Genomic DNA, 56,180 nt, shown 5'->3' on the forward strand with positions numbered 1-56,180 from the left:
CACCATCGGCTGGCTTTGGTGGCTCCAACTCGTGGTGGTCATCGCCGCTGAAGCCCTCGGCGCGGCAGGGTTGCTGTTTTCCGTCTGGCCGGTTATTCCGGTGTGGGTCCTGGCCCTGGTCTTCATGGTGGTCTTTACCGGGATCAACCTCGTAGGCGTCCGCAACTTTGGCGAGTTCGAATTCTGGTTTGCCATCCTCAAGGTGGCCGCAATCGTGATTTTCCTGCTGATCGGCGCTGCACTGCTCTTTGGCTGGCTGCCGAACGTTACCTCGCCAGGCCTCTCGGCCTTCGGGGATTTCGCTCCCCACGGAATTGGTGGCATCGCCGCCGCACTTTTTGTGGTGATCTTCGCCTTCGGTGGAACTGAGATCGTCAGCGTTGCCGCTGCGGAAACCGAGAACCCCGCCCACAGCGTAGGCAAGGCGATCCGCACCGTGGTGTGGCGCATCCTCGTTTTCTACATCGGTTCGGTCTTCGTCATCGCAGCCGTGCTTCCCGTGGGCTCCGAGGGACTGAAGTCCCCGTTCGCCGGAGTGCTGGATCTGGCGGGAATTCCCGGCGCCGGCGCAGCCATCACCCTGGTAGCCGTTGTCGCACTGCTGTCCGCACTGAACGCCAACCTGTACGGCGCCTCGCGGATGATCTTCTCCCTCTCCGAGCGCGGGGAAGCCCCCCGGCTCCTCTCCCGCCTGAGCGCTTCCAAGGTTCCGGTTGCCGCCGTCGGCGTTTCCGTTGCCTTCGGCTTCATCGCCACCATCCTGGAACTGCTGTTCCCCGACAAGATCCTGCCGGCGCTCCTGAACCTGGTCGGCTCTACTTGCCTGATGGTCTGGGGCACGGCGCTGGTGTCCCAGTTCATCCTGCGCCGCAGGGCGGACCGGGAAGGGACCGAACTGCCGCTGCGGATGAAGGGCTTCCCCTACCTCACCATTGTTGGCCTGGTCCTGCTGGGCGTCATCCTCGTGGTGGGCTTCGCCAACCCGGAAAGCGCCGGTCAGTTGGTAGGCACCTTCCTGCTGATCCTCGCGATCGCAGCCGGCTGCTTCGTCAACGCCAAGGCAAAAGCCACCAAGGCGGCAGCGCGGGGCTAACAGCCTCCTGCTAACCCGCAACCAGAAGCCCTGCACAGTTTGTACTGCGCAGGGCTTCTGCATGTGCCCAAATTGTACAAAGTGTTCCGTTTGAAGTGAGCTGATTGCGCACAGCCAAGCCTGGTGACTAGGGTCACAGCCATGACTATCAAAGCTGTGCAGGGAGCCGTCGATGATGACGCGGCCCCGCTCACCCATCATCAACTCCGTGAGCTGTACACCCTGATGGCAGCAGTCCGTCACCTGGACACTGCCGCCGTCGCCTGGCAGCGGCAGGGCATCATTCCCGGCTACGCCCCCGAACTTGGCCAGGAGGCCGCACAGGTGGGCAGCGGCTACGCCGTGGACCGCACCCGCGACTTCGTCTTTCCCACCTACCGGGAAATGGGCGTTGCACGCGCCATGGGCCTGGACATGGTCGGTTACATGTCCACGCATAAGGCAACCTGGCACGGCGGCATGTACAACCCGCTTGAATCCAGGTTCGCACCCATCCAGGCAGTGGTTGCGGGCTCTGTCCTTCACGCGGTCGGATGGGCCCATGGCCAGACCCTCGGCGGAGCCCAAGAGAAGGGCGTTGCCATGACGTACTTCGGTGACGGCGCTTCGTCCCAGGGTGACGTCCACGAAGCCATGAACTTCGCCGCCGTCATGAAAGCCCCGGTGGTGTTCTTCGTCCAAAACAACGGCTGGGCCATCTCCGTCCCGACGGAGCGGCAGGTTGCCGGCGGCTCCGTCGCGGCGCGCGCTGCCGGGTACGGCATCCCGTCCCTTCAAGTGGACGGCAACGACGTAGTTGCCGTCTTCGAGGCCACCCGTTCCGCTTTCGCACATTGCCGTGCCGGCAACGGCCCCGTGGTGATCGAAGCCATGACCTACCGCCGCGGCCCACACTCCACCGCCGACGATCCCGGCAGGTACCGCACGCTGGACGAGGAACGGCTCGGAGCGGGCGAAGATCCGCTTGAACGCTTCAAGCAGCGCCTGCTCGCGGACGGGGTAGCCGATGAGGCCTTCTTCGCCGAGGCTCAGCGTAAGGCTGCAGAAGAAGAGGAAACCATCCGGGCCGGAATCGCAGACCTCGGCCCACGGCCGGGAGCAGAAATGTTCAGCCTGGTCTTTCAGGAACCAACGCCCGCCCTCCAGTCCCAGGCCACCGAGTGGCGCAAGGAGTCCGAACATGCCTGAGACCACCACCGCAGAGCCCACGGCAACTACCGCCGTCGGCATCCAACAGCTTTCCATGCAGCAGGCCCTCAACCAAGCACTGGACGAAATCCTCGCCGACAATCCCAAGACCGTGATCTTTGGAGAGGACTGCGGTCAGCTGGGCGGAGTCTTCCGCATCACCGACGGCCTCCAGGCCAAGCACGGCGAGGCCCGCGTCTTCGACACCCCCCTTGCCGAGTCGGGCATCCTCGGCATGTCGGTTGGCCTGGCCATGGCCGGCTTCCATCCCATCCCCGAGGTCCAGTTTGACGGTTTCGCCTACCCGGCCATCAACCAGATCGTCTGCCAGATCGCCCGGATGAACTACCGGAGCCGCGGCACCCTGCCCATGCCGATCACGCTGCGCGTCCCCAGCTTCGGCGGCATCCGCGCCCCTGAACACCATGGCGAAAGCCTTGAAGCACTCTTCGCCCACGTGCCAGGCCTGAAAGTGGTCTCGCCGTCGAACCCCCACGACGCTTACCACCTCCTCAAGTACGCTGCCACCCGGCCGGATCCCGTCATCTTCATGGAACCGAAGTCCCGGTACTGGCAAAAGGGACCGGTGGACGTCGCGTCCGCGGACCCGGACACAGCAGCGCACGACGGCGGAACGGACGACGCCGGCAGCCTCACCGGTGCCCGGGTGGCCAGGGAAGGCCGTCACGTGACGCTGGTGGCTTGGGGCGCCATGGTCTCCCGTTGCCTCCAAGTGGCTGAACTGGCAGCCGAGGACGGTATCGACATCGAAGTCCTGGACCTGCGCTGGCTCAAACCCATCGATGCCGAAGCCCTGGCGACATCCGTGGGAAAGACCCGGCGCGCCGTCGTCGTCCACGAAGCGCCGCTCACCTCTGGCCTCGGCGCCGAAGTTGCGCAACTGATCACCCAGAGCTGTTTCGCAACACTCAAGGCACCGGTGGAGCGTGTGACCGGCTTCGACGTCCCTTACCCCTCCGGGGACCTGGAGGACGAATACATCCCCAACATCGATCGCATCCTCTTTGGGATCCAACGCGTACTGGAGTACCGCCGTGGCTGAAATTTCCTTCCCGCTCCCCGATCTGGGCGAAGGCCTCATCGAAGCAACCGTGCTGGAGTGGCTGGTGGAACCCGGCCAACAGGTGGAACGCAACCAGGCGATTGTCGAGCTCGAAACCAGCAAGTCAGCCCTCGAATTGCCCAGCCCGCAGGCAGGTAAAGTGGTGCGTATTCACGGGGCGCCCGGTGACACCATCAACGTTGGCGAGCCGCTGATAGTGTTCGAGGTTCCGGATGACACCGCTGGGATCGTGGGCACTGTTCCGAAGGACGAAGCACCCAAGCGCCGGGTCCGCCTGAGCGCCGTACTCGATGAGGACTGACACCATGACCGGCAGGCACACCGTGGAACACAGCAGGCACACCGTGGAGGGCACGGATCCCGGACTGTTCGTGGAAGTCCATGAGCCAGCTGCCGATGCCGGGCTACGGCCCGTGCTGCTGATCCACGGGTTCTCCTCGTCCAGCAAGCTGAACTGGGTAGACAGCGGCTGGGTTGCCACCCTCCAGGACGCCGGCCGCAGGGTGATCACCGTGGACCTTCCCGGCCACGGCCGAAGCCACTCCCCCGAGGATTTGGACTCGTACACGCCCAGCCGCATCCGCGCGGACCTCCTTCAGATAGTCACCGACGTCGGTGCCCGGCCGCTGCGCGACGGCGACCCGACCACCGGACTGGACATCATCGGTTATTCGCTGGGATCCCGGCTTGCGTGGGAGTTCGGCGCGACCCAGCCGGACCTGGTCCACCGGATCGTGCTGGGTGGTCCGAGCTCGGCCGATCCTTTGGCCACGTTCGACCTCGCGGCCGCGCAGCGGCACTTGGCCGACGGCACGCCCATCTCGGACGAATCGACGGCAGGACTGCTGAAGATGGCGCAAATGCTGCCGAGCAATAACCTGTTCGCACTGCTCTCACTCATCGAGGCCATCAAGGGGGAACCGTTCGATCCCGCCGAGGCGGCGCCGCATATGCCCCTCCTGCTGGTTGCCGGCGAGAAGGACGAACGTGCCGCGACGATGCCGGAACTGGCCTCCATTGCAGGCAAGCACGGGGGCATGGTCGAGAGCCTGGTGATTCCGGGGCGGACGCACACGAACGTGGTGACAAGCCGGGCCTTCAAGGAAGCCGCGCTCGAATTTCTGGGAGTGTAGGGCCCACGCTCGTTGCAGGCGGCTGGTGCTGCTGGCTGAGGTCAGCGGGCCAGCCGCTCTGCATTAAGGCTCATGCGCTCCAAGACGCTCAACGCCATGGCGTACTCGTCGATACCGATGCCCATGGACAAATCCTGGCGGGCGTTTTCCACGAGCCGTTGGGCTTCGTGGTACGTATCCCGGCCCCGCTCGCTGAGCGTCAGCCGTTCATCGATCATGGTAATCAATCCGCGGCCCACCAAGGCCGCCAGCTCCCGCTCGCGCAAACGGGTATCGCCGCCCCACAGGGGTTGCAGGGTTTCCTCCAGGTGATCAGGAAGCATGGCGCCCCCTGAGAGGGTTCCAAGGGTATGCCACTGACGCCTGCTGAGTTTGATCCGCGCCAACGTCCTGTCCAACTGGACGTCCAACGCAGCGTCGAGCCTCTTGATCCAGTATCCGATGGGCTTGTTCACAAGGCCATGCTTTCAGTGGAGGCGTCCCCCGGCAAGGCATGGACGGTAGGCTTGGCAATGCAACGAATTTCGTGGAAGTGGAGCAGATGGGCATGCGTTTCAAGGACCGCGCGGAAGCCGGTCGCCGCCTGGCTGAAGGGCTCCCCCAGCTCAGGGAACGCCCGGACACCATAGTGCTGGGCCTCGCCCGTGGCGGGATTCCCGTGGCCGCTGCCGCGGCCTCCGAACTTTACCTGCCCTTCGGAGCCGTGCTGGTCCGTAAGCTCGGCATTCCGGGCCGGGACGAGACCGCCTTCGGAGCCTTGGCATGGTCCAACGGGGACGTCCTGCGAATCGTCAACAAGCCGCTCAAGGAACTCATTCTCTCCCGCGGCATTTCCCAGTCCGCGCTTGACGCCGTGGAAGCCCACGAGCGCTCTGAACTCCTTCGACGGGCAAGGCAGTACCCGGGAACCAGCCATGACCTCCGGGACAAGACCGTGGTCCTGGCGGACGACGGACTCGCCACGGGAGCCACCATGCGCGCTGCCGTGGAAGCCGTCCGCGCCAGCGGGGCCAGCACCGTGATAGCGGCCGTTCCGGTGGCATCACTCGAGGCGTCAACGTCCCTGGGCCGGGTATGCGACTATGTGTTTGCCCTGCACACACCCGGTAAGTTCCACGCAGTCGGCGCCTTCTACGAACGGTTCGAGCAGTTGTCCGACGCCGACGTCGTGAGCCAACTGGAAGGTGCCGGTTCCAACGGTCGGCGGTAACCGCCGTCGTGATGCGCCAAACCCGGACGAAACAAAAGGGTGCGGCCCCTAAGGACCGCACCCCTTGAATGCGCATGCAGCGGAAAATGCCTAGTGGTGAACGCTGTAGCCCAGCGGCCGCCCCTTGGTCTCCTTGGCGAGGATGACGCCTACCGAGGAGATGATGCAGAGGCCCATGATGTACAGCCCAACTGAACCCGACCATTTAGTGGAATCCAGGAGTGCCTGCGCAATCAGCGGAGCGAAAGCACCGCCCAGGATGGCGCCCAGGGCGTAACCGATGGAGATGCCGGAGTAGCGGACCTGCGCCGGGAACATCTCGGCGTACATCGCAGACATCGGGCCATAGGAGAGTCCCAGCCCGATGGTCAGGACGAACAGGGCTGTTCCGTACAGCACGATGTCCTTGGAATCGATGAGCACGAACATGGGGATCATCCAGGCGAAGACAAGCCCGTAACCGATCAGGAAGGTCTTCACTCGTCCAATCCTGTCCGAAAGCCAACCGCCCACCATGGTGAAGATGAGCCAGCCGAAGGATGCGATGGTGGTGGCAAGCAAAACCTGGGGCGCAGGCATCTTGAGGGTCTTGGTGGCGTAGGAGATGAAGAAGGCAATCAGCAGGTAGCCGGCGGCATTGTTGGCGATGAAGATGAGGGCCGCAAGCACAACTTCCTTCTTGTTCCTGCGGAAGAGTTCACCCAATGGCGCCTTGCTCTCCGCTTTGCGCTGGGCGAGTTCCTTGAACACCGGGCTCTCGCCAACGGCGCGGCGGATGAGGTAGCCCACCACGATCAGGACCACGGACAGCAGGAACGGAACACGCCAACCCCAGGTAGCAAAATCCTCCTTGGACATTCCCGACTGCAGGAAGAACAGCAGCCCGGTAGCAAGAATCATGCCGATGGGCACGCCGATCTGCGGGTAGGCGCCAAAGAGGCCGCGTTTCTGGATAGGCGCATGTTCCACGGCCATCAGGGCCGCTCCGCCCCACTCGCCGCCTGCCGAGAAACCCTGGAGAACGCGCAGGAAGATCAGCAGTACCGGGGCCCAGAGTCCGATGGTGTCGTATGTGGGAAGGACACCGATCAGGGCGGTGGCTGCACCCATCATGACGAGCGTCATGACGAGCACGGCTTTGCGCCCCATCCTGTCGCCCAAGTGCCCGGCCACGAAAGCTCCCAGCGGACGGAACAGGAAACTGATGCCGATCGTGGCGAAGGACAGGAGCTGCGCTACACCCGGGTTGGACTTCTCCAGGGGAGAAAGGAACAACGGAGCCAACAAGGTAGCCGTGAGCTGGGCGAAGATGAAGAAGTCGTACCACTCGATGGTGGTGCCCACCAGTGTCCCGGCAAGTACGCGGCGCTCTTCGCGTTTACTGCTGGGGCCTGACGTTGAGTCGACAGTGGAAGTTGCGGTCATTGGAACTCCATGTGGGGTGAGAGTGCTGGTCAGCGCGTGACTTATATAAACCGACAGAACGGTCAGTTAGGAAAGAATACTACACGCTGTGACCCAAAGCACAGGTCCACGCCAAGGCCGGGCCAACATAGGATGGTTCGCATGAATCCCCGCAGCGACACCCAGGGCACCACCGACGCATCCACCCAGGCGCCGCCGTCGCAAACCCTCTCCCGGGGCATCCGCGCGCTGGAAATTCTCGCAGCAGCCGAGCGCCCCCTCAGCATCGCGGAGCTAACCGAGGCACTCGGAGTGCACCGCTCGGTGGCCTACCGCATCCTGAGGACCCTCGAGGACCATTCGCTCCTGGTCCGCGACGACTCCGGACGGGTCCAGCCCGGGCCGGGATTGGCCGTGTTGGCCCGGGGCGTGTCAAGGAACCTGCAAACAGCATCCCTCCCCGAATTGACCCAGCTGGCAAACGAACTGCACATGACCGCCTTCGTCGCGGTCTGGGACCACCAGGAATGCGTCACACTGGTCACGGTCGAGCCGCGCCACTCCGGCGCGACACTCGCCCAGCACCCCGGGAGCCGGCACCCCGTCGGCACGGGCGCCCCGGGGATCGCCATCCAGTCCAGCATGACCGAGGAACGCTGGCAGCAGTTGGGCGCAGGCATTCCCTACCGGGAAGAGGCCCGGGAGGCCCGTCGCCTCGGCTACGCCACCAGCCACGACGAAGTCATCGCCGGACTATCCTCCATTGCCGCTCCCATCCGGGTTCCAGGCGGACGGCCGGCCGCGATCGCCGTCGTCTACATCCGCCTGGACCAGGATCCGGACGCCGTAGGCCAGGCCTTGGCCGCCAGCGCCGCGCGCATCGAAAGCCAACTCGCCTGAAGCTTTCCTTACAGGTCAAGCAGCGTGCCCCACAGCACAAGACGACAGCCACGGCCGGACCGAATACTCGAAGAAGGACCGGACACGCTGTCCCGTCCTTCTCCCGAGACTGAGAAGGAACCATGAGCCTGAATCTTCTTGACACCTCCAACTGGCTGCCTTTGGATGGCCTGGCACCTGGCTTCGACGCCAACAAAGCCCCCACCGTGCAGGACCTTGCCGGGCAACGGTTCTCCGTCCACAGCGACGGCGGATCCATGACGTTCAGCTTCGACGACGAAGCCGTGCAATGGTCTGCGGCGGGACATGCCGGAACATCCACGTATGAGGCCTTTGCCGTGGCCGAAGATCTGTACTACGCCCAATGGCAGAGCGACCTGGAGCCGGAACTCGCCGTTTCCCTGGTCCTGGACCTTACCCACGGCCGGGCACTCTACATCGGCGCCCTCCTTGGCAGGGCAACTCCTTCCAGCGTTGCCGTCAGTCACGATTTCCGTCCGGGCACCCTTGACGGATACCAGGCCACTGGCCCTGACATCGCTGAAAGCACCGGACTCATCGGGCGCCGCGTTCAATGGGTCTACAGCGGATCGCATGCGTACGAGCACATCTACCTCAGCCCCACTTGGTACACCTGGCAATGCCTGGCAGGTCCGGAGCGCGGATTGGCGGACACCGATTCCAACACGGTCTTCGAGGTCCGCCCCGGGATTTTCGTGTTCACATGGCGGGAGAAAGTCATTCCATGCGGCTCCGTCACGGTCGCCGACCACCGGGACCCCCACTCCATCCGCTCCCACGGCAGCCTTTTCGGCTGGGATGAGGCAGGCACCGCCCCCGTGCACTTCACCTTCGGTGCCTACGGCCGCCTGATCAGCATGACCCGGCACAGCCCCGAACTGGACCCGGCTCAAGGGCTCTAACCCCCAGGAGGCAGACCCGGCACAAGGAAGCCCCGGCGCGATTCGGATTCGCGCCGGGGCTTCCTTGATGGAACGGGTCAGTCTTCCGCGCCGTGGCCAATCCGGGCGTAGAGCGCCGGCTGCGAGCGCCGGAGGCGAAGGCCCCAGATGATGCCCACAACCCCGGGCAGCAGGACCAGCACGGGCAGGACAAACGTGGCTGGTATCGACTCGGTTTGCCCCAGCAGGACGTTGAAGTTGGTGGTGATGAGCACGAACACGACAGCCAGGAGAACGAACCCCAGGCCCGGGGCGATAACCCTGACCCAAAGGCTTGCCCCGTGCTGCTGCCGGCGGAAGAAGCCGATCACGGCAACCGATACCACGGTCATGAGCAGCACCAGGCCCACGGCGCCGCTGTTGGTCAGCCAAGTGAACATGGTCAGCACCGGGTACAGTTCGCCCAGTTCGGAACCTGATCCCGCGATGGCAAAGGCAACGGTCACGACGACGGCAATCACCGTCTGCGCCAGGGAACCGGCGAATGGCGCCCCACTCTGTGTCCGTACCTTGGCCAGCGCGGCCGGCAGGACCCGTTCGCGGCCGAGGGAGAAGAAGTAGCGCGCCACTGCATTGTGGAAACTGACGAGCGCGGCAAAAAGGCTCGTGACAAACAGGACCTGGGCGATGTCGCTGAGCAGCACGCCCCCATTGGCGCCAAGGAAGGCAAAGATCATATCCGGACCGGAAGTGGCTGCGGTCCCGATGACGGCCGACGGACCCGTTCCCACGGTCATGGCCCAGGCCGACACCGCGTAAAAGACGGCGATGATGCCCACTGCGGCGAAGGTGGCACGGGCAACAGTCCGCTTGGGGTCCTTGGATTCTTCGCCGTAGATGGCAGCCGACTCAAACCCCATGAAGGCGGCGATGCCGAAGGACAGTACTGCGCCGATGCCGGGAACGAACAGGCTCTCCGGGCTGAAGGTCTCTGCGCTGATGCCCTCAGGAGCCACGGCGATGCTGATGACGTCGTAGATGATGACTACCAGGAATTCGAGGGCCACCAGGACACCGAGGACCTTGGCCGACAAATCCACCCTGTTCACGCCCAGCCAACCCACGATCGCGATGCACACCAGCACCGGCACCCACCAGGGAACGCTGACGCCAAGCCGTGCGGAAAGAAGCGATGAGACGGTGAAGCCGAACAGGCCGTAGATCCCTACCTGCATCAGGTTGTAAGCCATCAGGGCAACCAGGGAAGCGCCCACTCCGGCTGGCCTGGAAATGCCCTGCGCTATATACGCGTAGAAGGCTCCGGCGTTGGTGACGTAGCGGCTCATTGCGGCGTACCCCACCGCGAACAGCGCCAATATTCCGCCCAGGAGCAGGAAGGACAGCGGGACGCCCGTCACTCCCGTGACCGCGAACGTGGTGGTCACTCCGCCCGCCAGGACGGTCAGCGGCGCAGAGGCCGCGATGATCATGAAAGTCACTGCCGGTACGCCAAGCCGCCTCTTGGTGACGGCGGCCGCGGTGGTCCGGCCCTTAACGGGGTTGTCCACGCTCATAGTGTGCTCCTGCCTCGGTGCCGCGGGAGAGTGCGCGGCACGGTGTTCGTCATTCCGCAATCTTCCACCGCCGCAGGGTCGCGTGACTTGTCTCACACGGCAAGGTGTTTGTCGCTGCACGCACGCACGGCACCGCATGTTCCCCGGTGTAGAATCGTGGGCAAGCTCACGTCCGCAGTGCCGGCCCTTCCGGCCCACTGGCAGCGGCGCCGCGGGCCTTTGAAAGGGAGATTGATGACCGTCGCGGCCGAAACCGGCCCCGCAACCGTGGAAACCATCGTGGCGGAGTCGTTCCAGGAGTGGAGCAGGGCAATCTCCGCGTCCTTCGTGCCATTGGTGGCTCAAGGCCCCCGCAATTCGGCCTTCCACGGAACCATGCGCGCACGCGTCCTAGGCGAGATCTCCGTGGTGGAAATCACCGCCGGACCCCATACTGTCCTGCGCACGCCGGAGCTGATTGCCAAGTCCACCGGCCGCTTCTTCAAACTCAGCATCCAGCTCAGCGGCTCCGGCCGCCTGGTACAGGATGAACGCGAAGCCGTCTTACGCCCTGGCGACCTCTCCATTTACGACACCTCCCGCCCATACCAACTAACCTTCGACGACGACTTCCGCACCTTGGTGCTCATGTTCCCGCACGTTCTGCTGGACCTGCCTGCAGAGGCCATGGGCCATGTGACAGCTTTGCGGATCCCCGGTGACGAGGGGCTCGGCGAACTCATCAGCCCCTTCCTGGTGAAACTGGCCGACAACCTTGAGGTCTTGTCGGGCACCAATGGACTCCGGTTGGTCCACAATGCCCTGGACCTGGTGACAACGCTCTTCAACGGCGAACTCGACCAACTGATCGAGACGGGCCGCGATCCCCATCTCCTGTTGCTGGGCCGCATCCACGACTACATCGAAGCCAACCTCGGCGATCCTGGCCTCTCCCCCGGAACCATCGCCGCAGCCCACTACATCTCCACCCGCCACCTGCACGACCTCTTCCAGGAGATCGGCACCACGGTAGCTTCGTCGATCCGGCAACGGCGGCTGGAGCGATGCCGCCGCGACCTGATGGACCCAGTACTGGCAGAACGCCCCGTCACAGCCATCGCAGCGCGGTGGGGGTTCACCGACGCCGCCCATTTCAGCCGCATCTTCAGGGCTGCTTTCGGCAACTCCCCCACCGGCTACCGCAACAGCCGCTGACGGCTGCCTGGACCGGAATCCCGGCAGCCGGCGTCGGGCGTTCGGCTATGCAGCCGCCGTCGGGGCCGTCCCTTGGTCTGCGAGGTTGGCCATCTCATCCAGCATTGTCCGCAACAAACGGTCCTCCAATCCTGCAAAGGCCGGATCCCCGGCGCGGTTGAGCAACTCCCCGGGATCGGCGCGGTGATCGTACAGTTCAGCAATGTCCGTGCCGAAGTACCGCGTCAACCGGCCCTCGGAGGTGATGACTGTACGCATGCGCACCGGTCCGGGCAGTCCTTCCAAACCAAACGGCTGCTCCTCCTCCACCAGCAGGGCCTCACGATGTTGCTCCGTACCTCCCCGCAGCAGCGGCACCAGCGAGCGCCCTTGGATCCCCCGGTAGCATTCGGAGCCGGTGAGCTCAAGCAGGGTCGGGGCGACGTCAGCGCTGGAAACCAAGGCGCCCGTGCGGAGCGGTGGGGTGCCGGGCACATGCACCACCAAAGGGACGTTGGTCACCGCCCGGTAGTGGACAAAGTGCTTGAGCATGAGGCCGTGGTCCCCAAACAGGTCACCGTGGTCGCTGGTGAACACCACAATGGTGTCCTCGGCTAGCCCTTGGCGGTCCAGCTCCTCCAGGATCCGGCCGATGTGTTCGTCCATCATGGTGATCAGCCCATACTGCGCGGCGGCGGCGTGCCTGTACTGTTCTTCCGTGGCCGCCCACGTCATGGTCGGGTCGGCGTTGGGTTGGCCGCGGCGCTGGACCATGGTCCTCACGTGCGCCGGCGACGCCGAGTGGTCCTGGTCGAATCCCAGCGGGAGCGGCAAGTCCCCGGGATCGTAGAGGTCCGCATAACCCTCGGGCGGTGAGAAAGGGTGGTGTGGATCGGGGAAGGACACGAACATGAAGAAGGGCTGGTCCTGGCCGGCAGCATCCTTCAGGTGCTCAATGGCCTTCTCGCTCACGTAGCTCGTTGGGTGCACTTCAGCCGGGATGGCCGTCTGGTAGACCTGGTCCCACCCCACGTACTGGCTCGGCGAATGTGCCGGTCCGCCCAGCGTCTCCGGGTCCACCCCCCGCTCCCGGGCCCAGTGCACGTAATGTCCGCCGGGCCGGTCACCGTGGCCAATGACAAGGTCCACATGCTGGTAACCGTAGTAGTCGGCCGGGAGCCCTATGAAACGTTGATCATGGGCTTCGCGGTTCTCCCATTGGTCCCAGCCCTGAGGAAGTGCCTGACGACGGGCGTCGCCAAGGCCCTGGTCCAACATCATGGGGTCGGTGGTCCGGATCTCTTCGGCCTGGTGGGGTTCAAACTCCCATCCCATGTTCTGGTGGTGCAGCTTTCCCACGCCGACGGTCCGGTAGCCACCCGCTGCAAGGGAACCCGGGAGGGTCTGCGTGAGCGGATCAAGAGTGATGCCATTGCACCGCGTCCCGTGCACCGATGGCCACCTGCCGGTCATCAGGCTGGCACGGTTAGGCATGCAGGTGGGGTTGGCCACTGTGGCATTCTCAAAAACAATGCTCTTGGCCGCCAGCGCGTCCAAATGTGGAGTTTTGACCACGCCGTTTCCGCCGAAGCCCAGATGGTCAGCCCGCAGTTGGTCGGCGATGATGAACAGCACGTTGGGCCGGCGGCTTGCGGACTCCGTGCACTGCCGCGTCACGCGGGCCTCTTGATGAGGGAAAGGACCTCGGTGCGCTGGCGTGCGAACTCCGGCAGTGAGCGCGTGGCGATCTGTTCACGCGGCGACGGCAGTTCCACGTCCACGATTTTCAGCACACTTGCCGGACGCGAACCCAGGACCACCACACGGTCTGCAAGGTACACCGCCTCGTCAATGTCGTGTGTCACCACCAGGATGGTCATGTTGAAGTCGGACCGGATCTTCAGGCACAGGTCCTCCAGGTCAAAACGGGTTTGGGCGTCCACTGAGGCGAAAGGCTCGTCCATGATGAGGATCTCAGGCCGGTATGCCAACGCCCGGGCGATAGCGACCCGTTGCTGCATGCCGCCTGACAGCTGCCAGGGGTACTGGTTGTCGGCGTGGGCCAGTCCGACGGCGGCCAGGGCGCTGTCGCAGCGCTCCTTCAGTTCCGCCGGGGACAACTTGAGATGACGCAGCGGAAGCACCAGGTTCTTCCGGACAGTCAGCCAGGGCATGAGCGATCGGTTGTAATCCTGGAAGACCAAGGCCATTTCCGGCGGCGGCCCACTGATGGTCCGGCCATCGATGGCGGCCCGCCCGCTGCTGGCCGGATGGAGCCCGGCCAAGCACTTCAGGAGGGTCGTCTTTCCGACGCCGGAAGGGCCGACGATGCAGACAACTTCGCCGGCGTCCACAGTGAACGTCAGGTCCTGGATGACTGTGTGTACTCTAGCGCCGCTGCCGTACGTCTTAGCCAGGTGCGCCACGTCCAACCGTGGAGTGGCCGCACTGATGCTGGTTTCTGGTTGCTGTGCCATGGTGGGCTTTCTGTTTCGGGTACGAAGTGCCAGGGCCTGCCGGTTGCTCATGCGGCACGCGCCATGCGACGTGAACCGATGTACCAGGACAGAACCCTGCGCTTAAGAAGACTGAAAAGGATGTTGACCAGGAATCCAATAACGCCAAGGAGCAGGATCCCGGCCCACATGTCAGCGGTCATGAAGCTCTGCTGGGCCAGCAGGGTCATGGCCCCGATTCCTTGGGAACTGCCCAGCATCTCGCTGGCGATCATTACGATGAAGGCCACCTGGAGGCTGACCTGGAGCCCGGAAAAGATCTGCGGCGTCGCGGCGGGCAGGAGGACGTTCAGGACCCGCTCCCGGCGCGTGAGCCGATAGACCCTGGTGACGTCCAGCAGGTCGCTGCTGACACTGCGGATGCCGTCCACGGTCGCGATCATCGTGGGGAACAGGGCCGCCAAGGCGATGCTGGTTACCCGCATCTGCGTACCGAAGCCGATGAGGGAGATGAAGATCGGCACCAGCGCCACCGGAGGGATCCCCCGGAGGAAATGGATCAACGGATCGATCATCCACCGGACGGGAGGAACAAGTGCGGTCACGAATCCGAGCACGATCCCGGCCACTGCCGCGATGGCGAAGCCAACGAACAGGTTTCCCAGGCTGAGCAGGACATCGGATTGGAAGTGGTCAAAGAGCCAAAGCTCCTGGAAACGGACCACAATGGTTTCCAGCGGTGGGAAGAAGGGATCGATGGAGTTCGCGGATAAGAACCACCAGGCCACCAACAGCAGCACGGGAGTGCCGCCCCCGATCACCCAATGACGCATTCTGATGTTGCTCATGCGGGCACCCCTTCCCGATAGGACTCATGCCAGTGCAGAACCCTGCGTTCGGCCAGGCGGGTGGCACCTTGGAACAGGAGGCCCAGGACACCCAGGACAATCACCAATCCGTAGAGGCTGGCGTAGTCCCCGGCTGCCTGGGCCTGGTAGATCGCCTGGCCGAGCCCCGGACCGCCCCCGAGGAGCCCCGCAACCACAGTGACAACCAAAGCAGCGGGCGCGGCCACCCGCATCGCTGTTCCGATGTACGGCATAGCACTGGGCAGAACCACCCTGGCCAGGATTTCGCCCTCTCCCATGCCATAGGACCGGGCAGTATCCCGTGCCACGGGATCGGTTCCCTGCACACCGTCAACGGTCTGCATGACGATCGGGAGCAAGCACCCGAACACAACGAGGAACAGCGACATCTCAGCTGTGGGGCCCAGGACCAGGACCGCAAGGGGAAGGATGACGATCGGCGGGACCGGTTTGAGGAACTCCAGCACAGCCAGCGTGGCGAAACGGACGGCTTCGAAGCTGCCTACCAGCAGGCCGATGGCCACTCCGGCCACGGCAGCCAAGGCCAACGCGAACAATGCGATACCAATGGTGGCGCCCAAGGACGACCAAAACGTGCCCGTGCCCAGGATGCCGGCGAGCGCGGTGAAGACCGTGGTGGCTGCCGGCAGGGCGTTTCCGGCCACCTTGGCCTCGGCCAGGAGCTGCCAAAGAACAAGGACTCCCGCTACGCCCACGGCACTGAACGCGTAGGGTCGGATGGATCCTTTCATGCTGAATCTCCCATCGCTTTCCTGGCCTACTTTCCGACAATCAGGTCAGCGGGCAACTTCACAGGTGCGCTCAGGAAGCCCAGGTCTGCAAGGTTCTTGTTGGCACGCTCGATGTCTTCCCTGCGCACCTCTTCCGGCCAGAAGTTCACTGCGCCGGACTTGACGACGTCCAGCGGAGTTTTGGTGATCTCGGCGCTGAGCTGCTGCGCTTCATCGATGTGGCCGTTGGCATAGGCGTTGGCTTTGTAGATCGCCTTCTGGAAACCTGCCAGCGCCTTCTGTTTGGACGTGACCGTGGAGGCCCCGGCAACCCAAAGGCCGATGGCTCCCTGTTCGAAGAATTCGACGCCGGGAGATGCCAGCAGTTGGTTGCCTTCGGATACGCCCTTGGACGTGAAGGGTGCCACCAGCGATGCCGCATCGACGCGTCCCGAGTTAAGCGATTGGAGGGCCGAGGAAGGGTCCAGCACCATCCAGTTCACCTTGGCGGGATCTCCTCCGTCGTCTTTGACAAGTTTGCTGACTGTGACCTCCAGCTGGGCCTTCCGTGCAGGAACGCTCACACTCTTGCCCTCGAGGTCCTTCGGCCGGGCGATGTCTGAGGCCTTGCGGACCAGGAGCCCAGTGTCATCCACGCGGTTGAGGTCGCTGGATGCTCCTGCTCCATCCTTGTAGCCGTCCGCGGCGGCGACGATTTTCAGCGGCACGTTCTGGCTCAACGCATTCAGGAGCGGAATGGAGGGCGTGTAGGTGAGATCGATCTGTCCGCTCTGGGCCGCCGCTATTCCGGCAGGAGGGTTGGCTATGACGGAGATCTCAACGTTGAGACCCTGCTCCTTGAAATAGCCTTTGTCGACCGCAAGGCGGATACCTGCGTCGGAACCGATGCCGATGGTACCCACCTTCAATGTGGTGGTCCCGTCAGCGGCCGGGGTGGCCGCAGGGCCCGACCCGCTTCCGCAGGCTGCAAGCGCCAGGGACAGGACCGCGGCCAGGGCCAAAGGAATACTGCGTCTCATGTGGTGCTCCTTAATAACGAATTCATTAGCGAAGTGGTGGAACGGATGGGGAAGGTCCTAAAAGGATTGGTGGACTACGCGGCCGGCACTTAACGTGAGCCTTACCTCGGCGTCGAGGAGCCTTTCTATGTCCTGATCGGCTGGCCACGGGCTGGAGAGCATGCACAGGTCCGCGGCCATGCCAGGGACCAGCGCGCCTTTGAAATGTTCGGCATGGTCCTGCCACGCAGCGTGGATCGTCATGGCGGCAAGTGACTCAAGCCCAGTGATCCGCTCGGGATCATCAGGGTTTCCGGGCGTCGAGCGGGTGCCCCGACGGACCGCGGCAACAACTGTTCGCCGCCAGTCTGCGCTCGTTACGGGTGCATCGGAGGCCAGGTTGAAGCGCACGCCCGCTTCCACGGCCGAACGCAGTGGCTGGTGCCGTGAGAACCGTTCAGCACCCAAAACATGGCGCATCATGTCCCCGGCTTCCGCCCGGATCAACGGATTGGTGCTATATCCGATGCCGTGGCCGGCCATGACGGCCAGGGTGCCGGTGTCGCTGAAAGCCCCATGGATCACGTAGTGGCGGTTGGTGGCACTCCCCCTTGCAGCCGCCATGGCCTGGACGGCGACGGTTGTGGCGGCGTCCCCCGTAGCGTGCACGCCCGCCTGCAGCCCGGCGTCATCAATGAGCGCGAGGATCCTGCGCAGCTCCGCAACCCTCTCCTCATCGGTAGCGCCTTGGATCACCAGGCTGCCATGGTGGCAGTCCTTGCCATAGGGTTCGCTCATCCAGGCTGTGCCGCTGCGGGGAATCCCGTCGGCAAAGATCTTGACGCCGGCGATCCGCAGTTGTTCCGGATCAACGCCGCGGTTCAGGTAGGCCCCCGCCAGGCCGCTTCGCAGGCCCGCCTCGATCGCCTGGGCGTTGGCACCCCCGGTTCCCGCGAAGAGCATCAGGACGGTGATCCGCAGTGTCAGTTCATTCGATCCGGCGAGGTCACCCAATAACTCAAGTGCCGTCGTCGAGCCGGCACCGTCCATGAGTCCGGCGCTCGCCGGGCCCAGTCCGGGTTCGGTGAGCGAAGTGATGCCCAAGGCGTGCAGTTGCTGCTGCAATGCCAGGAGGGCTGGGCGCAGCACGGACGCTGGTACAGGTGGCATCTTCCGTGAAAGAAGTTCCATGGCGCCGTCCTGGAGCAGGCCTGTGGGGCTTCCGTCGGCTGCCCGGTCAACAACGCCGCCGTCCACGTCCATTGTCGCGGCGGTGATTCCTGCCCTTTTCAGCGCCTCCCGGTTTGCCATCAGCTGGTGTCCGGTGCTGTCAAAAGCCACCACGGGCGTGCCGGGCCGGCAATCGAGCAGGTTGCCGCTTGCTGTGCCGAGTACTGCCTCATCCCAACCATGGGCGCGGACCCAGCCGTCCTCCCCGGCAGGTGCAGCATCGATCAGGGCGGTTACGGCCGGCCAGTCCGGAGCCACTGCCGGGTCCAGGCGAAGATACCCAAAGGCAGCCATGGCCGCGGAAACGAAATGCAGGTGGGCATCGTTGATGCCCGGAATCACTGCCCCACCTGCCGCATCAATCACTTGCGTGCCCGGGCCAATGGACCGGCTCACTTCTTCACGGCCCAGCCCCGCAACACGGCCGTCCTTGACGGCGATGGCATCAGTCAGGCGGTGTGGTTCTGCCGGGTCCATGGTGTGGACCGAGGCATTCACGATCACCACGTCAGCGAAATCTTGCATCGGTTCTCCTCAAGTCACCGCATCCGAATGTGATGCAGACAACGTTCTGAAAAGAAGTATGTCGCTTGACTGGGTCACTTGACTAGGTTTTGACGTAAAATTTCTCTCAGAGGACTTTTCAGCCCCTCACGGCACGGCCAAAAGCCAGCCACGGCTGATAGCGCCTACGATCGATGAGACCGCTGGGTCGGCGACCCTGCAACAGGTGCAATGAACAACAGGAAGGTGGACGGATGGCCAGGGTTCCCGCCGAAGAGAGGCGGCTGCAGTTCGTCGAAGCAGCAGCCAGGGTAATCGCCCAGGACGGCCTGGCCTCAGCGACCACGCGCCGGATCGCCAGTGAGGCCGACGCCCCGCTAGCGGCTTTGCACTACTGTTTCCGGAGCAAGGACGAGCTTCTCGAAGAGGTATACAACTTCCTCAGCCGGGACTACGCCAAGGCGCTTGAGCCCGTAACCGACCCCGGCATGGGCCTGCGGCACATGGTGGGCGCCCACGCCCGACGCATCTGGAGCCGAATGCTGGAGAACCCCCACGAACAGGTCACCACCTTTGAACTGTTGCTGCGCCGATTTCGGGTGGAAGCGGACGACCAACCGCAGGCTTTGCTCATGAACCGCTCCATGTACGACGGATGGGTCAGGTCAACGCTGGACCTATTCCAGGGTGCTGCCCAGGCAGCAGGCGAACCTGTCCCCGCCAATCTTGAGGACATCACCCGGCTGTTCATTTCAGGCATAGACGGCATCAGCATGCAGCACCTGGCCGACCCCGACGAACAACGGTCAATGCGGCTGGTGGAACTCATGGCAGTCTCCCTCGCAGGAGCCCTTGACTACCCCTGAGGCCGGCGCTTCATCACAAGGAACGTGAGGACGCCCAGCACGAAGAGGCCGGCTGCCGCCCCCATGGAAACCACGAACGCCGCGCCGGAGCCCTGGGTCTCGGCCAATTGCCCGGCCAGGTAGGAGCCCAGTGCGGTGCCCGCCACGATTCCACTGGCGAGCGCCGTCATCACTGTCGCCATCCGGCCGGCAGGTGCCACCACGCCGCCGATGCTGAACACGGTGACCATCACCGGTCCCACAGGAATGCCAAGGACCAACAGCACCACGACCATTGGCCATATTCCTGCCGGGAGCAGCAAGAGCCACGACAGCACCGACATTGTCAGGGCGGCGGCTACCCAGCGCGCGGCCAGGCCGAACCGCTGCGGCCAGAAAGCGACAGACAACGCCGCAACCGCTGAGCTCAAGCCCATGACCGCGTACAGGAGACCGGCGATTTCGGCTGTTGCGTACTGCGCCGAGAACGCGCTCAAAGCGTTTTGGGTCGCGCCAAAGAAGGTGCCCATGCAGACCATGGCCAGCACCGGAACGGCAACCACGGCGCTGGCCCAGCGCTTACGCCGCTGTGGAACTTCTTCTCCGCTATGCCCAGCAGGAGGAACGACGCCGGCACTCGACTTTCGAGGGGCGGGCACCACAGCTTGTTGGCTGGGATGGACGGCAAAAGCAGGAACGAGGGTGATGGTCATGACAGCGGCCAGGGCAAGGGGTAACCAGGGGGCCACGATGCTCGCGAGGACGCCCACCAGGGCTGGCCCGAGGACGAACGTGATTTCGTCCGCGGTGCCCTCGTAGGACAGGGCAGTATCAAGATCGGCCCGGTTGGCGGCGACGCTCCTGCCCCCGCTGCCTGCCGCAGGCGAAAGATTGCGTGTGGTCAGCGCCATCCATCGGACCCTTGCCATGGGACCTACCTGGGGACAGCTCGCGCCGGCCAGGAACGCGGCGATGAGGACGCCGATGGCGTCACCCACCGATCCGTAGCCGGGAGTGAGGTAAGCCGCGGCAAGCAGTCCGGCGACAGCCAAGGTGTTGACGATAGCCGCCACGAGAAGCACGATGCGTTGGCCGGCGCGGTCGGCCAGGGAGCCCAGGACCGGAGCGCCCAAGGCCGAGCCAATACCAACCGCTCCAGCGGCCATGCCGCCGATCGCGTACGAATGACTGACGGCTGTCACCAGCGTCAAGGTGCCCACTGTCAGCATGGCCAGGGGAAGCCGGGCGAAGAGTCCCAAGGGCAGGAAGCCAGGGCCCGCCAGTTCGGGCAGCCGCGCGAAACGGCCTGGCAGACGTGAGGGACGCGCTGGCGCCAATGACAAAGGCTCGGAAGCCACAGAAGATTTTTCCATTAATCCGGGTTCGCTAAAGGGTGCGCATCGTCCCTCCTCCCGATGCGCGCGACCCGGTGTAACGGGTTAAGTCTATCGGATATGGGTCACGTGGGAACTACCTCGGCAATCCGCACACTGGACCCGTGGCGTCCCTTGACCACTTGGAGCTGACTGGTGATGCGCTGCTTCATTTCCGCAACGTGGCTGACCAGTCCGACGACCCGGCCTCCGTCGCGCAGTCCCTCCAAGGCGTCCATGACCTGCTCGAGCGCTTGCTCGTCGAGACTGCCGAAGCCTTCGTCGACGAACAGAGTTTCAATGTCCACTCCGCCGGCCTCATGCTGGACAACGTCCGCGAGCCCCAGGGCAAGGGACAGCGAGGCCATGAAGGATTCTCCGCCTGAGAGCGTGGAAGTGTCACGACGTTGGCCTGTCCACTCGTCAACTACTTCCAGTCCAAGGCCGGACTTTGCGCCCCGCGCAGCCTTGGCGTCGGTGTGCTGCAAGGTGTACCGGCCGTCGCTCATTGCAACGAGCCGCTCGGAAGCGGCGGAGGCCACCTGCTCCAAACGGGCGGCGAGGACGTACGTGTTCAGGCTCATCCGGTAACTGTTTTCCCCGGCTCCACGTGCGGTCTCAGCCAGCCCGGCCAGCATGCGGGCCTTCCTGCGCGGTTCCTCAGCAGCCTGGGCAAGGGCCTGGTACTCCACCCTGTAGCGGCGTACGGCTTCGGCGGACTTGCCCGCGAGCCCTGCGGCCAGGGCCGCGGACCGGGCATCCTCTGCGGCCTTGGAAGCATGGAGCCGTGCCTCTACGCGTTCGGATTCAGGCAGGGGAAGTTCGCCAATGCTGGCTTCCTTGGCTGCCAGGACCAGGTCTTCGCTGGCAAACAGCTCATCCAACTTTGCTGTTTCGGCATCGAAATCGGCGAGGTCCTGTTCGAGTCCAACCACGTCAGCGGGAGAGAGCAACTCGCGACGGGCTTCCTCAGCAGAACCAAATCCGGATTCAGGCAAGGCCCGCTCCAAGGCGGCCGCGGCCTCAACCATGACCTGCTGCGCACCTTCAAGCTCCTGGTCCCCATCAGCGGCCTCCTGAAGGAGGGCGCGCTCCCTGGACAGAGCTTCCAGACGTTCACGCAGGCTCGGGAAGTCCCCCGTTAGATCTGCCAGCTCAGCTTCCAAGGCATCACATTGCTCCTGAAGAAGCAGGACAGCCGAGGCCGCCTGCGCGGCGGCGCCGACAGACGCGGAGTGTTCTTCCTGCACCTGGGCCATCCGTTGACTGAGGGCCTCCCGCTCGGCCCGTAGCTCCGCCAGCAGGGTGGTCGCTTTACGGGCCTCCAGCGCAGCGGATTCAGCGGACTTAAGCTTGGCTTCAGCTTCGGCCATGTCAAGCGAACCACCCTGGGCCGCCAACCCGGCAACGACCTGGGCCACAGCGGAAACGTGCCCGGCCAAGTCCGCCAAGGCTTGCTCGCTGCTTTCAAAACGCTGCCTGGCTTCTTCCTCGTCCTGGGCCAAAGAGAGTGCCGAGCGCGCTGCTGCCGCAGGCTTCGGGTGGTCCTCACTGCCGCAGACAGCGCACGGCTTGCCGCTTTCCAACGCCAGGGCAAGCTCCCCCGCGGCGTTGGCGAGACGGAGTTCCCGGACATCAAGCCAGTGCTGACGAAGGTCCTGGGAGGCGGACCGTGCTTGGAGATGCTTCCCGGTGAGGGTGTCCAGCTCGGTGGCAGCCGCGGAGTAGCGGGCCACGATGCCTACCAGTTCGGCTGCTGATGCGGCGTCCCGCTCGCGGTCTGCCACATGGACAGCGAGGGGTTCCAGGGGCTCCATCCGTGAGTCAAGGGTGGCCGCTTCTTCGCGCAACGGATCCAACAGGGACGTTGCCTTGGCCGCAGCAGCCTGGTGGGTAGTCTCTTCAGTCCGCTTGGCAGCAAGGCGGCCCGCGATCTCTTCCATGCGTTGCTCGTCCGGCAACCGGGCCTGGAGGACCGCATGCGACGCCTTCGCAGCGTCCAGGGCCGCGGTGGGATCGTCGGCATCCACGCCTGCAGCCGCTAGTTTGCTGCGCGCCTTTGCCACCCGCCCAATGGCGGAATCGACCCTTCGTGCCGCGGAATCAACAGCCTCGAGCTGGCCACTGAGAACGGCAGCCCGACGGTGCTTTGCCAGCGCTTCCCTGTTCTCAAGCGCCCGGGGTGCAGCCAGTTCAGCCAGGATCCTTCGCTGCAAGGCGGCGGCGAGGCGAGCATGCCGCTGTGACTTCTCCTCGGCTTCCTGGAATTCTACGGCGTACCGGGCGGACTGCGATTCCGCTTCGCTGGCGGCGGCCTGCCGGCGTTTCCATTCAGCCTCAACTTCTTCTTCCACAGTGGCGAGCCAAGCCTCAGGGTCCTCGTTGTCAGCCCGGGGCGCGTCACCTGCTGTGAATGCGGGCCCTTCTTCGTCTCCCGGGGCTTCCTCCCCCGTGGCGCCGGAAACACCCAACTGTGCCTGCTCGGACGCAACCCTGTCCAGCAGCACCTGGAGCCCCGAAGAGTTCTCCCCAACCTGTTTGGCTGCTGCGGCCGCTTGCTGGGCGAGTTGCCGTTCAACGGCCTCGAACCGTTGAGTGCCGAACAATTTCTGGAGAAGGTCCAGGCGGTCGCTGGCCTTGGACCGCAAGAAGGCCGCGAAGTCCCCTTGGGGGAGCATCACTACCCGGGTGAACTGGTCCCGGTCCATCCCAAGGACATCGGAAAGCTCGGCACCTACCTCGTCATTCCTGGATGACTTTTCCTCCCAACTGCCTCCAACGCGTTCCCGGAGGAGCGTCTTGGCCTGCTGGGTTGTGTATCCATTGCGGCCACGCGCGCTGGGGCGTTCCCACGCGGGCGACCGGCTCACCTCAAAGCGCCGCCCACGTGCTGTGAATTCGCAGACCACGCGCGGTTCGACGCCGGGCGCTGCATGGTCGCTGCGAAGCCGCTTACCCTCCTGGCGGGCGCCGGGCACTGACCCGTACAAGGCGAAACAGATGGCATCGAGGATGCTGGTCTTGCCGGCACCGGTTGCGCCATTGAGCAAGAAAAGTCCCTGGGAGCTCAACTGGTCGAAGTCGATGTGCTGGGGCGTGGCAAACGGACCGAACGCTTCGATATCCAGGCGGTGGATTCTCACAGTTCCGCTTCCTCCAACCGAACGGCCTCAAGGGCTTCCCGCAGTGCAGCTTCTTCGGCCTCGCCTGCGGAACGGCCGCGGACATGGTCCAGGAAGCCGCAACAGACTCCGAGGTCGTCCTCAGCCTCCGCAAGCCGGGAGCTGTAGCTGGTCTTCGACCGGGCTTCAGCACCCTCGGGGTCGAAAGCCAGGACCAGGGTGTCCGGAAAACGGGTGCGCAGCCTCTCCATGGCCTGGGCGGGCCGCTGGGCATCCGTCAACGTTATTTGACAGTACGCAGCTTCAGCCCACGCATGCTCCGCTGACCCCAACAGGTCCTCAAGCTTTCCCCTCAACACTGCGAGTGTCCGGGGAGCCTCCCACAGGACTTCCTGAACGCCGGTCACGCCATCGGCGCCGATCTCCAGCAGCCAGGCGCCCTTGTGGTGCTTGGCTTCCGAGAACGAGTAGGCCAATGGCGAACCGGAGTACCTGACGTGGGGTACCAGTTCCTGCCGGCCATGAAGATGACCCAGGGCGGTGTACGAAAAATCTTCGAAGAGGTCCAGCGGGACAGCGCCCAGGCCTCCGATGCTTAGGTCCCTCTCGCTCTCCGAGGTGATACCACCACTGGCGAAAGTGTGGGCCAACACCACTGGATGAACCGGCCCGGCAAGGCGGCGACGCTCAACGTCGCGCTTGATGCGCTCCACCGCCGCTAGTGTGACCTCAAAGTGGTTGGCGTTGGGGGCCTCCAAACGCTCAGCCACCAGCCGCGGTTCAAGGAACGGGATGCCGTAAATGGCCACGTTGGCGGTGTTCCCGTCGCTGTCCACCCCTGCGGGCAAAATGACCGGTACGTCCAGGTCCTCTATCCGGGTTCGCAAATGCACTCCCCCGCGTTCCAACAACCGTGAAGCGAAACCCAGCCTGATCGCGGAGTCGTGGTTGCCGCTGGTGAGCACAACACTGGCCCCGGCCTGGGTAATGCGCACCAAGGCCTCATCCAGCAACTTGACGACGTCCAATCCAGGCAGCGCGCGATCATAGACGTCACCGGCAATCAGGACAACGTCAACGGACTTGGCTTCGACGAAAGACACCAGCTGGTCCACGAAGTTGCGCTGGGCATCAAGCATGCCAACGCCGTGGAAGGACCGGCCAAGATGCCAATCGGAAGTATGGAGTAACCGCATATTCTCAAGTTATCCGTGAGCACCGACAATAAAGCGGAGGCAAGCCGACCGCCGTCGATCCTGTCCGGCTGCTAGCCCTTCTTGCCGTCGAAAAAGTCGCGTGCATCATCTTCGGCTGCTGGAGTAGCCGGAGCCGGACGTGCGGATGCAATGCCGGCCTCCGGGTTTGCCTTCGCGTCACGGGTTTCTGCAACGTCCTCGGTCGGATCCCCTTCAGCATCGAAGGAATCGTTGACGCCGTCATCCGTGCTGGCCACGGAGCGTGTGTCGGTGGCCAGGTTGGCAGCAGAAAGTCCCTGGAATCCCCTGAAGGCGAGACCGGCGAGCGCGGCACCCATCAGCGGCGCCACCCAGAAGAGCCACAATCCATCCAACGCCCATGAAGGGCTGAAGAAGGCTTGCGCAGTGGCTCGTGCAGGGTTAAACGGGAGGTTGCCCAAGACCTGTCCGAACTGGAGCAGGACAGCCATGGCGAGGCCTACTGCGAACGGCGCCAGGGCCGGGAGTGCGCGGCGCCCCGCCGTCGCGCCAAGGAACACAGCCACCAGCAGTGCCGAACCGACAACTTCTACGAGAAGGACCCCTGCCATCTGGGTTTGGGCCGCGGCATGTTCGCCGAAACCCGCGGCGGCAGAGCCGAAGGCTGCGCGGGCGTCCGTCAGCACGGGAACAGTCAGCACCACGAAGTAGGCAAGGGCCGCACCCACAACACTGCCAACAACCTGGGCCACGATGTACGCAATCGCGGCCACGGCCCGGATGCGTCCCGCAATCAGGTTGCCCAAAGTGATCACTGGGTTGAAATGGCCACCGGAGACGTAGCCGAAAGCCAGCATGGCCACGGTCACAGTGAGGCCGGTCGCCAGCGCTGCGGGCAGCGGCGCCCCGGAAGGGTTGGAGAAGATCGACACACCCACGGCAACAAGCACGACGAACATGGAGCCCAGGGCCTCAGCCGACAGCCGGGCGATGAGTCCGGGCTGGGGGTCGGAAGTTGCTTGCACAGGAGAGGTCATGACGAGGTTGTCCTTACGGTTGGTGTGCAGGCCGGTATGGCCTGCCGCTGATCGCGCTGCACGGTGGCGTGCCCGTGGTTCGTCCGGAACGTCCGGAGTCCTTGAGCATCTTGCCAGCCGAATCTGGGCAGTTGCTGAATCCCGCCTCCGAGCTTATCCGCCCAAGGCTATCGCTGCGATTGCAGTGCCCCCGAGGCCCATCACTGCCAGCGTGCTGACCAGGACCAACCGGGCCGATGCCGCGTGGCTTCCAGCCTGGAGCTGGCGTGAGCGAACCCATACCACTGCGGCGAGGACTACCGTGGCCGCCGCGGCCATGAGCGCGCAAAGCCCTTGGTAGTCCAGCCCTGGCAGGCCGGCGACCACGTTGCCGGCGGCGGGCTCTGACGTCAGCCAGCTTCGCCAGATGAAAAGGTCCACCACCACCAGCGAAATCAGTGTGCGTCGCCATGCCAGCGTGGTGCGTTCGGGTTGCAGGCCAGGATCCCGGACTTCCACGCTCACGGTTCGGCCCTGCCCGATCCGCCCATACTCAACGTGCCACGAGGATCAGCACCGCAAAGGCGAATGCGGCTACGGCCACCACGATGGTCATGAACAGCATCACCCGGGAAAAAGGGAGGGCTTGGTCGTTGCGCATCGCGGCTTCCATCTGACCCCAGCGGCGATACGACAAGGCGGCCAGCCCGGCCCCGACAAGAGCCAGCAGGACGCACAAGACCAAGCGCACCGGTGTGGGGGCGATGTTGGGGGCGAGTTGGTCAACCGCAACCGCACCTGCGAGCAACGCCAGGGATGTTCGGATCCATGCAAGGAAGGTGCGCTCGTTGGCCAGCGAAAACCTGTAGTCAGGTGTCTTGCCTGTCCGTCGCCAAGCAGGTTCGCGCACGTTGTCTCTCCAGGGTTTCATCGGTGCCGGCAGCTTCCCCACCATACCAGCGGAGGTTCGCCGGCAAGGTAAGTTACTGGCATGAGTGTTGATGCTTCCTCCCCAGCCGTTCCATCCTTCGAATCCCGGGTTTACGGCTCGCTTTTGGGTGGCGCCTTGGGTGATTCCCTGGGCTATGAGGTGGAGTTCGATTCCCTTGCCGCCATTCGCGCACGGTTTGGGCCGCACGGCCTGACCTCGTTCACGCAGCTCGACGGCGGCAGCCACTTTTCGGACGACACCCAGATGACGCTGTACACGGTTGACGGGCTCGTTGAAGCCCTCGAATGGGCGAACGACGGTGTTGCCGCGGACGAGATCGCCTGCCTTTGGCTTGCCTACCTGCGTTGGCTCGGGACCCAGGATGTCGCTGTTTCGTCCTCCGCCCCCGCGCCCCAGCCGCGGTGGATCGACTCCCAGGACGTCCTGAAGCATCGCCGCGCCCCGGGAAACGCCTGCCTTAGCGGCCTGGCTACCGGCGATATGGGAACCGTGGCAAGGCCGGTCAACCCGGACTCCAAGGGATGCGGCACGGTGATGCGCTCAGCCCCGTTCGGGCTCATCCCCCACATCTCCCGTGAAGCCGTCTACAAGCTCAGCTCCGACGCCGCCTCGTTGACCCACGGACACCCCTCGGCACGACTCAGCGCGGCCGCCTTCAGCCTGCTGATCCACAACATCGTGTCAGGGAGCGGCATCCGCAGTGCCGCCGTCGACGCCCTTGAGTATGTCAACGCTGTTCCCACCAAAGCAGCCGAGCTAAGTGAACGGTTGGATGCGGCCTTGCAATTGTCCGCGGAGTCCCCCACTTTGAGTCCCGAAGAACTGACGGCGGTACTCGGTGCGGGGTGGGTGGCTGAAGAAGCACTCGCCGTTGGGCTTTATGCCGTTCTGTCCACGGCTGGCAGTGAACCGGCAGAACATTTCCGCAGCGCGATCGCTGCGGCCATCAACCACAGCGGCGATAGTGACTCCACCGGATCCATCGCCGGCAACATCCTCGGCGCTTATTACGGCGAAGCCTGCCTGCCTGCGGATTGGCTGGAGGCTTTGGAAGCTCCGGAGGTCATCCGCGGCATGGCCGACCGGCTTCTCGCCGTCACCACCGGCTGACAGCGGGCTGGGTGCGGCGAAGCGTGATGTTGTTGCAGGCCTCGCACACATCCGCCGGGATAAGGCCCAGGCGCTGCAGGAAACCAAAAATCGCGCACCCCAGGCAGAAGCCGGCAAGAGCCTCCAGTGAGGCCGCAACGATCAGCAAAGCGAGCAAAATCCAGGCAGCTGGCTGGAAGCCAGCGAAGAACAGGACGACGGCGGCGCTCGTCAACGCGGCCCCGATACCTTGCGCGAAGCGCTTGGGGGGACCGGCGACCAGCTTGGCGTGCCCTATCCGCGGAGCCAGGACCTTGACGGACAGCAGGGCCAGCGGGGAAATCCGCGGACCAAAAAGCACGCGGAGCCAGAAACCTGCGGCGAGGGCAACCAACCCCCAGCCCCAGCCGGTCACCAACGTCACGACAGCGAGCACCACAACAAGCCCAGCGGTGATCCGGGCGGCGTACTCGTTGACGGGATTGGGAAAGGCAAATACTGCGCGCCAATCAATCCCACCGCTATCGGGAGTGTCCGCGGCTTGGCGGGCCGGCGCTTGGGGAAAGCTTGGCTTGGTCATGAACCAAGGCTAGGAGCGCTGCTCCACCGACGGGAAGCAATATTGCGCCGTGTGACCCCCAGCCGGTCAGGCGCCGCCCACCATCTGCAGGAACTCGCCCTCGGAGACCACCTCGATCTGCTGTCCCTTGGCGTGGAGCTCAAGGACCCGTTTTGCCTTGCCTGTAAGTCGTCCTGCCCGCAGGTCTCCAGCCACGAAACCGTCTCCGACAATCAACACGGTGGTTCGGGCAGTCACGCGGCTTTCAGGGCGGGCACCCATGTCCGCGGCCCGGGATTTCGCTTCGGGCCGTGTGATGGCGAGATCGCCAGTGAAGACCACTGTCTGGCCGTAAAGCGGGTGTCCCGGCTCGGCCGCGGGGTTGGGCAGCGGGTTGGGGCCCTCCTCCGGCCATGCCGACCAACCGCTTGGACCACCCAGGGTCCCTTCCAGCACCCTCTCCAGGGAACTGCCGCTCTTTGCGGCCAACGCGGACACGGTGGCTTTGGACAGGCCCAACGCGGGATCGAACGCCGGTTGATGGGGCAGGTTCAGCCCCAGGGAAAGATAGAGTTCGGCGATGCTGTTGGCATTGTTGCGCCGGGCTATGTCCACCAGGATGCCTGCGCACGCGCGGGCATCCTCAGCTGCGTCGTGGTGGTTCACCAACGGCACTCCGGCTTCCTCGGCCGCATAAGGCAGCGAGTTGGACACCAGCGAATAGCATCGGCGGGACAGCATGACGGTGCACACGTAGTGGTAAGCGGGCCCCGGAAGACCGGAGACTTCCAAGCCCGAGCGAATGACACCGAGGTCGAAAGCCGCGTTGTGGGCGGCAAGTACGTCGCCACCGATGAAAGCCCCGATTTCGGGGAAGAGCTCCCCAAACCGCGGGCGCCCCAAGACATCTTCAGCGCGGATACCGTGGATCCGTGTGTTGTGGAACTCGAAATGATCGTGGTTCTCGGGCGGGCGCATCAGCCATGAGGCTTCCTCCACCACAACCCCGTTACGGACCTTGCTGAGTCCTACTGAACACGGGGACCCCCTGAAGCCGTTGGCTGTTTCAAAGTCGATCGCCGTAAAGTCCAATGCCACTGGTCAAGATTACAGCCGGAAAAGGCCGCCCCTGTCGATTTGGGCGGCGGGGCGGCCTTTCCATGGGGGATTGTGGTGAAGACAACGTCACGGCGCAGCGTTGGACAGGTTCCCGCCAACCCCAATGTGTCGCAAGGGCTCCAAGGCGGACGAAGGAGCTGTCCCCTGGCCTTTCGGAAATTTCCGCTGGCGGGCTTCAAGTAGGCTTGATGGGTGATCTTTACTGCGATTAGCGATATGGCCGTATCCACTTTCGGGGGCGCGGGCCCAGTGCAGCCGGCCATGGCGTCGTTCCTGCCGGACTGGTTGAACCCCGACGTCTTCCTGCGCGACTCACCGCTGGGACCCTGGGTGGTTCTGCTGGTCTGCGCCATCGTATTCGCTGAGACCGGGTTGCTGGTGGGCTTCTTCCTGCCCGGCGACTCCATGCTCTTCACAGCCGGGCTGTTGGTGTCAACAGGAGCCATTGAGTTCAACCTTTGGGGCATGTGTGGCCTGATCATCGTCGCGGCCATCCTGGGTAACCAGACCGGTTACCTCATCGGAGCGAAAGCCGGGCCGGCGATCTTCAACAAGCCCGATTCCCGGCTGTTCAAGAAGGAAAACGTCGAAAGCGCCCACGCCTTCTTCGAGAAGCACGGTGGCAAAGCGCTGATCCTGGCCAGGTTTGTGCCGATCATCCGCACCTTCGTGCCGGTCATCGTCGGCGTGGCCCAGATGGACAAGCGCAAGTTCTTCCTCTTCAACGTCATTGGGGCCGTGCTGTGGGGCGGCGGGGTTACCCTCCTCGGTGCATGGCTTGGCCAGTTTGATTGGGTTGGCAAGAACATCGACATCATCTTCATCGTCATCGTGCTGATCTCCGTTATTCCGATCCTCATCGAGGTGGGCCGCGGATTCGTCGCCAAGCGCAAGGCAGCCGCCCAGGGAACCGATCCCGTGGAGGAATTCATCGAAGAGCACGACGGCGGCAAAACCGGCGAGCACTAAAGCCGCCGGGCGTTCCGCCCAAGCAAGCGAAAAACGAATGGCACCCCGCCGCGCGGGGTGCCATTCGTTGTCTCAGGTCCGGGCCTACTTCAGCCGCGGGAGCCTGACAGTGCGTCCACGATGGCCGGCAGCAACGCCCGGAACGCCTGGCCGCGATGGCTGATGGCGTTCTTTTCCTCAGAGCTGAGTTCGGCACAACTGCGGTCCATTCCGGCGGGTTGCAGCACGGGGTCGTAGCCGAATCCACCCTGGCCCCGGGGTTCCCGCAGCAGCGTCCCCTCAAGCTGGCCGTACTCCACTGTTTCATGGCTAATGCCATCCGCGCCGGGCACTGCCAACGCCGCAGCGCAGACAAAGGCCGCTCCACGGAAGGAATCGGGAACGTCCGAGAGCTGCGCCAACAAGAGGTTCAGGTTGGCAATGTCATCGCCGTGCCGCCCGGACCAGCGTGCAGAGAAGATACCCGGGGCTCCGCCCAGGACATCCACGGCCAGGCCGGAGTCATCGGCAATGGCCACCAGGCCGGTAGCCTCCGCCACCGCGCGGGCCTTCAACAAGGAGTTCTCCGCAAAGGTGACACCTGTTTCGGCGACGTCCGGGGCACCCGCCGCAGCGGCGTCCACCACCTGCGTGTCGACGTCGAGCCCTGGCACCTGGCCCCGAAGAAGTTCACGCAGTTCCTTCAGTTTGCCCTTGTTGTGGGTGGCCAGCACCAGCCGGGGCGCGCCTGCCTCCGCGGCGCTCACGGAGCTTCCGCCAGCGTTTCGCGCTGGATGGCCGAAAGCTGCGTGGTGCCCAGCAGGGCAAGGTCCAGGAGGGCGTTGAGTTCGTCGCGATCGAACGGTGCGCCCTCAGCGGTGCCCTGCACTTCGACGAACTTGCCGGAACCGGTCACCACCACGTTCATGTCGGTCTCCGCGCGAACGTCTTCAACGTACGGCAGGTCCAGCATGGGCACGCCGTCGATGATGCCCACGGAAACGGCCGCAATGGTATCCACCAGGGGCTCGGCGTTGCGGGCAATGAGCTTGTTCTCCCGGGCGAAGCGGATGGCTTCCGCCAGGGCAACGTAAGCGCCGGTGATCGCGGCCGTCCGGGTACCGCCGTCGGCCTGGAGGACATCGCAGTCCAGGACGATCGTGTTCTCGCCCAGTGCCTTGGTATCGATGATGGAGCGAAGGGAACGGCCGATCAGGCGCGAGATTTCGTGGGTGCGTCCACCAATCTTGCCCTTGACCGACTCGCGGTCGGATCGGGTGTTGGTGGCGCGGGGAAGCATGGCGTACTCGGCCGTGACCCAACCGCGGCCTTCTCCCTTGAGCCAGCGCGGCACGCCCTCAGTGAGCGAAGCGGTGCACAGTACCCGGGTGTTGCCGAACTCGATCAGCGCCGATCCCTCGGCCTGCTTCGACCAGCCGCGGGTAATGCTGATGGGGCGCAGTTGGTCGGGGGTCCGGCCATCGGCGCGGATGACGGGTGTGGCTGTTGCTTCAGAAGTCATGCTCCAAGCTTAGCCAAGCCAACCGGGCGCCCGATGCCGGCCACCCTAGATCGTGTAATGCACCCCGGCAACAGCCACAGCAACGTCCCCGGCAAAGACCGGCTTGGCCTCCGAGAGCACTTTGGTCTGCGAAGTCCACACGGGAATGTGCGTGAGCAGCAGCCGTTTGGCCCCTGCGTGGGTAGCGGCCTCGCCGGCCCGCTTGCCGGTGAGGTGGACGTCCTTGATGTCATCGTCCCGGCCCTCCTCGAAGGCCGCTTCGCAGAGGAACAGGTCCGAACCCTTGGCCGCGTCCTCGAGCCCCTGGCAGGAATCAGTGTCGCCGGAGTAGGTCAGGACCTTGGTAACCGGGACGCCGTCCTTGCCCGGTTCCGTAGCGGTAACACGCAAAGCATATGCCTCTTCAACCGGGTGGTTGACCGCATAGGGCGTGACGGTGAAAGGACCCACAGTCACGGGCTTCTGTTCGGCCCAGTTGGTGAAGTCGAACTCTTCGTGCATCCCAGGGTCCAGGTCCAGCCCATAGGCTGTCGCCATCCGGTCTGCGGTAGCTGCAGGCCCCCACACGGGAAGCCTGTCACGGCCCCAACCGCCTGGCTTCCAGCGGACGGCGACATGCAGGCCGCAAAGGTCCATGCAGTGGTCCGGGTGCAGGTGGGTCAGGAAAATCGCGTCAATATCCTCAAGGTCCGTGTAGCGCTGGATTGCGCCCAAGGCTCCGCTGCCCAGGTCCATGACAATTTTCCACTCGCGTTCGCCATCGTGAGCCGTCACCAGATAACAGGACGCGGGCGAACCGGGGCCCGGGAAAGATCCGGTGCACCCCACGATCGTCAGTTTCACAGGCCACGTCCCATGGCCGCACCCGAGCCGGTAGTGGCGTTGCCCTCAGGCTGCACGAAGTAGGAACGTCGGGACAATCCGGCTCCCGATCGGGCAGCCTCCAGCATCTCGGGGGTAATCCGGGCCAGGCTCCCCGTGGGGTACTGCGCTGCAACGTGGTCCACGTGCTTTACGGAAAGCACTTCAGGTCCCAGGAACCGGCGGGCCAGGGTTTCGAAATGTGCGGCATCTCCCGTGGCGATGAACTCGTGGCTGGGCGCGGTAGGCTCCGTCCGTTGGATGCCGTGGTTGGCCAACGCACGGTAGACATCCTTGGCCGTCTCTTCAGCGCTGGAAACGAGCGTCACGTCTTCACCCATGACGAAGGAGATGACCCCGGTCAGCAAAGGGTAGTGCGTGCACCCCAAGACAACGGTGTCCACGCCGGCGGCTTTGAGCGGCTGCAGATACTCGTTGGCAGCCGACAGAAGATCCGGGCCGGTGGTAATTCCGGCTTCCACGAATTCAACGAATGCCGGGCAGGCCGCGGACGTGATGGTCAGGTCCGGTGCAGCAGCGAACGTGTCCTCGTAGGCACGGGAACCCACCGTAGCCGAGGTGCCAATAACGCCGATCCTGCCGGAGCGGGTGGCTGAGACGGCCCGGCGAACAGCCGGCTGGATGACCTCGATAACAGGGATACCGTAACGGGCCGTGTAGCGTTCACGGGCGTCCCGGAGCACGGCAGCGGACGCCGAATTGCACGCAATGGTGAGCAGCTTGACGCCGGAGTCAACCAGTTCGTCCATGACGCCCAGGGCGTTCGCCCGCACTTCGGCTATCGGAAGCGGACCGTAGGGGCCGTTGGCGGTGTCCCCTACATAAAGGATCGACTCGTTGGGGAGCTGGTCAATGATCGACCGCGCCACGGTCAACCCGCCAACTCCGGAGTCGAAGATGCCGATCGGGCGCGCCCCTACGATTTCCCCGTCGCTGAGGTGGTCGCCACTGGCTGAAGCGCCGCTTGGTGAACTGCCCGATGCTGAAGTCATAATTATTCGAGAATAAGGCTTCCCATGGCGTCCGGCCATTACCTGTGGTCTCCGCCTCGTGTCTGATGTGTCACAAGGCGGCAGCACCAACCCACGGGGCGGATCAGGATTTCGCCTGCCTGGCGGAGATCATGGCCTGCACCAGGGACTCCTGGAGCCACGTGGTGAAGTTATAGACCAAGGCCAAATAGCTCTCCACGTCCTCCGCCTGGCTCCAGTCCTGCATGCTGTGGATGTGCTCCGCGTCAGCCTCATCGCGGATGTCCAGGCGTTCGGACAGAACAAGCCGCACATCATTCAGTGCCATGGACCAGCGGGTGGCATCTTCGAGGGTCAGGACCAGTTCGTCCTTGTCCAGTCCCATGGCGGTGGCCCGCAGGGCACCGACCTTGCTTTCCCGGACAGAGCGTTCGGTGAGCTGCCGGAACTCCAGCGAGCCGTCGTCGTCGTCCTTCAGGACATTGGGCAGAAGCCGTAAAAGGGCGCGGTCGCTGGGCTGCTTGACGTCCATGTCCAGGCCGATCAGGGCCGCCAACGGATCCTCGTTGTCCCGGGCATCCGAGTCCAGCATGGAGATGACGTCGTCCAACAATCCGCGCAGAAGGTCCCGCTCGGCTGGCTCCAGGTATCCAGTGATGCCCTTGAGTCCAAACTTGAATGCCTTAGCCACTCTGGCGGCCGCCCTTTCCGGGTGTCTCATTGCCGCTAGCAGCCTTCTCCACGGTGGCCCAGAGGCCAAACCCATGCATCGCCACCGCGTGCTGCTCTACTTGTTCCTTGCTGCCGTGGGCAACAATGGACCGGCCCTTCTTATGGACCTCCATCATCAGTTTGTGCGCCTTGGACTCCGAATAGCCGAAGTAACTCTGGAACACATAGCTCACGTAGCTCATCAGGTTGACGGGATCATTCCAGATCACAAGGTTCCAAGGGATATCAGGGGCTGTCAGGACACCGGTGGATGACTGCTCCGCAGTTTCCGTCCGCTCATCGATGTCCGTGCCAAACGCAACGCTAGGGCTCATCTGTCCATTCTATGGCGGCTCGCACTAGAGTGAATTCGTGAGTAGAGCCACGTCGTGGGACCACCCCGCAACCTCCTTGTACACAGACCACTACGAACTGACCATGCTTCAGGCAGCCTTGCACTCCGGGGCCGCACATCGCCGATCAGTGTTCGAAGCCTTCGCCCGGCGGCTGCCTGACGGTCGCCGCTACGGTGTGGTGGGCGGCACGGGACGCCTGCTGGAGGGCATCGCCGACTTCCGCTTCGGGAAGGCCGAGCTGGAGTTCCTGGAGCAAAACAACGTGGTCAACCAGGAAACCCTGGACTACCTCGCCAATTACAAGTTCAGTGGCGATATCTGGGGCTACGCCGAGGGCGATGCCTACTTCCCCAACTCCCCCATCCTCATTGTCGAATCAACGTTCGCCGAAGCATGCATCCTGGAAACATTCATCCTTTCCGTCCTCAACCATGACAGTGCCATCGCCTCCGCCGCCTCGAGGATGACATCGGCGGCGGGCACCCGCCCGTGCATCGAGATGGGATCCCGGCGGACCCAGGAGGAATCAGCGACGGCGGCCGCCCGCGCCGCTGCTATCGCCGGCTTTGCCAGCACCTCCAACCTGGAGGCCGGGCGCCGCTACGGCATCAAGACAGTAGGCACCGCTGCCCACTCCTTCACGCTCCTGCACGACACGGAGCGGGAAGCCTTCGAAGCCCAGATCGCGACTTTTGGCCCTGGAACCTCGCTGCTCGTCGATACTTACGACGTCGAAGCCGCCGTGCGGACCGCCGTCGACCTCGCCGGTGACAAGCTGGGCGCGGTGCGCCTGGACTCCGGCGACCTCATCGCCCAGGCGCAGTGGGTCCGGCAATTGCTCGATGACCTGGGCAACGTCAATACCCGCATTGTGGTGACCTCCGACCTCGACGAATTCGCCATCGCCGCCCTGCAGTCCGCCCCCGTGGACTCCTATGGGGTAGGCACATCCCTCGTCACCGGCTCGGGTGCCCCGACAGCCAGCATGGTCTACAAACTGGTGAGCCGCACCAACGACGACGGCGAGTTCATTCCGGTGGCCAAGGCCGCCAAGAACAAAGCCAGCGTTGGGGGCCGCAAATACGCGCTTCGCAAGCTCAACGAACGGGGCCGGGCAACCCAGGAAATCGTGGGGATCGGCCACCGCCCCGAGGACGACGGAAACGACCGCCAGTTGCTCCAGCATTTCGTCAAGAACGGCGAGGTACTGCCCGGTTGGACCGGACCGGAAGGCGTCATCCGCGCCAAGGAACGGCACGCGGCAACCATGGCCGAACTTCCCGCCGTCGTGAACCGGCTGCAGCGTGGCGAACCTGCCATTCCCACCATCTACGAGGAGAACTGATGTCCAGGGCCCTGATCATCGTCGATGTCCAGAACGACTTCTGCGAGGGCGGCACCCTTGCTGTCGACGGAGGCGCAGCCGTAGCCGGCGCCATCACCGAATACGTCGACGCCAACCAGCAGCACTTCGATCACATTGTGGCAACCCAGGACTGGCACATCGAGCCCGGGGCCCACTTTTCGGACGAGCCCGACATGGTCGATTCATGGCCTCCGCACTGCCGGGCAAGGACCAAAGGGGCTGAGCTCCACGAGGACCTGGACCCGGAATACATCCAGGCCTACTTCCGCAAAGGGCAGTTCACGGCTGCCTACTCCGGCTTCGAAGGCATTCTGGCACCCGAAGACGACGTCCCCTCCGGCGACCTCAAAGCAGGGGCCGCGGTGACCGAAGTGCTGGATGAAGAAGCAATCGGCCTGGATGACTGGCTGCAGAGCCACGATGTCGAGGAGGTGGTGGTGGTAGGCCTCGCGACCGACTACTGCGTCAAGTCCACAGCCTTGGACGCTGTCCAGGCCGGGTACACCACTACAGTCATCGCAGACCTCACGGCAGGTATCGCCGAGGACCTCACCGAGGCGTTCGAGGAGATGGAAGCGGCCGGCGTCGAGGTTGAACGCAGCTGACCCTGTACGCCCGGTACGCCAAAGGGCGCCGCAACCGCGGCGCCCTTTGGCGTATTCACTGAAAGTTTGGGCCGGCTACTTCCGGCCTATGAACCAGTCCTGGAGTTTACGCAGTCGGGCCTGCAGCTGTTCCTCATTGGCCTGTGCCACCGCCGGGCCGCCACACACTTCCCGCAGCTTGGTGTGGACCACTCCGTGCGGCGTTCCCGTTCGGGCGGACCACGCGGCCACGTTCTTGGCCAGTTCGTTCCTCAGGTCCATGAGCATGCGGTGGTCCGGGATCGCCGGCGAAGCGGCTGCCGCCAAGGGCGACTGGCGTTTCTTGCGGGACTGCTGTTCGTGCTGGCGCTGACGCAACAGTGTGCCCACCTGCTCGGCGTCGAGAAGCCCGGGGATGCCCAGGAAGTCCAATTCCTCGTCGGAACCGATATCGGCCCCCGTACCGAACTCGCCGCCGTCGAACAGGACGCGGTCAAAGGAGGCCTGCGAGTCCAGTGCTTCGAATTTGCCCTTGGTGAGCTCATCCGAGGCCTTATCCTCGCGGTTGGCCTCGGCCATAAGGTTCTCCTCAGGGCTGAAGAGTCCGTCATCGTCCTTCTCTGGACGGTCAAGGGCGTGGTCGCGTTCCGCTTCCATGGTGTTGGCAAGGATCATCAACGGCGGCACTGAAGGCAGGAATACCGACGCCGTTTCGCCCCTTTTGCGGGCACGCACGAAGCGGCCCACGGCCTGGGCGAAGAACAGCGGGGTGGACGTCGAGGTGGCGTAGACACCCACCGACAGGCGCGGAACGTCCACGCCTTCGGACACCATCCGAACCGCGACCATCCAGCGCTTGTCGCCCGCGGAGAATTCTTCGATCTTGCTGGATGCCTTGGAATCGTCGGAAAGAATCACGGTGGGCGACTGGCCAGTGATCTTCTTCAGCTGGCCCGCGTAGGCTCGCGCGTCGTCGTGGTCCGTGGCGATCACCAGGCCACCAGCGTCAGGAACTGTCCGCCGGACCTCTCCCAGGCGCTTGTCCGCGGCAGCCAGGACGGCGGGGATCCACTCCCCCGTAGGGTTCAGGGCCGTCCGCCAGGCCTGGGACGTGATGTCCTTGGTCACGGCGGCTTCACCCAGCGAAGCCGCCATCTCGTCGCCCGCGCTGGTCCGCCAACGCATCTGGCCCGAGTAGGCCATGAACAGGACGGGTCGAACCACGTGGTCCCGCAAGGCGTTGCCGTAACCGTAGGTGTAGTCGGCTTTGGAACGGCGAATGCCGTCGCGGTCCTCGGCATACTCAACGAAGGGGATGGGGGATGTATCCGAGCGGAACGGGGTACCCGTCAGGGACAACCGCTTCGTCGCAGGATCAAACGCCTCACGAAGTCCGTCACCCCATGACAGGGCTTCACCGCCATGGTGGATCTCGTCCAGGATCACCAAGGTGCGTGCTGCTTCAGTCTTTGCGCGGTGCAGCATGGGCTTGCTGGCCACCTGTGCGTAGGTGACAGCCACCCCAACGAAACCGCGGCCGTGCTGGCCGTCGGAATTCTTGAAGTTGGGATCGATGGCGATACCGACCTTGGCTGCGGCGTCCGCCCACTGCCGTTTCAAGTGGTCCGTGGGCGCCACGATGGTCACGCGGTTAACCACTCCGCTGTCCAGCAGCGTGGTGGCGATGCGCAGCGCGAAAGTGGTCTTTCCTGCGCCGGGTGTTGCCACGGCAAGGAAGTCCTTGGGGTTGCGCGACATGTAGAGATCCAACGCCTCCTGCTGCCAGGCACGAAGCTTGGGCGCAGTGCCCCAGGCGGCGCGCTCCGGATACGCGGGAGGCAGCGAGGGGCCACCAAAGAGTGTTTCGGTCATGCTGATTCCCCCCGCATGCTGGCAGCGTCAGAGACGCCCTGCTTTCCGGACACGCCGCAGCGGTCCGGAAAGCGGAAACGATCAGATTGGGCCTGTGTTTGCTTCCCGCCCACTACTTGGAGTTGTCCGGGCCGCCGTTTTTTCCACCATCGTTGCCGGGGCGGAGGCCTTCGTAAATCTCTTTGCACTCCGGGCACACCGGGAACTTCTGGGGATCACGTCCCGGCGTCCACACCTTGCCGCACAAAGCGATCACAGGTTCACCGGTCAACGCCGATTCCATGATCTTTTCCTTGCGGACGTAGTGCGAAAACCGCTCGCGGTCGCCGGGCTCCACTTCCTGGCGCGTTTCCTCGCGCTCGATGGTGGCAGTGGACGTTCCGGCTCCGGAAAGCTCGCGCATGGGGTCGTTTTCGAATGGATCCGGAGGAAGCGTAGTCATGCCAAACATCTTACCGTCTACAGGCCCTGCCACTCCGGCTTGTTGTCGTACGTGTGCCGATAGTAGTCCGCCAATTTGAGTGAGGACGCGGCAGCCTCATCCACCAGGATGGTGGCATGCGGATGCATCTGGAGGATGGAAGCGGCGCAGATGGCAGCGACCGGGCCTTCCACGAAGTCACGGACAGCCTGCGCCTTTTGGGCGCCGGTAGCCACCAGCACCACGTGGCGGGCATCCATGATGGTTCCAAGGCCTTGGGTAACCACGTGGTGGGGTACGTCGTCGATGCTGTCGAAGAAGCGTGCGTTGTCCTTGCGGGTCTGCTCGATCAACGTTTTGATGCGGGTGCGGGAAGCCAACGAAGAGCCCGGCTCATTGAAGCCGATGTGGCCGTCCGTTCCCACGCCAAGGATCTGCAGGTCCACACCGCCCACGGCCTTGATCGCATCCTCATACGCTTGGCACGCCGCTTCAAGGTCTGCAGCGGCGCCGTCCGGACCATGGACGTTCTCCGGCTTGATGTTCACACGGTTGGTGAACTCGCGGCGGATAACCTCCCGGTACGACTCAGGATGGCCGGCTTCGAGGCCAACATACTCATCCAATGCGAAACCGTGGGCCTGGCTGAAGTCCAGTCCGCCGGCGTCGTAACGGCTCGCCAGTTCGTCATAGATGGGCAGTGGCGACGATCCTGTTGCCAAGCCCAGCACGGCGTTCGGCTTACGGCGCACCAGCGCCTCGATGGCGTCGGCAGCGAGCGCACCGATCTGCTTGGTGCCAGGGAGAATGACAACTTCCATCGTCACGGCCTTTCTTGTTAAGGGTCTTCGAGCTATCTTTCACAGAGGTTATCCCATGTCCCATCTATGGGCATGGTTGTTACGGAATCAGCGGTTCACGCTGAGCTGGGCAAACATTTCGGGCCCGCGGGCGTCCAACCATTTTCCGCCAAGGCGCACGCCAACCACGAAGAGGACCATCCCCAACAACGGACCCACCGCCAGGTTGATCCAGCCAGCCTCGGTACCACCGCTGAAAGCCTGGACAGCCACCAGCGCCAACTCAGGCAACAGCAGAAGGCCCAGGAGGCCCATCCCCACTGCCTGCACGGCCAGGGTCTGGGCAACGTTTCCCGGTGGCTTCTTGAAGGGGCTGTCTCCCGGCAACGGAACGGCTATGTTGTAGCGGGCCGAAATCACCGAAGATAGTCCCAGTCCGGTGAAAAGCGTGCCCAGCGAAAGGCCCAGGAGGTTCGGCAACCATTGCCAGTCCCCAGTGACGAACAACGGTGCGACGGTGAAGAGCAAGACAACGGGAAGCGAGATGGTCAGGCAAGCCAAGGCACGCCCCAGACGGTCATCAAGGCCGCGGACTCCAGCGGCAAGATGGAGGGCAAATGCCGTGTTGTCATACGAGACATCAGCGCAAATCGACCATGCCATGGTGAAGGCCGTCAACGGTCCGAGGATCATCAGCAGGCCGTAGCCACCGCTTTGCGAGCCGGCAAAAAAGAAGAGGACCGGGAACAGCGGAACAATCACCAAGGATGCCGCGTACCTGGGGTCCTTGAACCAGTAGATCAAAGCACGTGCCGCAACTGCACCCGACGGCGTCCCCGGAAGAAGGCCGAACAGTCCAAGCTTTCCGCCCTTTTTCGCCGAACCTCCGGAATACGGCGGAGTGACCAACGCACGCTGCAGCAACAGGTGCCAGCATAGAAGCAGGGCAGCGATGGTGGCCACCGAGATCAGGAGCTTAATGCCGGCAGCAACAGCATCGCCCGCCTCAAGATCTCCACCCAAGGACCACGGAGCGCCAAAAGGCGTCCAGGACACCGTCCGGGCCAGCGCCGGAAGATACTCCGCGCTCCCCCGAACGCCATCAACTATCCCCACCATGATGGGACCCAGCAGCACCAGGGGGATAAAGACGATGATGCTGCTGACATCCTTGAAACGCCGTGAGGACGCCAGGCCAGCTGTGGCCGTGGTGACCACCTTGGACAGCACCACGCAGGTGACAGCGCCAAGGACCGCGCCCAACAGCGCCCCTGATACGGCCGGGACGCTCCTCCACCAGGTCCCGACAGTCCCAAGGGCGGCAATCAGCGTGGCCAGTCCCGGAATACCAATGAATCCTGCAAGCGCCAGGCCAGTCAGCAGCTGCCTTGGCGGAATCGCGAAAGTGGTGAAGCGTGCGGGATCCAACGTCATGTCAGCTGCCGAAGCGACCAGCGGAATGATGGCCCATCCCAGCACAGTGACCGCGCCGCCCAGCACAACGACGGTGTGCGCGATCCCGGCATCAGCCCAGCGCAGCGCCACCAGGCCACCCACAAGAAGGGACAGAACGCCCAGCGCGTAGAGCAAACCGAGGGCCATGCCCACCAACTGCCAGGGACTGCGCTTGAAGCCGTTGAGCAGCAAACGCCACTTCAGGCTTAGAAGGTGCGCAACCATTCCAGCCCCTCCGTCCTGTGTCCGCCGCCCACCAGCTGAACGAAACGCTCCTCCAAGGTGGAACCAGCACGGACTTCGTCCACGGAACCGGCCGCCAGCACCCGACCGCCGGCAACCACAGCGACGTGGCTGCACATGCGCTGCACCAGGTCCATCACGTGGCTGGACACGATGACCGTGCCACCGGAAGCCACGTAGCTTTCCAGGATGCCGCGGATGTTGGCGGCTGAGACTGGATCCACCGATTCGAACGGCTCGTCAAGGACAAGAAGGCGCGGGGCATGGATGAGCGCCGAGGCGAGGGCGATCTTTTTCGTCATGCCGGCCGAGTAGTCCACCACCAACGTGCCGGCATCGGCCTGCAGGTCAAGGGCGGCCAGCAACTCAGGGACACGGGTGCCAACAACGTCCCTGTCCATGCCGCGCAGCAGGCCCGAGTAGGTCACCAACTGCTCGCCCGTGAGGCGGTCGAACAAGCGCACACCATCAGGAAGGACACCCATGAGCTTCTTGGCCTCGAGGGGTTTGGTCCAGACATCCACGCCGTGCACCAACGCCGTCCCAAAGTCAGGCCGAAGCAAACCGGTGGCCATGGACAGGGTGGTGGTCTTGCCCGCACCGTTCGGACCGACCACTCCATAGAACGAACCGGCAGGCACTTCGAGGCTCACGCCATCGACCGCGATCTTTTCGCCGAAACGCTTGGCCAGGCCCCGAATAGAGAGGGCGGCAAGGGCGCCCCCCGCTGGAGAACCACCCGATCCAAGCGGCGCGGCGCTGGACTGTGGTGGCTGGCTTGCTTGCGGCCCGGGAGCGTGCGGTGAAGTGGATGTGGGCGTGGGTTCATGGCGTGGTTCCGTCATGTGACCAGCCTAACCTCGCTCACGTGTACCTGCCGGGGTCCTAGAAGCCGTGGCGGGGCACTGCTCGCTGGTATTGCGGCACCCAGGGAATGTCATGTCCCAGTTCATAGGCAGCCCTGAGCCACCAGTGCGGATCACGCAGTGCGGCACGAGCCATGAAGACGGCATCCGCACGCCCATTGGCCACGATATCTTCGACCTGGGCGGGACTGGTAAGTAGCCCAACTGCCCCGGTGGGGACACCGGCGTCGCGCTTTATCTGCTCCGCGAACCCTGCTTGGTATCCCGGCGCAACCGGGATTTTCTGGTGGGCCACGGCACCGCCGCTGGAGACATCCACCAGGTCCACACCACGCTCAGCCGCAGCGCGGGCAAGACGGACGGAAGCTTCCACGTCCACTCCCCCTTCGGCCCAGTCAGAAGCCGATATCCGCAGCAGGAGTGGCATCGAATCCGGAATGACCTCCCGGACTGCGTCCACCACGGTGAGCATCAACCTGTTCCTGCCATCCTCGTCACCACCCCAGCGGTCGGTCCGGGTGTTAATCAGGGGGCTCTGGAACTGGTGGAGCAAGTAACCGTGGGCGCCGTGGATCTCGACGGTGTCGAACCCTGCGGCAACGGCGCGGGAGGCTGCGGCCGCAAAATCAGCCACCACCCCTAAAATTTCTGCTTCGCTCATGGCGGCCGGCGCAGCATAGCCGTCAAACGCGTCCGTGGTGGGCCCAACCGTGCCCCAGCCGCCCTCGGATGTGGGAACGGATCCAGAGTGGCCGGAGAAAGGCCAATAAGTTGATGCCTTGCGGCCAGCGTGCGCCAGCTGCGCCCCAATCCTGCAGTCCACGGCACCGTGTGCGTGCACAAAACGGACAATCCGCTCCCAGCCCGCAGCTTGTTCATCGGAGTACAGGCCAGCGTCCAAGGGACTGATCCTGCCTTCGGGGTTCACGGCAGCGGCCTCGCTCATGATCAGCGCTGCACCGCCCGCGGCGAAAGAACCGAGGTGCATCAGATGCCAGTCGTTGGGGACGCCTTCCCCGGTTTCCGGATGGCAACTGTATTGGCACATAGGCGAAACCCAGCCCCGGTGCGGGACCGTGAGTGAACGCAACTGCAGCGGGGAGAACAGTGCGGACGGCACTAGAAGAGCACCCTGGCGAGACCTTGGCGGGCCTTGGCGACCCTCTCGTCCTGCGTCCCGACAACTTCGAAGAGTTCCAAGAGGCGCACCCTGGCCGTCTCGCGCTCCGGACCGAAATTCCGGCCGATGAAGGTGATGATGCGGTTGAATGCGTCCTCGATGTGCCCACCGGAAACATCAAGGTCGGCCACGGCCAGCTGGGCTTCGATATTGTCCGGTTCCTGGGCAGCCAGGTCGCGGAGGCTTTCGGCGTCGGAAGCAGACAGGCTCTCCAACCTCGCCATGAGGTCCACCTGGGCCAATCCGGCTTTGGCATCGGCGTCTGCGGGTTGTTCCAGGAGGGCCTGCTTGCAGGCCGCTGCCGCTCCAGCGTAGTCGCCCGCCTCAATGGCATCGATCGCTGCCTGGTGAAGTGGCGGAAGCGGTTCGGGCTCGTCCGTCCCTTCCGGCTGGGTACCGTCGCCGATGCTCCCGGTGACGCCGTTGGCCGCAGCTACTTTGAGGAGTTCCTCCACGAGCTCCCGGATCTGCGCATCATCTGCGGGTCCTTGGAAGAGGGGAACCGGCTGGCCTTTGATCACGGCGACAGCGGTGGGCACAGCCTGGACCTGAAACGCCTGCGCAAGCTGGGGGAAAGCGCCAACGTCGGCCGCTGCGAGCACCAGGCGACCGCCGTAGCTTTCAACAACCCGCTCCGAAGCCTCCAGGACGGCAGGCGATTCGGCCGCATATCGCGACCAGAGAAGGAACAGCACAGGAATCTGGGCGGACAACTGCACCAGATCCTGGAAATTGGTTTCGGTGGCCTCCACCCGCAGGGGTGCCCTGCTCGACTCACCGCTACCAGGGGCGCCGCCGTTGGCGGTGCCACCATCCGGTGACGTGGAAGCCGGCGGCGCGGGCGGCGCTGCCGGGCGGCGCAGCGACGAAAGGTCGACTGCACCGCGGAGGTTGAGCTGGCTGGCAGCGGCTGGAGTGGGTCGGTATCCGGGCGAACTCATACCGTCCACTCTAGCCGCTGCCCTGCCACGGGAATGTCCTACTTAAAGCTGGCTCCCACCAGGCCACGCGTAGCTGCAACCAGCTTCATGGGATCAGCGGAGCCTGCCGGCGGAATGTAGACCGCAACGGACTCGGCAAAGTTCAGGACCATGCCGGTCGTGGTTTCCTTGCCTCCGGCAAAGACCGCGGAATCGTCCTCCAGCAACAGCTTGTCACCGGCAGCTTTCGGCGTGCCTTCGAAAGCGAAGTCCAGCCGCCCAACCACCAGCGCGCCACCGTCGGCCGTGCGCAACACGACCGTCTGGTTGGTGACGGGGGTGTGGGTGAACTTGAAGTTGGCGCTGGTGCCGTTCTTCACCGTATCTGCCTGGTACGCCAGGGCCCCGGCAATGTAAGGCGAGGACTGCCCGTCTGCCAGCTTGCTCCGGTTAGGGGACTCGGGGTTAGTCAACATTTCGCCAAGGATTCCCAATGCCTCGTTACCGCTGTAGGCGAGTCCGGTGCTGTCGCTGGCAGGAACGGGCTCGGTTCCTTCACGGGGTACCGGGAAGGAAGGGAAGTTGGTGCCCGGCTGCAACGGAGCGCTGCCCCACAGCTTGTAGTTCTCACGCGGGGACAACTGAACCAGCGTCAGGACCTGCGGCACCACGTTTCCTTCGCCCTGGGTGAGGGCGAAGACCGTGCGGGGCCAGTCACGCTTGGTGCTGATGACACTGCTCTGCAGCTTGGTGGCACGAACCGGCATGCGGGGCTCGTAGGCGGAGACCGTGGACCGGATTTTGTAGTTCGCGGTACGGACCTGGAGTTCCATCTTGTCGACGCGCGGTGCAAGCTTTGCTGCGTCCTTGGCGGCATCGGCTGCATCAACGGTACTGGCAACCTGCTCCAGGATCCGCTGCAACTGGGATTCCAGCATCACAGGAGTGCCGCCGTCCGCGGCTGCCGGGGCTGAACTGGCAGAAGGCTGCGGCGAACTGGTGGCCTGCGCGGCGACGGCCGTGCCACCCACCATGACGGCTGCCAACGCGGCCGCGACAACGGTGACGCGCAAGGCCGGGCCCTCTTTTTCGGTTCCACGGCCAGGCGTCGTGTCGGCAGCAGGAGGCTGCACAGGCAGCGTCGTCGTTTCTTCGCCCTTGCCTGGGCCGTGGTCATCGCCGTCCCTGCGGCGGTTGCTAAGGGCCTTGGCGACGAACGGAAGGGCAGCACCCACCAGGATGATGATGATGCCGAGGACAATCAGCGGCACGGCCCAAGGCGTAGTGGCGTTGTTCGGGAAAGTCATGGAAATGGACGACGGCGCGGGCTTGGTTCCGTCGCTGGCTACCAGCAGGGACCACTCGCCATCAGCCGGCGGGTTCCAGGTGTAGTCCAGTTCGCCACTGGCGTCTTCGGTGCTGACCCAAAGGTCGGATCCTGCCGGAGAAGGCGCAGTGGCCTCGCCGTCGGCCGAGGACACCTCGAGGGACTTCTGGTCCGCCGCCACGCCCGTCAGGGTGGTGTGGGCAGTCTTACCAACCCAGGCGTCGACGTCGTCCGGACGCCCCGTGGCAACCATGAAGTTACCTTCGCCCTGGATCTTGATCTTCACCGGCCCGTCGTGGAGTGCAATCAACTTTTGGTCGATCACGGTCAGCGGGGCAGCTTTGGTATCACTGGGAACCGAAGCCGTCACGGTTTCGGAGGGAGCCCAAAAAGTCAGCTGGCCAATGCCGGCCAGCATCGTCAGCAGGCCCAGCAGCACCAGCAAGGCTGCAGTCTTCAAACGCACAGGATCACCTATCATCAGCGGTCGTTGAACTTCAAGGGTAACCGTTTTGTTATCAGAGAGTCAGATCGGGCCGATGCCGGCAAGGTCCATAAAAGCCCGCAGTGGCGCCGCTGCAGCGTGATTCCGCGGTCCTGATAGTGTGGCGATGATCATGAATGCAGGATCCTCCTGCGCCCGGATCAGCCCCGTTCCACCAATGAAAAGGCAGCAAAACCGCGTGAAAGAACCGTTGGAGCCCCGTCCCGCCAATGAGCCCGGGTCAAGCGCGGTGGAGGCCCCGTCAGAAGGACCCGCCGCGACGGTTCCTGTCCGCACAGGGCGGCTCGCCGCCATCAGCCGGAGGCTGAGGCAGCCGATTCCCGGAGCGCGTACCCGCGTCCGCTTCGAAATGCCTCCCGAGGAAGAAGGCAGCGACGGCCGTGAGGACTTCCGCCCCGAAGACGATCACGGCTTCGGCTCCCCCGGGCCGCGGATGTCGTCCCAACACCCGTTGTACGTAGGGTTCATGGGGACCGCCGGCGTCGGCGTTGCCCTTGCAGTGTTCTATATCGCAAGTAACACCACGCAGCTCATCCTCTGGATCGTTGCGGCCCTTTTCATTGCGCTCGGACTTGACCCCGTGGTCCGTTGGCTGGAGGGCCGCAAAGTCCCCCGCCCCGCCGGTATCCTGATTTCCGTTTCCGTGCTGGTGCTGGCAGTCGCCGGTTTCTTCGCCACCCTGATTCCCACGATCGTCGAACAGGTTTCGGAAATCGTGCGCCAGGCCCCGGACTGGATCCGCGGTTTCCTCGACTCGGACTTCTTCCGCACTGCCGACAGCCAGTTCGGCGTCAGGGACCGCATCACCACCGAACTGGATAAATTCGTCAAGGACCCGGAAGCCATGGGTGGCATCTTCGGCGGAGTTGTCGGTTTCGGTTCCACAGTGGCCAACGGGCTGTTCGGTTCCCTGATAGTTCTCGTCCTGAGCCTGTACTTCCTGGCAGCGTTGCCGTCCATGAAGAAGTGGGCCTACCGCTTGGCTCCCCGTTCCCGCCGGCCCAGGGTCGAGGCTTTGTCGGAGGCCATCACCGATTCCGTGGGCAATTACGTGATCGGCCAGGCCTGCGTTGCGCTCCTGAACGCGATCTTCGCTTTCATTGTGATGACCATCCTTGGCATCCCGTTCAGCGTGCTCCTCGCGTTCGTCGTGTTGCTGCTCGCGTTCATTCCGCTGGTAGGCGGGCTGATCGCCGCAGTCGTGGTCATCCTCGTGGCACTCACCGCCGGATGGCAGACCGCTGTTGTCTACGCAATCGCCTACTTCGCGTACCTGCAGTTCGAGGCTTACTTCATCTCCCCCCGCATCATGCAGCGTGCGGTCGCCGTTCCCGGCGCCGTTGCCGTCATCTCCGTGATCGCGGGCGGCAGCCTCCTCGGTGTGCTGGGTGCCCTGATCGCGATCCCCACGGCCGCGGCCATCATGCTGCTGATCAAGGAAGTCTTCATCGTCCGCCAAGACCGGCACTGACCGCCCGCGTTGTTGTACAGCTAAGGCCCCTAAACCCGAGGTTTAGGGGCCTTAGCTGTACAAGGACCGCCTCGTCAGGCGCTGGCGACCGGATCAGGCGCTGGCTGCCCGATCAGACGCTGGCAACCGGCCCCGCCCACAGTCGGGGCAGGCCGTCCACGCCGGCACCTGCTGGAGTGACGTCGTCGACGATTTCATCCAGGACTCGCGCCGCGTACTTCTCGCCCACCCAAAGGTGCTTTGCGCCGTCGACGCCGACCAGCCGGGCCTGCGGCACCAAACTGAAGCGCTGTGCTGCTTCGGCAGGTTGCAGGTAGTCATCGTGTTCAGGCACCAGGACTGTCAGCGGCTTTCCCGACGACGCCCACTCTTTGAGATGGACGTCTGTGGCACGATGCAGCGGCGGCGACAACAGGACGGCCCCTTGGATCTGTGAAGCGACCGGCTCCACCGCTCCGTACATCAGGGCAAGTTCGGTACCAAAGGACCACCCGACCAGCCAGCGGTTTGGCAGGCCACGCTCCACGGCGAACCGCACTGCTGCTTCGACGTCGTAGCGCTCACCAACGCCTTCCTCGAACTGTCCGTCGCTTGTCCCCCGGGGCGACTGCGTGCCGCGGGTATTGAACCTAAGCACTGCCACACCAGCCAAAGCCGGGAGCCTGTAGGAAGCCTTGCGGTAGACATGCGAGTCCATGAACCCGCCGTGCGTAGGCAGCGGATGCAGGGTGATCAAGGTGGCGCTGATTTCCCCGGACTCCGGAAGCGCGAGCTCCCCCCTCAGTACCTTGCCGTCCTCGGTGGTGAACTCCACATTCTCGCGCAGGGCGGGCAGGACCGTGGAAGCGCGGATCTCGGAAGGCGCATCCTGTGGCGTGAAAACAAGCGAAGCGGGATCGAAAGTCATGCCTCCAAGCCTATGCGAATCAGCGGTAGCGGTAAGTCCGCGAAGTCCAGCAGTTGGTGTGCCAATGCCGGCGTTCGGCCAGCCCTGCGGCCTGGCCGAACAAGTGGCTATCTGACCACACCACCAGATGGGCGATACCCGGCAGGATCGCCGTGGAGCACCCCGGGCAGATGTATTGCTTTTCAGCCTTTTTGGCTGTCATGGTCCGCACCATCCAGTCCCCGTCCGGTGCGCTTTCGCGCCGGGCAATGCCGCTGCGGGCCCTTTCCAGGTCCAGTTCCGGCACCGGCTCCGACCACTTGCCGCCGTTGCCGCCCGAACGTGAACCTGACGCGTTGCGGCGGGGACGGTTGGAGCGGGGCATGATTCCATTCTGCCCCAGCCACCAGGTTCCAGGCGGTATTGTGGGGCGGGTGCGACTCGTCATAGCCCGTTGTTCTGTTGATTACGTTGGCCGCCTCAAGGCCCACCTCCCCCTCGCCACCCGGCTGCTGCTGGTCAAGGCGGACGGCTCAGTGCTGGTGCACTCGGACGGTGGTTCCTACAAGCCGTTGAACTGGATGAGCCCGCCCGCCACCCTCCGGGTGACTTCACCGGAAGAGACCGAGGTTGAAGAAGGGGTGGTGGAGCAGTGGACCGTCCAATCCGCTAAAACCGACGACCGCCTCATCATCAACATTTACGAGCAAATCCACGACACGTCCCATGAGCTGGGCACAGACCCTGGCCTGATTAAGGACGGCGTCGAAGCAGACCTCCAGCGGCTGCTTGCTGAGCAGATCGAAACCCTCGGAACGGGTTACTCCCTGATTCGCCGCGAGTACTACACCGCGATCGGTCCCGTGGACATCCTGGCCAGGGACGCCAACGGAGCCACGGTGGCCATCGAGCTGAAACGGCGCGGCGACATCGACGGCGTCGAACAATTGACCCGGTACCTTGAACTGCTCAACCGCGATCCCCTGCTGGCGCCCGTGCGCGGAATTTTCGCCGCCCAGCAAATCAAGCCGCAAGCCAAAGTCCTTGCCAACGATCGCGGCATCGACTGCGTCACTTTGGATTATGACGCGATGCGCGGCGTGGATGACAGCGAGTCCCGGCTCTTCTAAGCCCCTCCCTTCGGGGGACTGTGCGTTGGGCCACTAGAATCGAAACCATGACTGCCGCCACTTCTTCCGCGCCGAGCCACCAAATCATCAAGGGAACGCTGGTCACTGACGGCGAGGTGGTGGAAGACGGCCTGCTTGCCATCGACGGCGACAGGATCGCCTATGCGGGTACTGCTGATGGATTCGATCCCGAGGCGTTCGAGGGTTTCCAGAGCGCCATCCGTTTGGGGGTGCCCAGCGGCAGCTACCTGATCCCCGGCCTCATCGACGTCCACTGCCACGGCGGAAACGGCGGGGACTTTCCCGGGGGCGACGAGGCGTCGGCACGCAAAGCGGTGGAGTTCCTGCACCGCTCGGGTACCACCACCTTCCTCGCCAGCATGGTTACCGCGCCCCGGGAGGACCTGCTTCGCGGCATTGAACTGTATGTGAAGCTGGTGGACGAAGGCCTCGTGGCCGGGATCCACCTCGAAGGCCCTTTCCTCTCCCACGCGCGCTGCGGCGCCCAAAACCCCGACTACCTCCTGGAGCCGGACCTCGAGCTCATGGCTGAGCTTGTTGGCGCAGCTGACGGCAAGCTCGCCACCATGACCTACGCACCGGAGCTTCCCGGCGCTGGGGCCTTGGTGGACCTGATGACTTCCCACGGCGTGACACCATCGCTGGGACACACTGACTGCGACGACGCCACAGCGGCGGCGTCGCTGGCCGCAGCCCGTGAGGGACTTGAGTCGGCAGGGTTCGACGGCGTCAGCTCGCTTCCCACTGTCACCCATCTTTTCAACGGGATGCCGCCCCTCCACCACCGAGCGCCCGGCCCCGTCGCTGCCTGCCTGCGCATGGCACAGGAAGGCAAGGCCGTCGTGGAGCTCATCGCGGACGGTACCCACCTGGATCCCAGCACGGTGGCGACAGTTTTCCAGCTGGTAGGTGCCGCCAACATTGTCCTGGTAACTGATTCCATGGCGGCTGCCGGTCTCTCTGACGGGAGCTACATGCTCGGCCCATCGCCCGTAACCGTCAGCGACGGAGTGGCAACACTGGATGCGACGGGGTCGATTGCGGGAGGTACCGCAACCCTCCTTGAGGTGGTCCGCAAAACCGTGGCAGCCGGCGTCGCACTTCCTGACGCCATTTGTTCGGCAACAGCGGTCCCGGCCGCCGTCCTGGGGCTTTCCGACGAAATAGGCGGGCTTCGCCGCGGACTGCGTGCCGACGTCGTTGTAACCAACGCAGACCTGGAACTTACCGGCGTGCTTCGCAACGGGCAATGGTTGGACCAGTAAAGTCGGTATGTGAATTCACGGGGTTCGCGTTACCTTCTTTTTACCGAAAATTTTCCCGAATTGCCCAAAAGACCGTTGACCTCCGGCAGGGCACATGAAAGTGTTGTAGCAGTCTTTGTGTAGGTGTTTTTCATGCTCGCAAGACGAGTTGCGAGCGTGAAGCTCCTGCGAAACCAGCCGGGCCTGGCCCGGCGGGAATCCATGGTCTTCTCGCGGAGTAACAAAGCCGGTACGAGGTGTATCGGACTGCTTTTCCATAATGAGGAGAAATACATGGCACTGGGAACCGTCAAGTGGTTCAACGCTGAAAAGGGCTTCGGCTTCATCACCCCGGATGACTCGGATGGGGACGTTTTCGTTCACTACTCCGAGATCCAGACCGGTGGCTTCAAGACCCTCGATGAGAACCAGCGCGTTCAGTTCGAGATCGGTCAGGGTGCCAAGGGCCCCCAGGCAACCGGCGTTACTGTCGTCTAGCCTTACCAGTTGAATTCTGCGTCCCGCAGGAACAACAACGTTGGCCCCGGCTTACCAGCCGGGGTCAACGTGTTTAAGGGAGCAGCTATTCAGGCGTAGATGACAAAGCGTGAAGGAATGCGAAACGCCACCTCCATTGGGCGTTGACAATTCAACCAACCAGGGTTCGAAGAAGCCTCGCAGAATGTCGGACCGACAATCCCGGCAGATACGCGCGACTGAGGGCGCGGCCCATTGCGGGAAGGTGCAGCGGGTCTTGGTAATACATGTACAACGACCGATACTCAGGTTGGAATCGTGACTTAAAGGACGCCAGTGACCTGAATCCATAAACCGGTTCCAGCGCCTGCCCCACCACGTCGAGAATTCCAGCAAGGCCTTTCGCCTGCTGCTCGATTTCGCCTTTCTCGCGGGCAAGGGGGGAACCTGACAACGAGATCACTTCCACGGATTCCCGCAGGTGCAGGACGGCCGAGGCTATGAGGAATTCCATCACCCCTGGAAAGGCATCGCCCCTCCGCCGCATGAAGTCCAGCGTCCAGCTGACAACCTTGCCGTCCTGGTGCACCGGAAGCCAACTGGTCACCCCGTACACAAAACCTGCCTCGTCCACGGCCACACAGCAAAGAACGTCGTCATCCTCAAGCTCGTCCAGGCCACCGAGCGTAAAGCCCATCTCGGGAATCTTCTTCTGCGCAGCCCACTCTTCGGAAACCTCGCTGACTTGGGCGCGTACCGCGTGCGGCAACTCCGAATAGGGCCCCCAGCTGGCTGTGATTCCACGTTTGGCGGCGCGGTTGAGCGACGTCCGGACGTTCTGCCACTCCTTACCCCGGAACTCCAGATCCCTGATCCGGAGACGGGTTTCCTGGGCCACCGCGACCCTGCGGAAACCCTTGGACTGCAGCATGGGCCACAACTCGTCGGTGCAGGAGTAGAAGCACGGGATCAGCGCGTGTTGGGAGCAAAATTCAAGGAATCCCTCAGCCGTAGCCACGTGGTGTTCAGCGGGGCCGAGGGGACCGGCAAGGGTCAGCGCAACGTGGCCATGCTGCTGATAGGCCACTCCCCCGTTGCCGTCTGCGGTGAACCAGTACTTGTTGGGTTCCCACAGCGCCATCCATGACAATGAATCACCGCCTTGTTTCACCAACGCCCGGGCCTTCTGCCGCGACTGGTGGTCCAGGCCCCCTGCCAGGTGCCCACGGACCAAGAGGACCCAGACTCCCGCCAATGCCACGAGCCAAAAGACTGTGCCCGAGTAGGAAAAGAGGAAGACTTCAAGGACATCGCGGTCCGCAAAGACCTTGCGGTAGACGCCCGGCAGCGGCACCGGCAGGTACTGGCGGGCAAGTTCGGCCGCCAGCCCGAGCAGTCCGCCGTCGCGGTCCATGCCTCCCGACGCCAGCCAAACGGCTGTATAGGCAAGGATGAGCGCTCCACCCGTCAGCCCCACCCACCAAAAAACCCGCCGGCGAAGCCGACCCGAGGACGCCACCCTGAAGTGGCCCCGGTACACGAACATCAGGACGGCGAGAACCAAGGGAACCAGCACCAGCGGAATCAGGTGCACCACCGCTGTGTTCAGCATTCCTACGTGCGGCCGTCCCTGCGCCCGTGGCATTCCGGCGAAGAGAGCCAGATAGATTGCCGACAACGCGACCACTACCAACTGCACTCCGATCGCGATCCCCAAGGCCAGCCGGCGTCCCCGCCTCATGCCATCTGCGCAAATGAGCAGGAGCACCACCGGCACCACTGCCAGCGCCAGTCCGAAGGGCCCCGTATACGCCTGCCGTCCCGTCTCGAGGCACGCGACGTCGATGGTTCCGCCACAGCTGCTTTCTAGCTGGCTCAGGGTGGGCAACGGATTCAGGATGACGTCACGTAGCAGGGACAGCGGCCCCGAGGGGCTCTTCGCTGCTGCCGTCACGATCGGCCCCACCGCGAAGATCGCCATGGTCAAGGAAAGCAGGTTACGCACTTCCCTGCCCGTGGACCGGTGAAGGTGGAGGTGGCCTTGGCTGCTCTGCATCCACCACCCGGCGGCGAGGCCAATCAGCGCACCGAGGAAACCCACAACGGTCTCTGCGTGGCCAACGTATAGCAGCAGGAGCAACGAAATGGAGAGCGTCACCGTACGCAGGCGTCGCTGCCACAACGTAGGGAGCAGTGCGCTTGCCGCCATCGCCGTGGCCAGGATGGCGCCGTAAGGACCAATCAACCGCGTATCGGCCATTCGCGACAGCCAGCCGTCGTCGGCCGGGCGGGCTATCTGGGTGACCAGCAAAAATGCGGAAACGCAGGCGAACTGGCCGCCAAGGAAGACGCCCGCCGTCTTGAGGGGACCGAAGTGCCGCTCTGCCAAACCAAGCAGGAACAACATCATGAGGATGGCTGTGGCGTAGGCAAGCGGGTTCGTGGTGAAGAACAGGGAAGTCCAGATGGACCACCACTCCCCCGCCCTCAGTCCATCAAGCGAAACCCCGGCCACCGGAAGCCAAGGCTCAGGGGGTCCCATCAGCAGGCTTCCGGACGCTATGGAGAGGACTATGAAGAGCAGCAGGACAATGAGGGTGAAAGGCGTTGAACGCAAGTGGCTGCCCGCTTGCCTGATCGCCGGCACCACCACACGGTTGAGGGCGAGGCTCATTGCGGGATGCCCCACCGCGTTGCCAGGAAGCCGAGAGCCCCTGGCATCCCCTCGATCACGGCGTCCCAGGAATGCCCGGCGTGGGCAATGGAGTGCTCCTGGGTGTCGAATCCCGCGTTCCTGGCAGCCTCGGCAAGTTCGTGCATGTATCCAGTGAACTCGTGGTCCGCTTCGCCTGAAACCAAATACACGCCGCTCCCGGAAAACGTGCGCTCAGCCATCAGGACCAAAGGCGTCCTGGACTCGAAAGCTTCAACATCGCCGTCGAAGGAGTCCGCAATGGTCTTGCCTCGATCCTTGGCAAGGGCAGGCTCGCGCTCGGCAGAGAACGGCACAACTGAAGGAAACAAGTCCGGGTGCAGCGTTCCCAGCTGCATCGCGCAGGTGCCGCCGAAAGAGAATCCGCCAACAGCCCACTGCTTGTGGTCAGTAGAGACGTCCAAAGTGCTGCTGATCCAGCTTGGGACGTCCTGGGAAAGGTATGTATCCACGTGGGCGATGTTGCTGTCCATGCACATGGTGTTCGCATTCGCTGACCCGTTGGGATCCACCACTACCGTCACTGGCGCCAAGCCACCGTGTTCCTCGGCGAATCGGTCCAGGAGCGCCCGGAGCCGGCCGCCAGTCAACCAATCGGTAGGGCCCCCGGGCTGCCCGGCAAAGAGTATGAGCACCGGCAGGCTGGGCCTGGGCGTCGACAAGTAGGAAGGGGGAAGGTAGATGTAGGCGTCACGGGCGTCAAAGCCCGAAGCCGTACCAGGAATGTGGGCCTTGCGCAGGATTCCGCCACCAGGCAGGGAATCGGGGGCTTTCCATGCACTCAGTGACGAGGCGGGGACACCGCCCGCTGTCCGTTTGAGGCTGGACTCCAGCGGTTGTATCCGCGCCACTGCCGTGCCGAGCAAATCGGCCACGGTCTTATTGAGTCCAAAGTAGAGATTGACTTGGACCACGCATAAAAGGACTACGCCCAGCATCGCTACACAACCGAGCACACGGCCTTTGGCAACGTTCCGTGGGAAGCGGGCAATACTCAGGAGGATGGCGGTGACAGCCAGAACAGACCAGGCCAAAGTCTCAAATGGCAGGTTCTCCGAGAAGGCCGCCATGAGATCGATGAGGATCCAATGGACCAGGGCCACTATCCCTGCAGCCAGGACAAGGCAGGCCACCACGACTACAGGCCAGGACCGCTGGCGGCGCCACAGCAGATACAAGCCACCAACGGCTCCGAAAGCGACGCAGAACCATATGAAGGGCCCATCAACGAGGCTGACATCCGAAAGGAAGTCCATGTCGCCTATCGCCAGGTTCCCACGCCGATGACCGGTCCGGCCTCCAGCCAGGACGATAGTCCTGTATAGGCATCAAAATTCATGGCAAGCATGAACTTGGTACCTTCGTACTGCAATTCGACCACCACGACGCCGGGTTGAACCCTCACGAGTTCATCCTCAGTCGGTTGGCGTCGCCCGAGCAACTCCAGTGAGCTGCGTGTGAACTTGTACTTCGGGACCACACTCAGCGACATCAAGCGGAACCACTCAAGCTCATTGTCCTGATAACGACAAACCCCCATCAGCCAGCTGTTTCCAGCCATGCAAATGGAGGCGTCGACCGTGCCCAGG

54 protein-coding genes (2 of these 54 cut by a window edge) are annotated in these 56,180 nt (G+C 63.8%); 18 read left to right on the forward strand and 36 right to left on the reverse strand.

Going from position 1 to position 56,180, the window contains the following annotated elements:
• From J2Y68_RS14370 to J2Y68_RS14390, 5 genes are all read left to right on the forward strand, one after another.
• Window positions 1–1,093 carry the 3' portion of an amino acid permease gene (locus J2Y68_RS14370; protein WP_309994440.1) on the forward strand. It extends 290 nt beyond the left edge of the window, so only the last 1,093 of its 1,383 coding nucleotides appear in the window; its start codon lies off the left edge, out of view; its stop codon occupies window positions 1,091–1,093.
• A gap of 141 nt (window positions 1,094–1,234) precedes the next feature.
• Window positions 1,235–2,281 (forward strand): thiamine pyrophosphate-dependent enzyme, encoded by a 1,047-nt coding sequence (locus J2Y68_RS14375; protein WP_309994441.1) that lies wholly within the window; start codon window positions 1,235–1,237, stop codon window positions 2,279–2,281.
• Window positions 2,274–3,344, forward strand: coding sequence for an alpha-ketoacid dehydrogenase subunit beta (locus tag J2Y68_RS14380; RefSeq protein ID WP_309994442.1), 1,071 nt, complete (start codon window positions 2,274–2,276; stop codon window positions 3,342–3,344). The genes J2Y68_RS14375 and J2Y68_RS14380 overlap by 8 nt, the downstream gene beginning before the upstream one ends.
• Window positions 3,337–3,666, forward strand: coding sequence for a biotin/lipoyl-containing protein (locus tag J2Y68_RS14385; protein WP_309994443.1), 330 nt, complete (start codon window positions 3,337–3,339; stop codon window positions 3,664–3,666). Before J2Y68_RS14380 ends, J2Y68_RS14385 begins: the two co-directional genes overlap by 8 nt.
• A 4-nt stretch (window positions 3,667–3,670) precedes the next feature.
• A complete protein-coding gene (locus tag J2Y68_RS14390; RefSeq protein ID WP_309994444.1) occupies window positions 3,671–4,498 on the forward strand; it encodes an alpha/beta fold hydrolase in 828 nt (275 codons plus the stop codon).
• Window positions 4,499–4,539: 41 nt separating this feature from the next.
• Here the strand turns inward: J2Y68_RS14390 and J2Y68_RS14395 are convergent, their stop codons facing one another.
• Complete coding sequence (locus tag J2Y68_RS14395) at window positions 4,540–4,953, reverse strand: MarR family transcriptional regulator (protein ID WP_309994445.1); 414 nt, start codon at window positions 4,951–4,953, stop codon at window positions 4,540–4,542.
• Between the two features lie 38 nt (window positions 4,954–4,991).
• Here J2Y68_RS14395 and J2Y68_RS14400 point away from each other — a divergent pair, with 38 nt between their 5' ends.
• Window positions 4,992–5,708, forward strand: coding sequence for a phosphoribosyltransferase (locus J2Y68_RS14400; protein WP_309994446.1), 717 nt, complete (start codon window positions 4,992–4,994; stop codon window positions 5,706–5,708).
• Window positions 5,709–5,798: 90 nt separating this feature from the next.
• Here the strand turns inward: J2Y68_RS14400 and J2Y68_RS14405 are convergent, their stop codons facing one another.
• Window positions 5,799–7,133 carry an MFS transporter gene (locus tag J2Y68_RS14405; protein WP_309994447.1) on the reverse strand — a complete coding sequence of 445 codons (1,335 nt, stop codon included), beginning with the start codon at window positions 7,131–7,133 and terminating at the stop codon, window positions 5,799–5,801.
• A 132-nt stretch (window positions 7,134–7,265) separates the two neighbouring features.
• Between J2Y68_RS14405 and J2Y68_RS14410 the strand changes: the two genes are divergently transcribed.
• Entirely contained in the window at window positions 7,266–8,012 is a 747-nt protein-coding gene (locus J2Y68_RS14410) for an IclR family transcriptional regulator (RefSeq protein WP_211711583.1), read from the forward strand.
• Window positions 8,013–8,134: 122 nt separating this feature from the next.
• A complete protein-coding gene (locus J2Y68_RS14415) occupies window positions 8,135–8,935 on the forward strand; it encodes a MoaF C-terminal domain-containing protein (protein ID WP_309994448.1) in 801 nt (266 codons plus the stop codon).
• A 77-nt stretch (window positions 8,936–9,012) separates the two neighbouring features.
• On the opposite strand, the gene J2Y68_RS14420 is transcribed toward J2Y68_RS14415, so the two are convergent.
• On the reverse strand, window positions 9,013–10,488 hold the full coding sequence (locus J2Y68_RS14420) for an APC family permease (RefSeq protein WP_309994449.1): 1,476 nt from the start codon (window positions 10,486–10,488) through the stop codon (window positions 9,013–9,015).
• Between the two features lie 234 nt (window positions 10,489–10,722).
• Between J2Y68_RS14420 and J2Y68_RS14425 the strand changes: the two genes are divergently transcribed.
• Entirely contained in the window at window positions 10,723–11,682 is a 960-nt protein-coding gene (locus tag J2Y68_RS14425) for an AraC-like ligand-binding domain-containing protein (RefSeq protein WP_309994450.1), read from the forward strand.
• Between the two features lie 45 nt (window positions 11,683–11,727).
• Here the strand turns inward: J2Y68_RS14425 and J2Y68_RS14430 are convergent, their stop codons facing one another.
• The 6 genes from J2Y68_RS14430 to J2Y68_RS14455 are packed head-to-tail and all read right to left on the reverse strand — an operon-like array spanning window position 11,728 to window position 18,491.
• A complete protein-coding gene (locus tag J2Y68_RS14430) occupies window positions 11,728–13,338 on the reverse strand; it encodes a sulfatase-like hydrolase/transferase (RefSeq protein ID WP_309994451.1) in 1,611 nt (536 codons plus the stop codon).
• Window positions 13,335–14,189, reverse strand: coding sequence for an ABC transporter ATP-binding protein (locus J2Y68_RS14435; RefSeq protein ID WP_309994452.1), 855 nt, complete (start codon window positions 14,187–14,189; stop codon window positions 13,335–13,337). Before J2Y68_RS14435 ends, J2Y68_RS14430 begins: the two co-directional genes overlap by 4 nt.
• On the reverse strand, window positions 14,186–14,965 hold the full coding sequence (locus J2Y68_RS14440; RefSeq protein WP_309994453.1) for an ABC transporter permease: 780 nt from the start codon (window positions 14,963–14,965) through the stop codon (window positions 14,186–14,188). Before J2Y68_RS14440 ends, J2Y68_RS14435 begins: the two co-directional genes overlap by 4 nt.
• Window positions 14,962–15,738 carry an ABC transporter permease gene (locus tag J2Y68_RS14445; RefSeq protein ID WP_309994454.1) on the reverse strand — a complete coding sequence of 259 codons (777 nt, stop codon included), beginning with the start codon at window positions 15,736–15,738 and terminating at the stop codon, window positions 14,962–14,964. Before J2Y68_RS14445 ends, J2Y68_RS14440 begins: the two co-directional genes overlap by 4 nt.
• A 26-nt stretch (window positions 15,739–15,764) precedes the next feature.
• Window positions 15,765–16,757: an ABC transporter substrate-binding protein gene (locus tag J2Y68_RS14450; protein WP_309994455.1), complete on the reverse strand. Its 993-nt coding sequence runs from the start codon at window positions 16,755–16,757 to the stop codon at window positions 15,765–15,767.
• Window positions 16,758–16,814: 57 nt separating this feature from the next.
• Window positions 16,815–18,491: an amidohydrolase gene (locus J2Y68_RS14455; RefSeq protein WP_309994456.1), complete on the reverse strand. Its 1,677-nt coding sequence runs from the start codon at window positions 18,489–18,491 to the stop codon at window positions 16,815–16,817.
• Window positions 18,492–18,724: 233 nt separating this feature from the next.
• On the opposite strand from J2Y68_RS14455, the gene J2Y68_RS14460 reads away from it, so the two are divergent.
• Complete coding sequence (locus J2Y68_RS14460) at window positions 18,725–19,336, forward strand: TetR/AcrR family transcriptional regulator (RefSeq protein WP_309994457.1); 612 nt, start codon at window positions 18,725–18,727, stop codon at window positions 19,334–19,336.
• On the opposite strand, the gene J2Y68_RS14465 is transcribed toward J2Y68_RS14460, so the two are convergent.
• From J2Y68_RS14465 to J2Y68_RS14490, 6 genes are all read right to left on the reverse strand, one after another.
• On the reverse strand, window positions 19,327–20,688 hold the full coding sequence (locus J2Y68_RS14465; protein WP_309994458.1) for an MFS transporter: 1,362 nt from the start codon (window positions 20,686–20,688) through the stop codon (window positions 19,327–19,329). The two genes, J2Y68_RS14460 and J2Y68_RS14465, sit on opposite strands and share 10 nt — an antisense overlap.
• 86 nt (window positions 20,689–20,774) lie before the next feature.
• Window positions 20,775–23,831 (reverse strand): SMC family ATPase, encoded by a 3,057-nt coding sequence (locus J2Y68_RS14470; RefSeq protein ID WP_309994459.1) that lies wholly within the window; start codon window positions 23,829–23,831, stop codon window positions 20,775–20,777.
• Entirely contained in the window at window positions 23,828–25,006 is a 1,179-nt protein-coding gene (locus tag J2Y68_RS14475; RefSeq protein ID WP_309994460.1) for an exonuclease SbcCD subunit D, read from the reverse strand. Before J2Y68_RS14475 ends, J2Y68_RS14470 begins: the two co-directional genes overlap by 4 nt.
• Window positions 25,007–25,077: 71 nt before the next feature.
• Complete coding sequence (locus tag J2Y68_RS14480; protein ID WP_309994461.1) at window positions 25,078–26,022, reverse strand: MIP/aquaporin family protein; 945 nt, start codon at window positions 26,020–26,022, stop codon at window positions 25,078–25,080.
• A gap of 153 nt (window positions 26,023–26,175) precedes the next feature.
• Window positions 26,176–26,526, reverse strand: a complete 351-nt coding sequence (locus J2Y68_RS14485; RefSeq protein WP_309994462.1) for a DUF202 domain-containing protein — start codon at window positions 26,524–26,526, stop codon at window positions 26,176–26,178.
• A gap of 28 nt (window positions 26,527–26,554) precedes the next feature.
• Window positions 26,555–26,911 (reverse strand): YidH family protein, encoded by a 357-nt coding sequence (locus J2Y68_RS14490; protein ID WP_175538584.1) that lies wholly within the window; start codon window positions 26,909–26,911, stop codon window positions 26,555–26,557.
• Between the two features lie 81 nt (window positions 26,912–26,992).
• On the opposite strand from J2Y68_RS14490, the gene J2Y68_RS14495 reads away from it, so the two are divergent.
• Window positions 26,993–28,063, forward strand: a complete 1,071-nt coding sequence (locus tag J2Y68_RS14495; protein ID WP_309994463.1) for an ADP-ribosylglycohydrolase family protein — start codon at window positions 26,993–26,995, stop codon at window positions 28,061–28,063.
• On the opposite strand, the gene J2Y68_RS14500 is transcribed toward J2Y68_RS14495, so the two are convergent.
• Together J2Y68_RS14500 and J2Y68_RS14505 are read right to left on the reverse strand one after the other, a co-directional pair.
• A complete protein-coding gene (locus J2Y68_RS14500; RefSeq protein ID WP_309994464.1) occupies window positions 28,050–28,622 on the reverse strand; it encodes a DUF4395 domain-containing protein in 573 nt (190 codons plus the stop codon). The two genes, J2Y68_RS14495 and J2Y68_RS14500, sit on opposite strands and share 14 nt — an antisense overlap.
• 66 nt (window positions 28,623–28,688) lie before the next feature.
• Window positions 28,689–29,699 carry a 3'-5' exonuclease gene (locus J2Y68_RS14505; RefSeq protein WP_309994465.1) on the reverse strand — a complete coding sequence of 337 codons (1,011 nt, stop codon included), beginning with the start codon at window positions 29,697–29,699 and terminating at the stop codon, window positions 28,689–28,691.
• A gap of 228 nt (window positions 29,700–29,927) precedes the next feature.
• Between J2Y68_RS14505 and J2Y68_RS14510 the strand changes: the two genes are divergently transcribed.
• Entirely contained in the window at window positions 29,928–30,689 is a 762-nt protein-coding gene (locus J2Y68_RS14510) for a DedA family protein (RefSeq protein WP_309994579.1), read from the forward strand.
• Window positions 30,690–30,778: 89 nt separating this feature from the next.
• Here the strand turns inward: J2Y68_RS14510 and rdgB are convergent, their stop codons facing one another.
• The 6 genes from rdgB to clpS all read right to left on the reverse strand — a co-directional run bounded on the left by rdgB (window position 30,779) and on the right by clpS (window position 35,089).
• The gene (gene rdgB, locus J2Y68_RS14515; protein WP_309994466.1) at window positions 30,779–31,435 is read right to left on the reverse strand and encodes an RdgB/HAM1 family non-canonical purine NTP pyrophosphatase; all 657 of its coding nucleotides are present in this window, start codon (window positions 31,433–31,435) and stop codon (window positions 30,779–30,781) included.
• Window positions 31,432–32,190 (reverse strand): ribonuclease PH, encoded by a 759-nt coding sequence (gene rph / locus J2Y68_RS14520; protein ID WP_011775233.1) that lies wholly within the window; start codon window positions 32,188–32,190, stop codon window positions 31,432–31,434. The genes rdgB and rph overlap by 4 nt, the downstream gene beginning before the upstream one ends.
• Window positions 32,191–32,235: 45 nt before the next feature.
• Window positions 32,236–33,033, reverse strand: coding sequence for an MBL fold metallo-hydrolase (locus tag J2Y68_RS14525; RefSeq protein WP_309994467.1), 798 nt, complete (start codon window positions 33,031–33,033; stop codon window positions 32,236–32,238).
• Window positions 33,030–34,103 (reverse strand): glutamate racemase, encoded by a 1,074-nt coding sequence (gene murI, locus J2Y68_RS14530; RefSeq protein WP_211711569.1) that lies wholly within the window; start codon window positions 34,101–34,103, stop codon window positions 33,030–33,032. Before murI ends, J2Y68_RS14525 begins: the two co-directional genes overlap by 4 nt.
• Before the next feature lie 64 nt (window positions 34,104–34,167).
• Window positions 34,168–34,734, reverse strand: a complete 567-nt coding sequence (locus tag J2Y68_RS14535) for a DUF2017 domain-containing protein (RefSeq protein ID WP_211711568.1) — start codon at window positions 34,732–34,734, stop codon at window positions 34,168–34,170.
• Window positions 34,727–35,089 carry an ATP-dependent Clp protease adapter ClpS gene (gene clpS, locus J2Y68_RS14540; protein WP_211711567.1) on the reverse strand — a complete coding sequence of 121 codons (363 nt, stop codon included), beginning with the start codon at window positions 35,087–35,089 and terminating at the stop codon, window positions 34,727–34,729. Before clpS ends, J2Y68_RS14535 begins: the two co-directional genes overlap by 8 nt.
• Before the next feature lie 37 nt (window positions 35,090–35,126).
• Between clpS and J2Y68_RS14545 the strand changes: the two genes are divergently transcribed.
• Window positions 35,127–36,455 (forward strand): nicotinate phosphoribosyltransferase, encoded by a 1,329-nt coding sequence (locus J2Y68_RS14545; RefSeq protein ID WP_309994468.1) that lies wholly within the window; start codon window positions 35,127–35,129, stop codon window positions 36,453–36,455.
• Window positions 36,455–37,081, forward strand: a complete 627-nt coding sequence (locus tag J2Y68_RS14550) for an isochorismatase family protein (protein ID WP_309994469.1) — start codon at window positions 36,455–36,457, stop codon at window positions 37,079–37,081. Before J2Y68_RS14545 ends, J2Y68_RS14550 begins: the two co-directional genes overlap by 1 nt.
• A 75-nt stretch (window positions 37,082–37,156) precedes the next feature.
• Here the strand turns inward: J2Y68_RS14550 and J2Y68_RS14555 are convergent, their stop codons facing one another.
• The 8 genes from J2Y68_RS14555 to J2Y68_RS14590 form a co-directional block, all read right to left on the reverse strand.
• On the reverse strand, window positions 37,157–38,932 hold the full coding sequence (locus J2Y68_RS14555; protein WP_309994470.1) for a DEAD/DEAH box helicase: 1,776 nt from the start codon (window positions 38,930–38,932) through the stop codon (window positions 37,157–37,159).
• A gap of 112 nt (window positions 38,933–39,044) precedes the next feature.
• Window positions 39,045–39,383 carry a DUF3039 domain-containing protein gene (locus tag J2Y68_RS14560; RefSeq protein ID WP_211711563.1) on the reverse strand — a complete coding sequence of 113 codons (339 nt, stop codon included), beginning with the start codon at window positions 39,381–39,383 and terminating at the stop codon, window positions 39,045–39,047.
• 8 nt (window positions 39,384–39,391) lie between these two features.
• Window positions 39,392–40,174, reverse strand: coding sequence for a glucosamine-6-phosphate deaminase (nagB, locus tag J2Y68_RS14565; protein WP_309994471.1), 783 nt, complete (start codon window positions 40,172–40,174; stop codon window positions 39,392–39,394).
• Window positions 40,175–40,261: 87 nt separating this feature from the next.
• Window positions 40,262–41,833 carry a transporter gene (locus J2Y68_RS14570; RefSeq protein WP_309994472.1) on the reverse strand — a complete coding sequence of 524 codons (1,572 nt, stop codon included), beginning with the start codon at window positions 41,831–41,833 and terminating at the stop codon, window positions 40,262–40,264.
• Window positions 41,815–42,696, reverse strand: coding sequence for an ABC transporter ATP-binding protein (locus J2Y68_RS14575; protein WP_309994473.1), 882 nt, complete (start codon window positions 42,694–42,696; stop codon window positions 41,815–41,817). The genes J2Y68_RS14570 and J2Y68_RS14575 overlap by 19 nt, the downstream gene beginning before the upstream one ends.
• A gap of 40 nt (window positions 42,697–42,736) precedes the next feature.
• Window positions 42,737–43,837, reverse strand: a complete 1,101-nt coding sequence (locus tag J2Y68_RS14580; RefSeq protein WP_309994474.1) for an NADH:flavin oxidoreductase/NADH oxidase — start codon at window positions 43,835–43,837, stop codon at window positions 42,737–42,739.
• Entirely contained in the window at window positions 43,837–44,838 is a 1,002-nt protein-coding gene (locus J2Y68_RS14585) for a tetratricopeptide repeat protein (protein ID WP_309994475.1), read from the reverse strand. Before J2Y68_RS14585 ends, J2Y68_RS14580 begins: the two co-directional genes overlap by 1 nt.
• A gap of 38 nt (window positions 44,839–44,876) precedes the next feature.
• Complete coding sequence (locus J2Y68_RS14590) at window positions 44,877–46,625, reverse strand: hypothetical protein (RefSeq protein ID WP_309994476.1); 1,749 nt, start codon at window positions 46,623–46,625, stop codon at window positions 44,877–44,879.
• Window positions 46,626–46,827: 202 nt separating this feature from the next.
• Here J2Y68_RS14590 and J2Y68_RS14595 point away from each other — a divergent pair, with 202 nt between their 5' ends.
• Window positions 46,828–48,120: an AI-2E family transporter gene (locus J2Y68_RS14595; RefSeq protein WP_309994477.1), complete on the forward strand. Its 1,293-nt coding sequence runs from the start codon at window positions 46,828–46,830 to the stop codon at window positions 48,118–48,120.
• Window positions 48,121–48,232: 112 nt separating this feature from the next.
• On the opposite strand, the gene J2Y68_RS14600 is transcribed toward J2Y68_RS14595, so the two are convergent.
• Together J2Y68_RS14600 and J2Y68_RS14605 are read right to left on the reverse strand one after the other, a co-directional pair.
• Window positions 48,233–49,027 carry an alpha/beta hydrolase gene (locus J2Y68_RS14600; protein ID WP_309994478.1) on the reverse strand — a complete coding sequence of 265 codons (795 nt, stop codon included), beginning with the start codon at window positions 49,025–49,027 and terminating at the stop codon, window positions 48,233–48,235.
• A 19-nt stretch (window positions 49,028–49,046) separates the two neighbouring features.
• Window positions 49,047–49,391 (reverse strand): ATP/GTP-binding protein, encoded by a 345-nt coding sequence (locus tag J2Y68_RS14605; RefSeq protein ID WP_309994479.1) that lies wholly within the window; start codon window positions 49,389–49,391, stop codon window positions 49,047–49,049.
• A gap of 49 nt (window positions 49,392–49,440) precedes the next feature.
• On the opposite strand from J2Y68_RS14605, the gene nucS reads away from it, so the two are divergent.
• From nucS to J2Y68_RS14620, 3 genes are all read left to right on the forward strand, one after another.
• Window positions 49,441–50,136 (forward strand): endonuclease NucS, encoded by a 696-nt coding sequence (gene nucS, locus J2Y68_RS14610; protein WP_309994581.1) that lies wholly within the window; start codon window positions 49,441–49,443, stop codon window positions 50,134–50,136.
• Window positions 50,137–50,183: 47 nt separating this feature from the next.
• Entirely contained in the window at window positions 50,184–51,422 is a 1,239-nt protein-coding gene (gene nagA / locus J2Y68_RS14615; RefSeq protein WP_309994480.1) for an N-acetylglucosamine-6-phosphate deacetylase, read from the forward strand.
• 273 nt (window positions 51,423–51,695) lie between these two features.
• A complete protein-coding gene (locus J2Y68_RS14620; RefSeq protein ID WP_018776337.1) occupies window positions 51,696–51,899 on the forward strand; it encodes a cold-shock protein in 204 nt (67 codons plus the stop codon).
• Window positions 51,900–52,050: 151 nt separating this feature from the next.
• Here the strand turns inward: J2Y68_RS14620 and J2Y68_RS14625 are convergent, their stop codons facing one another.
• The 3 genes in view from J2Y68_RS14625 to J2Y68_RS14635 are tightly spaced (at most 5 nt apart) and all read right to left on the reverse strand, a layout consistent with a single transcriptional unit that may run on beyond the window.
• Window positions 52,051–54,552 carry a bifunctional lysylphosphatidylglycerol flippase/synthetase MprF gene (locus tag J2Y68_RS14625; protein WP_309994481.1) on the reverse strand — a complete coding sequence of 834 codons (2,502 nt, stop codon included), beginning with the start codon at window positions 54,550–54,552 and terminating at the stop codon, window positions 52,051–52,053.
• Complete coding sequence (locus tag J2Y68_RS14630) at window positions 54,549–55,847, reverse strand: alpha/beta hydrolase (RefSeq protein ID WP_309994482.1); 1,299 nt, start codon at window positions 55,845–55,847, stop codon at window positions 54,549–54,551. Before J2Y68_RS14630 ends, J2Y68_RS14625 begins: the two co-directional genes overlap by 4 nt.
• A gap of 5 nt (window positions 55,848–55,852) precedes the next feature.
• Window positions 55,853–56,180: the 3' portion of a DUF2550 domain-containing protein gene (locus J2Y68_RS14635; RefSeq protein ID WP_309994483.1), read on the reverse strand. 104 nt of this gene lie beyond the right edge of the window; only the last 328 of its 432 coding nucleotides appear in the window; its start codon lies off the right edge, out of view; it ends in the stop codon at window positions 55,853–55,855.

Origin of the sequence: Paenarthrobacter nitroguajacolicus (assembly GCF_031455195.1) — a bacterium.
GTDB classification, from domain to species: Bacteria; Actinomycetota; Actinomycetes; order Actinomycetales; family Micrococcaceae; genus Arthrobacter; species Arthrobacter nitroguajacolicus_D.

What these genes read in the sequence shown, in the direction of transcription:
- J2Y68_RS14390 (WP_309994444.1), top strand. Translation starts at nt 3,671, where the DNA reads ATGACCGGCAGGCACACCGTGGAACACAGCAGGCACACCGTGGAGGGC.
- nagB (WP_309994471.1), bottom strand. Translation starts at nt 40,174, where the DNA reads ATGGAAGTTGTCATTCTCCCTGGCACCAAGCAGATCGGTGCGCTCGCT.
- J2Y68_RS14500 (WP_309994464.1), bottom strand. Translation starts at nt 28,622, where the DNA reads ATGACCAAGCCAAGCTTTCCCCAAGCGCCGGCCCGCCAAGCCGCGGAC.
- murI (WP_211711569.1), bottom strand. Translation starts at nt 34,103, where the DNA reads ATGGCCGGACGCCATGGGAAGCCTTATTCTCGAATAATTATGACTTCA.
- J2Y68_RS14455 (WP_309994456.1), bottom strand. Translation starts at nt 18,491, where the DNA reads ATGCAAGATTTCGCTGACGTGGTGATCGTGAATGCCTCGGTCCACACC.
- J2Y68_RS14400 (WP_309994446.1), top strand. Translation starts at nt 4,992, where the DNA reads ATGGACGGTAGGCTTGGCAATGCAACGAATTTCGTGGAAGTGGAGCAG.
- J2Y68_RS14495 (WP_309994463.1), top strand. Translation starts at nt 26,993, where the DNA reads ATGAGTGTTGATGCTTCCTCCCCAGCCGTTCCATCCTTCGAATCCCGG.
- J2Y68_RS14630 (WP_309994482.1), bottom strand. Translation starts at nt 55,847, where the DNA reads ATGGACTTCCTTTCGGATGTCAGCCTCGTTGATGGGCCCTTCATATGG.
- J2Y68_RS14445 (WP_309994454.1), bottom strand. Translation starts at nt 15,738, where the DNA reads ATGAAAGGATCCATCCGACCCTACGCGTTCAGTGCCGTGGGCGTAGCG.
- J2Y68_RS14415 (WP_309994448.1), top strand. Translation starts at nt 8,135, where the DNA reads ATGAGCCTGAATCTTCTTGACACCTCCAACTGGCTGCCTTTGGATGGC.
- J2Y68_RS14425 (WP_309994450.1), top strand. Translation starts at nt 10,723, where the DNA reads ATGACCGTCGCGGCCGAAACCGGCCCCGCAACCGTGGAAACCATCGTG.
- J2Y68_RS14590 (WP_309994476.1), bottom strand. Translation starts at nt 46,625, where the DNA reads ATGATAGGTGATCCTGTGCGTTTGAAGACTGCAGCCTTGCTGGTGCTG.
- nagA (WP_309994480.1), top strand. Translation starts at nt 50,184, where the DNA reads ATGACTGCCGCCACTTCTTCCGCGCCGAGCCACCAAATCATCAAGGGA.
- J2Y68_RS14465 (WP_309994458.1), bottom strand. Translation starts at nt 20,688, where the DNA reads ATGGAAAAATCTTCTGTGGCTTCCGAGCCTTTGTCATTGGCGCCAGCG.
- J2Y68_RS14480 (WP_309994461.1), bottom strand. Translation starts at nt 26,022, where the DNA reads ATGACCTCTCCTGTGCAAGCAACTTCCGACCCCCAGCCCGGACTCATC.
- J2Y68_RS14605 (WP_309994479.1), bottom strand. Translation starts at nt 49,391, where the DNA reads ATGCCCCGCTCCAACCGTCCCCGCCGCAACGCGTCAGGTTCACGTTCG.
- J2Y68_RS14380 (WP_309994442.1), top strand. Translation starts at nt 2,274, where the DNA reads ATGCCTGAGACCACCACCGCAGAGCCCACGGCAACTACCGCCGTCGGC.
- J2Y68_RS14375 (WP_309994441.1), top strand. Translation starts at nt 1,235, where the DNA reads ATGACTATCAAAGCTGTGCAGGGAGCCGTCGATGATGACGCGGCCCCG.
- J2Y68_RS14440 (WP_309994453.1), bottom strand. Translation starts at nt 14,965, where the DNA reads ATGAGCAACATCAGAATGCGTCATTGGGTGATCGGGGGCGGCACTCCC.
- J2Y68_RS14575 (WP_309994473.1), bottom strand. Translation starts at nt 42,696, where the DNA reads ATGACGGAACCACGCCATGAACCCACGCCCACATCCACTTCACCGCAC.
- J2Y68_RS14570 (WP_309994472.1), bottom strand. Translation starts at nt 41,833, where the DNA reads ATGGTTGCGCACCTTCTAAGCCTGAAGTGGCGTTTGCTGCTCAACGGC.
- J2Y68_RS14450 (WP_309994455.1), bottom strand. Translation starts at nt 16,757, where the DNA reads ATGAGACGCAGTATTCCTTTGGCCCTGGCCGCGGTCCTGTCCCTGGCG.
- J2Y68_RS14585 (WP_309994475.1), bottom strand. Translation starts at nt 44,838, where the DNA reads ATGAGTTCGCCCGGATACCGACCCACTCCAGCCGCTGCCAGCCAGCTC.
- J2Y68_RS14555 (WP_309994470.1), bottom strand. Translation starts at nt 38,932, where the DNA reads ATGACCGAAACACTCTTTGGTGGCCCCTCGCTGCCTCCCGCGTATCCG.
- J2Y68_RS14475 (WP_309994460.1), bottom strand. Translation starts at nt 25,006, where the DNA reads ATGCGGTTACTCCATACTTCCGATTGGCATCTTGGCCGGTCCTTCCAC.
- J2Y68_RS14550 (WP_309994469.1), top strand. Translation starts at nt 36,455, where the DNA reads ATGTCCAGGGCCCTGATCATCGTCGATGTCCAGAACGACTTCTGCGAG.
- rph (WP_011775233.1), bottom strand. Translation starts at nt 32,190, where the DNA reads ATGACTTCTGAAGCAACAGCCACACCCGTCATCCGCGCCGATGGCCGG.
- J2Y68_RS14420 (WP_309994449.1), bottom strand. Translation starts at nt 10,488, where the DNA reads ATGAGCGTGGACAACCCCGTTAAGGGCCGGACCACCGCGGCCGCCGTC.
- J2Y68_RS14435 (WP_309994452.1), bottom strand. Translation starts at nt 14,189, where the DNA reads ATGAGCAACCGGCAGGCCCTGGCACTTCGTACCCGAAACAGAAAGCCC.
- J2Y68_RS14625 (WP_309994481.1), bottom strand. Translation starts at nt 54,552, where the DNA reads ATGAGCCTCGCCCTCAACCGTGTGGTGGTGCCGGCGATCAGGCAAGCG.
- J2Y68_RS14410 (WP_211711583.1), top strand. Translation starts at nt 7,266, where the DNA reads ATGGTTCGCATGAATCCCCGCAGCGACACCCAGGGCACCACCGACGCA.
- J2Y68_RS14460 (WP_309994457.1), top strand. Translation starts at nt 18,725, where the DNA reads ATGGCCAGGGTTCCCGCCGAAGAGAGGCGGCTGCAGTTCGTCGAAGCA.
- J2Y68_RS14600 (WP_309994478.1), bottom strand. Translation starts at nt 49,027, where the DNA reads ATGACTTTCGATCCCGCTTCGCTTGTTTTCACGCCACAGGATGCGCCT.
- J2Y68_RS14620 (WP_018776337.1), top strand. Translation starts at nt 51,696, where the DNA reads ATGGCACTGGGAACCGTCAAGTGGTTCAACGCTGAAAAGGGCTTCGGC.
- clpS (WP_211711567.1), bottom strand. Translation starts at nt 35,089, where the DNA reads ATGAGCCCTAGCGTTGCGTTTGGCACGGACATCGATGAGCGGACGGAA.
- J2Y68_RS14405 (WP_309994447.1), bottom strand. Translation starts at nt 7,133, where the DNA reads ATGACCGCAACTTCCACTGTCGACTCAACGTCAGGCCCCAGCAGTAAA.
- J2Y68_RS14560 (WP_211711563.1), bottom strand. Translation starts at nt 39,383, where the DNA reads ATGTTTGGCATGACTACGCTTCCTCCGGATCCATTCGAAAACGACCCC.